This is a genomic window from Micromonospora radicis, assembly GCF_003583405.1.
In the GTDB taxonomy this organism is placed as follows: Bacteria; Actinomycetota; Actinomycetes; order Mycobacteriales; family Micromonosporaceae; genus Micromonospora; species Micromonospora radicis.
In genome coordinates, this window is sequence record NZ_QXEC01000025.1 from 1 (window position 1) to 57,671 (window position 57,671).

The window sequence follows — 57,671 nt, forward strand, 5'->3', positions numbered from 1 at the left end:
CCTTGCCCGGGATGCCCGGCTCGCTCGACACGGCGTGGAGACCTGTCGTCGTGGCAGTTCAGTCGGATGCCGATCCGGCGCTCGGACCGACTGCCGGATTTAGGTGGTGATGCGAGGATCCGGTCGGCTGCTCACGTCGGCGCGAGAAGGCGCCGTGCGGCGGCGTGTGACGCGGTCATCCCACCTGGAAGCCGTCCAGGTTGTCGATCACGGCCACCGGGGTTCCCCGCTTCGCGCAGGCGGCGGGTACCGGCACGTAGCGTCCGGGCGGAAAGCCCTCGGTCATCGGCGCCTCTGAGTAGCCGCCACCGCCGCTGAAGGTGTCGCCGACGGTCACCGCACCGGTGCCGGGTACGTCCACGCCGACCCGGCCGTTCGTGAGCAGGGTGACACCGGGCGGCCAGACTATGACGGACTCGGGCTCTCCGGCGGAGCGTACGACCAGACATCCGCCCTCGCCCACGGCGAGCCGGCCACTGATCAGGGCCTGCCGTGCGCCTTCGGCACCGGCGACCAGGGTCCGGAACTTCTCGCCGTGCAGAACCTGAGCCTTTCCGCTGGTCGGAACCGGCTTCGGAGCGGCTCCAGCTGCCGATGGCGTGGCCGACGCGTCCGCTGGTGCCGGCGATGCGACGGGCGCTTGCCCGGCGCTGGGCGGCGGCTCGGTGGACACGGGCGGTGGAGGGCTCTCGGCACAGCCGGCCAGTGCGATCAGCAGGGTCGCGACGATCGCGCCGATCCGGAGCATGACTTAAGTACAACCGATCCAGCAGCGTGATGGTGAGGGCAGAGGCCCGCAACAGCAGACCGGCAGGCCAGATCAGGTACGTCGCCACCAGGCAGGTAGAGCCGTACGCCAGCCGTCACACAACGCGACCTGCCGACTTCGGAGTCCGCCACTTCAGAGTCAGCTGGCTTCTGACCGGCCCGGATCTTCCTCTCGATGTCGAGCAGGCCGAAGGAGCAGTTTGGTCGGCCATCTGCCTGCACCTGACGTGGCACCCGTACGTGAGGAGTCGTGTCACGCCGATCGAGAGGGGCACCACGTGCCGGACGTCGTAGACCGCACGAGGATCGTGCGGGCCGCCAGCTTGCGATCCTTCCGTTCGAGGCTCAGGTCCAGGAAGGACCGGGCGGTGGTCTCGATGCAAGAAGGCGGCATCCGGCAGGCGCAGCGGAATCTGGAGTACGAGCTGTTGGCGGTCAAGAACGGTGGTGGTCTCACCGTCGGTGAGCAGATGGCCATCGACGATCTGGTCCGGCGGCTCGCAGATCACGAACGGCGGCGGCCGGCGTTGACGGCGCCGCTGAATCCGACCGGGCGGCCGAGGAAGGTCGGGGGCCCGGTCGACGCGGCGGAGGGCAAGCGCGCCTATCTGGCCGGCATCGTTGCTGAGTTTCCCGAGCTTCAGCGCTACCACGAGCGGCTGCCGTCGCTCCGGGCGGCGGCGAGCGGCTCGGTCGAGCCGGCCACCGCGGCGCGCTCCCGCTCCGCGGCCGCCGCACTGCGGTCGCCGGACCTCGTCGAGCGCCAGCTGAGGTACGGGCCGGCGCCGGCGGGCGCCTTCCCGACGCCTTCGGCGCGGCGTCGAGCCGTTGCCCGGGCCCGGTAGGGCGGAGCCGGGCCCGGTAGGGCGGAGCCGGGCCCGGTAGGGCGGAGCCGGGCCCGGTAGGGCGGAGCCGGGTCGGGTAGGGCGGAGCCGGGTCCGGTAGGGCGGCGGGACCGGCCAGGTCAGCGGGCCGGGCAGCGCTTCCCCTCGGCGGGGACGGTCAGGTCGATCAGGTACGCGTCGACGGCCTCGGTGATGCAGGCGGTCTGCGGATAGGCGGTGTGGCCCTCACCCTCCCAGGTGAGCACCCGGCCGACGCCGAGCATCTCGGCCAGGGCCGGGGTCTGCTCGTACGGGGTGGCGGGGTCGCCGGTGGTGCCGACGACGAGGATCGGTGGGGCGCCGTCCGCGCGGCCGGTGGGGTAGGGGTCGCTGCCGCCGGGCCACTCGGTGCAGGAGATCAGGCCGACCGCCAGCGCCGGACCGAACAGCGGGTACTGCTGGCGCCACTGGGTCTGCAACTGGCGGATCCGCTCCAGGCTGGGCCGCTCCTCCTCGTCGGCGCAGTTGATCGCGGTGTTGGCGTCGAAGAGGTTGGTGTAGCGGCCGTTGGCGTCGCGGTCGGCGTAGTTGTCGGCCAGGCGGAACACGCCCTGCGGGTTGCCGCCCTCCAACTGGTCGATCGCGCGGGCCAACTCCTGCCAGCCGGATTCGGTGTACAGCGACGAGATGACGGCGTAGAACACCCAACCCGCGGTGGCCTCCCGGCCGTCGGCGGAACGGGCCGGTGACACCTTGGCCTTGTCGATGGCGGAGATGACCGCGGCCCGCGCGTCGGGCGCGATCGGGCAGCGGGCGGCATTGGCCGCGCACCAGCGGGTGAAGTTGTCGAAGGCCCGTTCGAAGCCCTTGGCCTGCCCCTCCGAGCCCTCGATCAGCCCCTGGCGGGGGTCGACCGCGCCGTCGAGCACCAGCGCCCGGACCCGAGCAGGGAACAGCTGGGCGTACGTGGCGCCGAGCAGGGTGCCGTACGAGTAGCCCAGGTAGCTGAGCTTCTCGTCGCCGACCGCCGCCCGGATGGCGTCCATGTCCCGGGCGGCCTGCTCGGTGCCGTACAGCGGCAGTTGGTCGCCGTACTTGTCGCCGCAGCCCTGGCCGATGCGCCTGCCGAGGGCGACCAGGTCGTCGAAGGACTCCTGGCTCTGCGGGTCGGGGTCGAAACCGAAGACGGCGTCGAGGTCGGCGTCGGAGATGCACTCCACCGGGCTGGACCGGGCCACGCCCCGAGGGTCGAAGCCGACGATGTCGAACCGTTCCAGGATGCTGTCGGGCAGCCCGCCGTACTGCTCGCCGAAGGAGAGGTAGACGGCGGTGTCCACACCCGAGCCGCCGGGGCCGCCCGGGTTGACCAGCAGCGAACCGATCCGGTCGCGTTGCTGGGTGGAGCGGGCCCGGATCAGCGAGATGTCGAAGGTCTGGCCCGCTCCCGGGCCGGCCGTGGCGCCGCCACCACCGGACCAGTCCCGTGGCACCTGGACGCGGGCGCACTCGTACCGCATCTGCGGTGCGCTCCGCCCGACCAGTTCGTCGGCCACCTCCGGGCAGGGCTGCCAGTTCGGTGCCGCGCCCGGTGGCGTGGCCTCGCGCTCGGCGTCGGTCCGCGGCGCGAATGCCGGCATGGTGCAACCGGCGGCGATCACCGCGGCGGCGGTCAGGCCGGCCAGGGTGAGCCGCCGGCGGCGGATCCGGTCGGAAGTACGGGTCACGAGCGAGCCTCCGTGATCGGTTCGATCGCCAGGCTACGCGGAGCCGGACCCGGGCCCGACCGCCACCGCCGGATCGCCCCGCAGGACCTGGTCCACGTCGAACCGGACCGGCCGGTCCAGCTGGTCGTACCGGCAGGAGCGCGGGTCACGGTCGGGCCGCCAGCGGACGAACCGGGCGGTGTGCCGGAACCGGTCGCCCTCCATCGCGTCGTACGCCACCTCGACCACCAGTTCGGGGCGGACCGGCTCCCACTCCAGGTTCTTGGTGCCGGTCCACCGGCTGACCCCACCCGGGATGCGTTGGCCCCGCTCGTGGTCGCCGTGCACCCACGGGTGCTCCGCGCCGACGTCGCGGTAGGGGGCCAGTTCGTCCAGCAGCTCGGCACGGCGGGCCATGGTGAACGAGGCGCTCACGCCGACGTGGTGCAGTAGCCCCGCCTCGTCGTAGAGGCCGAGCAGCAGCGAGCCGACCACCGGGCCGGACTTGTGCCAGCGGAACCCGGCGACCACCACGTCGGCGGTGCGGCCGTGCTTGACCTTGTGCATGAGCCGCTTGCCCGGCTCGTACGGCAGGTCGGCCGGCTTGGCGATCAGCCCGTCCAGCCCGGCGCCCTCGAACACGTCGAACCAGCGGCGGGCGGTCTCGGCGTCGGTGGTGACCTGGGTGACGTGCACCGGGGGGGTCACCCCGCCCAGGGCCTGCTCCAGCCGGGCGCGGCGGGTCGGGTAGGGCGCGTCGAGCAGGCTCTCGTCGTCGAGGGCGAGCAGGTCGAAGGCGACGAAGTCGGCGGGGGTGGTCTCGGCGAGCAGCTTCACCCGGGAGGCGGCCGGGTGGATGCGCTGGCCCAGCAGCTCGAAGTCGAGCCGGGGTGCGGCGTCCGGGCCGTCGCGTCGGATCACGATCAGCTCGCCGTCGACCGCGCACCGCGTCGGCAGCTGCCGGCGGGCCTGCTCGACCACCTCCGGGAAGTAGCGGGTCATCAGCTTGCCGCCCCGGCTGGCCAGCTCCACCTCGTCGCCGTCGCGGAAGACGATGCAGCGGAAACCGTCCCACTTGGGCTCGTAGGTCATCCCCGGCCCGGTCGGAATCGACGCGACGCTGCGGGCCAGCATCGGTTCCACCGGCGGATTGATCGGCAGGTCCACGGCGTCAGTCAACCAGACGGCACCGACACCGGTGCGGCAGATCACTGCCGGCGGGTGGGTGGCGTGTCCGCCGATGGTTCGTTCCGGCCGTACCGGGCGGATCAGAGAACCGCAGGTCAGAGCTACTTTCGCGGGATGGCGGAGTGGGTCTGCGGATGCTGTGGGCGCTGGCGGGTCAGCGTCGAGTTGATCCGCGGCCGGTACCTGTACCGGCTGGTCCACCGTTATCCCCGCCGCTTCGGCGGCGGCAGCAACGTGCTCGGCGAGGTGGGTTCGGTGACCGAGTTGGAGGCGCTGCTGCGGCGGCTCAGCCCGGTGAGCCTGGCCGACCCGCGCGAGGCTGCCTGAGGCCGGTCGTCCTCAGAAACGGGCGAACGAGCGGATCGGGGCGCGCGGGCCGAACCTCGGTGCCTGGACGCCCGCGGCCTCCAGCAGCCGGCAGACCCGGCCACGGTGGCCCCGGAACGGCTCCAGCAGCTCCAGCATCCGGGCGTCGTCGGCGCGTGCCTCACCGGCCAGCGCCCAGGCCACCGTGTTCGGAACGTGGAAGTCGCCGACGCTGACCGCGTCCGGGTCGCCGTAGGCGACGCGGACCACCTCGGCGGCGGTCCACCGGCCCACGCCCGGTATCGCCCGCAGCACCCGGCTCGCCTCGGTGGAGTCGGCGCAGCGTTCCAGCCGGTCGGCGGTGGCGGCGGCGCGGCGCAGCGTTTCGGCCCGGCGCTGCTCCACGCCGAAGGGATGGAACAGCCAGTACGGTGCCGCCGCGATCGCCGCCGGCTCGGGCGGCAGCAGCAGACGTACCGGTCCGGGTGCCGGCGCTCCGAAGTGGCGGACCGTGGCCGCGTAGGCCCGGTATGCCTCCTTGCCGGTGACCTTCTGTTCCAGGACCGCCCGCAGCACCCGGTTGAAGACCAGGCCGGTGGCCGGCATCCGCAGCCCGGCGTGCTGCGCGGCGAGCCGCGCCACCACCGGATTGGTCGCGGCGAGGGTGGCGAAGCCGGTCAGGTCGTCGCGCAGTCCGGCGATCGCGTCGGCGCGCTCGACCAGCCACCCGCCACCGGGGCCGTAGCCCTCGGCGACCAGCTCGCCACCGACCGGACGCAGGGCGAGGGTGGCCGGTCCGTCCGGGGTGCGGGCGGCCCAGAACAGCGCGTCGGCCACGATCCGGGCGCACGGGTCGTACGGGCTGAAGGTCAGCGGTCGGACCGACGCGACCAGGCGGAAGCCGGGCGGTGGACGTAACGTCCTGCTCGCCGTGGGGTCGGTGTCGGTCACGGCCTCACTCTGCCACTCCGGCCGCCCGCCCGACGATCCGACTCGTTTCCGGCGAGTGCCCGGACACTTCCCGGCTAACTTCCGTTCAGGTGCCCGACCAGCCGAACGGCCAGGATTAATCGGTCATGTCACTCGTGTAACGCCCTTATCGGGCGCAGTTTCAGAAGCGCCGAACGTAATGCCCGGCGTCTTTACTGTTCCGTCGATGAAGCCGCTGCTAGGGTCCGTCCTGCGCAGGCCCGGCACTCCTGCGCACCACGGGGAGCTGTGCAGAAGGGCACGTACGGATGACGACTGCAATGCATGGTCTGTCGGGCAGGGCCCATTCGGGCATTCCGTTTCGCGGACGTCGTCACTGATCCGGTTGCCAGTCTTGGTGACCGTCCGAACTCCACGGCCTGTCCAATGATCGCGTTGCGTGCGTACCGTCTGCTTCCGTCCGCCGTCCGGCGCCGGCTGTTGCACCTCCTTCCCGCGCACCGTCGGCTCAGCCTGGTGCGCTCCCTCACCCGGTCCCGCCCGGCGCCCACCGCCCATCCGGTCGGCGCGCGGGTGACGGTCACCGACGACGGTGTCCGTACCGAGGCCGAGGTGGTCGCGGCGGCGACGCCGTTGCAGATGTGGCACCGCAACCTGACGGCCGTGACGTCCGCACTGGACTCCGCCGGCATCGAGTACCACTGCCTGCGCAACGACGACTACCTGCGCAGCTCGGTGGCGGTGCTGGCGGAGCAGCGGGACGCGGTACGTCGGCTGGTCCGTACCGCGCCGGCACTGGCCGGTGCCCAGGTGCGTACCGTCGAGGTGCAGCCCGGACGAAACCAGCCGGACCTGGCGCCCACCGAGGTGACCCAGGTCTGGTTCCCGGTCACCGACGTCCGCGCGGACGTCGTGCTGGGCGCCCGGTTCGCCTGCGAGATCGAGCTGTGGACCCGGGTCGGCGAGGTGGTACGCGCGCCGCGGCACAACGCCGTGATCGACGAGGCGCCGGCCCGCGCCGAACCGGTCCGCGTCGCCGCCGCCCTGCTCAGCCACTTCGTACCCGAGGCCGACGACCACACCTACGGCACCCGCCGCGACCTCGCGGTCCGCGCACCGGACCGGGTGGGTTTCCCGATCGACGCGGTCTTCACCTGGGTGGACGGCTCGGACCCGGAATGGCTGGTCCGCAAGCAGCAGGCGCTGGGCGGCCCCGACGACCCGCGGCACGCGGTGGCGGCGAACACCTCGCGGTACCACAACCGTGACGAACTGCGGTACGCGATGCGCGCGCTGCACAGCTTCGCGCCCTGGCTGCGGAAGATCTTCCTGGTCACCGACGGTCAGCTGCCCAGCTGGCTGGATCCGCGTCATCCTATGATCACGGTGGTCACGCACGCCGAACTCTTCGCGGACCTGGGCGGGCTGTCGTCGTTCAACTCGCACGCCATCGAGTCCCGGTTGCACCGCATCGACGGGTTGGCGGAACACTTCCTCTACCTCAACGACGACGTCTTCCTCGGCCGACCGCTGCTGCCGACCCACTTCTTCCACGCCAACGGGATCGCCAAGTTCTTCCTCTCGCCCGCCCAGTTCGGCCTGGGTGAGGCGAAGTCCAGCGATCCGCCGGTCAACGCGGCCGGCAAGAACAACCGCCGGCACATCCAGCGGCAGTTCGGCGTGACCATCACCCAGAAGATGAAGCACACCCCGTTCGCCCTGCGGCGCAGCATCATGGCGCAGATCGAGACGGTGCTGCAGGCGGACGTGACCGAGACGGCACGGCACCGGTTCCGTCACCCCGGTGACCTGTCCATCCCGTCGTCGCTGCACCAGTACTGGGCGTACCTGACCGGGCAGGCGGTACCGGGCGACATCGAGTACGAGTACGCCGACCTCGGCCATCCGTCGACTCCCGCCCGCCTGGCCGAACTCTTGGCCCGCCGGCACCGTGACGTGTTCTGCCTCAACGACACCGACTCCGATCCCCGGGCGTTCGCCGAGCAGGAGCGGATGCTCGCCGACTTCCTACCCCGCTACCTGCCGTTCCCCGCGCCGTTCGAGCTGCCCGACGACGAGGTGGCCGAGCGTCGCAAACTCGGTGCCAGCGCCCTGTGGCGCGACCGGGGCAGGGACCGGACCGGTGGACCGGTCGACGCGGCGACGACGCCGTCGCTGCGGATCAGCAGGCAGGTGGATGCGACCACCGTGCCCGCACTCCGGGTCGGTCCCCGACTCGACGCGCCCACCCTGCCGTCGAGCCGGCGTGCCACCGGCCGCGTCGACCGCGGGTCCGGCGGTCTGCCGGCGGCCACAGAGTCCGCCACTCGCCAGGGGCGGTCCGAGGGTGACTGACCCGTCCCACCCACGGATCGCATCATCGACCCTGTCGGTCGAATCGACGAAGGAAGTCCTGTGAACCCGACGCTTCCCCGCTCCGCGCCGCTCCCGGCACACGTCGCCGCACCGAGCGGCAGCGACGTCCGCGAGGTGCTGGTGGACGGCGCGCGCCGTCGTGCCCACGCACACGGGGATCTCACCCCGTTGGGCGCCCGGCATCGTAACGTCGCCGCGGTGACCGGGGCGTTCGAGGCGCACGGCGTGGACCACTTCCTCGTCCGAGGTATGGACGACCGGACCCCGGTGATCGGGGTCAGCGAGAGCGACCGGCTCTCCGCTCTCGCCGCGTTGGAGAAGCTCGGGCTCAACGCCGCGTGCTACGTGAGCCAGGTACTGCCTCGACCACCCATCACGGCTGCGCTGCGGGACGCGGCCGAGCCGGCGTCCTGGACCGATCTGTACACCGCCAAGGCGATCAAGCTGACCTGGTTCCGAGCGGATCCGACGCTGAAACTGGTCCTCGGCCAGGCGTACGGCTGCGAGGTCGAGTTCTGGCAGCCCGATCCCGCGGCCGGTGTCCTGCGGGCCCCACGGCGCAACCGCATGATGTTCGCCGTCTCGATGGCCGGGGTGCCGGTCGAGGCCGGTGCGCACAGGTTCACCCGGCTGGCGGCGCCGACGACGCCGGGCCCTCGCCTGCGTACCCGCCGGGAGTTCGACCTCGCGCTCCCGGACGACATCGACTTCCCGATCGACGTGGTCTACACGTGGGTGGACGGCGCGGATCCGGACTGGCAGCGACGCCGGGCCGAGATCAAGGGCGAGGCGTTCCATGCCGAGGCCGCCAGCGAATCGCGGTACATCAATCGGGACGAGCTGAAGTTCTCACTTCGATCGCTGCACCTCAACGCCCCCTGGGTGCGCAACATCTACATCGTGACCGATCGGCAGCGCCCAGCCTGGCTCGACCTGAGCGCGGGCAACATCTTCCTGGTCGACCACAAGGACATCTTCCGCGACCGAAACGCCCTGCCGACGTTCAACTCGGTCGCCATCGAGACCCAGTTGCACAACATCGATGGCCTCGCCGAGCACTTCCTCTACCTCAACGACGACATGTTCTTCGGTCGGCCGTTGGCGCCCCAGACCTTCTTCCTGGCCAATGGCAACACCAAGTTCTTCCTGTCCCAGAACCGCGTCCCGATCGGTCCGATCACCAGTCTCGACACCCCGATCGACGCCATGATCAAGAACAATCGGCGGCTCATCGAGGAACGTTTCGGCCGGACCCTGACCCAGGGCAGCCAGCACGTGCCCTATCCGCTGCGACGGAGCATCCTCGCGGAGATCGAGCGAGAGTTCCCGGCGGAGCACGCGCGGACCGCACACAGCCGGTTCCGCAGCGCCACCGACATCATCATCACCTACTCCCTGTACCACTACTACGCCTTCATGACCGGTCGGGCGCTGCCCGGGCACGTCAACTACGGCTACGTGCAACTCGCGGTGCCGGATCTCGTGGCGCGACTGCGCCGGGCCGAGGCGCGCAGGGACTGGGACACCTTCTGCATCAACGACGCGTTCTCGACGTACGACCAGTTGCAGCAGCAGATGACCGTGCTCGAACCGTTCCTGGAGGCGTACTTCCCGGTACCGAGCCCGTACGAGTTGGTGGGACGGCCGTGAAGTTCTCGTTCCTCGTCCACAACTTCTACGGTGTGGGCGGCACCAACCGCGCGGTACTGAACCTGGCCAGCGCACTTGTCGACGACGGTCACGAGGCGGAGATCGCGTCGGTCTTCCGGCGGGTCGACCGCACGATGTTCGACGTGGACGAGCGGGTCTCCATCGTCCCGCTGGTCGACCTGAGGCAGCGGCAGCGTGACCGGTCCGCACCACAGTTGCGGGAACCCTCGCTCCTGATCCCGAAGTCCGAGGAGTTCTATCCGCAGTACAGCCGGCTGACCGACGAGCGACTGGTCAGGTACCTGCGCCACACCGACGCCGACGTCGTCGTCGGCACCCGGCCAGGGCTCAACCTCGTCGTCGCCCGGCATGCCCCGGAACACGCGGTCCGTGTCGCGCAGGAACACATGACGCAGGATCTGATCGACGACGCCGTCAAGACGGAGATTCGTCGCTCCTACGCCCGGATCGACCTGGCGTACACCGTGTCGAACGCCGACGCGGACGCCTTCCGGACCGGCAATCCGGTTCCGGGCACCGAGATCAAGGCGCTGGCCAACAGCGCACCGCGAAGCTCCATTCCGCCGGCCGACGGACGGAACCGGACCATCGTGGCGGCCGGCCGCCTCGATCCCATCAAGCGGTACGACCGGCTGATAGCGGCTTTCGCGTACGCGGTCCGGGACTGCCCCGGATGGCAGCTACGGATCTACGGCGACGGTGAGCAGCGACCGGGGCTCGCCAGACTGGTCCGCGAGTTGGGGATGTACGGCCAGGTGCTGCTGATGGGCCGTCGGGAGGACATGACGGCGGAATGGGTCAAGGGGTCCATCGCTGCTGTCTCCTCCGCCCGGGAGTCGTTCGGGATGACCATCGTGGAGGCCATGAGGCTGGGTCTGCCGGTCGTCAGCAGCGACTGCCCGGTCGGGCCGCGCGAGATCATCACCCACGGCGAGGACGGCCTGCTGGTGCCGACCGACGACTTCGACGAGTACGCCCGCGCGCTGCGGACGTTGATGCGGGACGACGACCTCCGCATCCGAATGGGGGCGATGGCGGTGGCGAACTCCGCCCGCTTCGATCCGGCGAACCTGGCGAACGAGTTCGTCCGGGACTGCTCGCGGGTGCTCTCCGCCCGGCGCGCCGGCCTGCCTCGCTACCCCAGCGGACGGAAGCTGCTGCCTCCGGAACTGACCCGATCGGTGAGCCGTAGCGGCGAGTTGCTGCGGGAGGTGGGTCTGGCGCGGGCCCTGGCCGACCCGGTTCTGCGGGGGATAGCGGAGAACGACCTGACCCGACGCGCGAGCATGGGTGCCCTGGTCCGGCTGGCCCGAGTCCGACGTGCCCGGAGCACCAGTACGCGTCTGCAGGCGGCGATCAGACGACGGGTCTCGGCCGACGCCGACGCCCCGGTGGCGGACTGCGTGGTGACACCCGATCTGGGACTGCGCCTCACCCTGGATCTGACGGCAGGTTCCGGCGACGACGTGTCGATGCTGCTCAGCAACCGCGACACCCGAGACGTGGTGCGTGCGGCTCTCGTCCCGTCGGCTGACGGAACCCGGGCAGTGGGCACCCTCGACGCCGCTGCCCTGTCCGAAGGCCGGTGGAACGCCTACCTGGTCGACGGGAAGCGGGTCCGGCACCGGCTGCGCCCGCGACAACTGGACAGCCGGATCCTCTGCTCCGCCGAGGCGACGCTCGTCCGCCCGCGCGGGGGAGTGGCGGTCCAGGTGCCCTACCAGACCGTCGACGGGTTCCTGGCGGTACGCAGTTGGGTGCGGCCGGTACACGCGGAGGCGTCTCGACTCGCCCTCGACGGCGAGGCGGTACTCGTGGAGTTCGTCTGGTACGGACCCGGTGTGCCGGACGCCGCGGTGCTTCATCGGCGCGGCGACCCGACCCTGTCGATGGACCTGCCGACGACCTCGGCGGTGGACGGCACGGTGTCCGTGGCGGTGCCGTTGACGGCGCTGGCCGACCTTCGGTTGAGCCGGCACGAGAAGTGGGACCTCTTCCTCCGGTACGGCGACGACGAGGTCAGGCTGGGGCGTTTCGCCGACGACGTGGTCGACAAGAAACGTACCTACAGTTACCCCGAGATCCACCTGCCCGACGAGACCACCCTGGACCTGGTCGAGGAGGATCCGGCTCCGATGCTGCGGATCTGCCCTTACTACACGATCGACAGCGAGTTGTCCTTCGCGGTCGTCGATCGGCCCTAGCCACACCACAGAGGAGCGCGGTTCGTGACCGAGTCCGGGCGAGTCCAGTCGGAAGAGATCCCCAAGGCGGTGGCCGAGCCGTCCGGGCTGGTGGACGTCTATCGGCGGGTACTGAGCCCGCAGACCCGGCGCGCCATCGCGAAGAAGATCAGTCCGCGTACCCGGTATCAGCTCAAGCAGTGGGTCGCCCGGGCCGCCCAGGACACCCAACTGGCCGCCCGTCGCGGCGAACGGCTGGCCCGGCGGCAGCCCGAGCTGCTGGCCGGCGACGACCGGGCGGTGGTGGTCGCCGACCAGGCGCCCCGGATCGCCCTGGTCGACCCGAACGTCACGCCCCTGCGGGTGCGGACGGCGAACCTGGCGGCGGTGACGGCGGCACTCGACGCGGCCGGCGTGGCGTACTTCCAGGTCCGGGGCGCCTCCCACCGCACGTCTGTGGTGGCGGTGGACGCCGTGGACCGTGATCGGGTGTACGCCGCGCTGGCGACCGCCTGCGCACGCGTGCCCGGCTATGTCACCGAGGTACGACCGGGGGAGCAGCCGCCGGGTGCGGGATTCGAGTCGAAGTCGTGGAAGCGGCTGGCCGACGCCGGGGTGCTGCGGCTGACCTGGTACCGGACGGACCCGCGCCACCGGCTGGTGCTGGGCCAGGCGTACGGCTGTGAGGTGGAGTTCTGGCAGCGGCAGGGGGCGGCACTGGTGGCGCCCCGACCGAATCCGGTGGCGGAGCAGGTGGACGCGGCTGCCCCGCCGGTGGAGGCCGCCGAGTCACTGTTCACCGCGCTGGCGCCGGTGACCGCCAACACGACGGTCCGGACCAGGCCGGAGTTCGCGGCGCCGCGCCCGGTCGACGTTGGGTTCCCGGTCGACGTGGTCTACACCTGGGTCGACGGTACCGACCCCGCCTGGCTCCGTCGGCGGGCCGCGGTGACCGGCGTGCCGTACCACAGCGAGGCAGCGAATGCGGCACGGTTCCTCAGCCGCGACGAGCTGCGCTACTCGCTACGGTCGCTGCACCTCTTCGCACCCTGGGTGCGCCACGTCTACCTGGTGACCGACGACCAGGTGCCGTCGTGGCTGGACCGGTCGGCGCCGGGCATCCAGGTGGTGAGCCACCGGGAGATCTTCGCGGACCCGGCGGTGCTGCCCACGTACAACTCGCACGCCATCGAGAGCCAGCTGCACCACATCGACGGGCTCTCCGAGCAGTTCCTCTACTTCAACGACGACGTCTTCCTCGGCACCGAGGTGCTGCCCTGGGACTTCTTCCTGGCCAACGGGATCGCCAAGTTCTTCCCGTCGCCGGCCCTGGTGCCGCCCGGCGCGGCGACCGCCGAGGACATCCCCTCCTCGGCGGCGGGCAAGAACAACCGGGCCCTGATCGCCGAGCGCTTCGGCACCGTGCTGACGCAGAAGATGAAGCACATGCCGCACGCGCTGCGGCGCAGCGTGCTGTACGAGATCGAGGAGACCTTCGCCGCCCGGCACCAGCAGACCGCGGGCAGTCGCTTCCGCGCCATGACGGACATCTCGATCGCGTCGTCGTTGCACCACTACTATGCGTTCCACAGCGGGCGGGCGGTGCCGGGGGAACTGCGGTACGCCATCGCCGAGTTGTCCCATCCCGACACCCCCGCCCGGCTCGCCCATCTGCTGGCCCGGCGGGACCGGCACGTCTTCTGCCTGAACGACGCGTTCTCCACGGAGGAGGACCTGGCCGCTCAGCTTAGGATCGTCACGCCCTTCCTGGACACCTACTTCCCGGTGCCCAGTCCGTGGGAGAAGGTCTGACACGACGGTGGCCGGCCGCGCCCTCACGGGTGCGACCGGCCATCCGGCTGACGGTGGGTCAGTAGTCGTAGTCGGAGTCCGAGCTGTCCGACTTGGTCTTCGACGGCGGGGCTACCGCCTTCGGGGTGCCCTTGGGCAGGCACTCCAGGTTCTTGCTGCCGTCCGGGTTGACCACGAACCAGGTACCGCCGACGCCCTGGCCCTTCCACTGGCCGGGCTTCTTGTCGCCGATGTAGGTGTAGAGCGGCCAGCCGTCCAGCGTGATCTGCCGGGTGCCGTCGGGTCGGGTGACGGTGCCGACCGCGTCGTCGGAGACGCCCTTGAGTTTCGGGTTGCCGTCGGTCAGGGCCGGCGGCCACACCTCGGCGCACTGGTCCTCGCAGTTGGTGGCCGGCGGGTCGTTGCTGTCCCGGTCGAAGCGGTACAGCAGGAAACCGTCCTGGTTGACCACCGCGCTGCCCATCCGGGGGAACTTCTTGCCGGTGAGGCTCTCGGTCAGGTCGACCCCGTCGGGCAGCGGGGCGTCGTTCTCGGCTTCGGCACCCGGTGACGCCGACGCGCCCGGCTCAGCGCTGGCCTCGGGATCCGCGGTCGCCGTGGGGTCGGCCGCGGCGACAGCGACCGGCTCTGCCGCGCCGGGGTCCGCTGCGTTGTAACCGGCGGGCGCGCAGGCCGTCAGTGCGACCATGGCGCTCACCGCGACAACGACGGTCCGCTTCATCTCTGCCACGTGCCCTCCTCATACTTGACAAGTCACCGAGAAGTACGGGGTTGGGGCTGTCAAGGTTGAAGTCGAAACGGTGGCTCATTTCACAACTCGTCGATTGAACCGGACCCCGCGACCGTTCGTGTGGGCCGTACGCCGGCCGTACGCCGGCCGTACGTCACCGTCACCGTCGGCCGGGCCGGGACTCGCCCGCACCGCCCGGAAACGACGCCGACGTCGAAGGCCCGCCTCGGATCGAGGCGGGCCTTCGAGGTGCTGAGGTACGTCGGCGGTCAGTTGGCGGGCACCGTCACCAGCGGCGTACCGACACCCTTGCTGTCGACCTGCTCCACCTGGAAGTGCTTCACATCGTCCAACTTGGACGACGTCGCGGCGGACAGGGCCAGGCGCTGCGGATTGCTGATCGTGCCGTAACCGTCCGGCGGCACCGCCCAGCTGGAGATGATCTCCGTGCTGGCGTCCTTGCGGACCACCACCAGCCGGCACTCGCGGGGGCCGGGCAGCTTGGCCAGGGTGAAGGCCACGTTCGTGCCGAAGTCCTTCGAGTCCAGGAAGAAGGTCGCCTGCACCCCGGTCTCCGGGTCGGTGGCGTTGACCTGCTTGCCCTCCTGCTCGGTACCGCCCTGCCCCGGGTCACCGGGGTTGCCCGGGCGGCTGTTCGGTGGCTCCAGCGTGCCGAGGGTGGGCCCGGCGACCGGCGGTGGCGCGGTGCCACCGTCGGCCAGGTTACTGAACACCACCCCGGTGACCCCGCCGAAGACCACCACGGCGGCCGCGGTCGCCAGGATCTGCCGGAACCGTGCCCTGCGGCGGTGCGTACGCATCGCCACCAGGGTGCGGTCCAGCAGGATCGGATTCGAGTGGGTCTGCTCCAGCGCCGTCACCGACTCCGCGTCGATGTCGGAGAGCAGCCCGACCACCGGCACCATCGTCTCCAACTCGGCGGCGCACGCCCAGCAGGAGGCGAGGTGTTCCTCGAACCGCTCCATGTCCTGGGCGTCCAGCACGCCGAGGGCGTACGCGGCGACGTCCATGTGGTCAACCCGACTCATTCCGTCACCCCCCGTTCCTGCAGAGCTGTGCGCAGCGCGCGCAGCGCGTAGTAGACCCGCGACTTCGCGGTGCCCAGCGGCAGTCCGAGTTCCTCGGCCGCCTCGGGCACCGTCCGGCCCCGGAAGTACGTCGCCACCAGGATCTCCCGGTGCGATTGACTCAAGGTACGCAGTGCGTCGGCCACCGTCATCGAGCGCAGCACCCGGTCGGTGCTGTCCGACTCGGCGAAGGCCGTCAGATCCCGGTCGTACGTCTCGGCCGGGCGGGCCTGTTCGCTGCGGTGCTCGTCGATGGCGATCCGGCGGGCCACCGTCACCAGCCACGGCCGAAGCGACCCCTGTCCCTGCGTGCCCAGCCGGTGCGCGTTGCGCCAGGCCCGAAGCAGCGTCTCCTGGACGATGTCCTCCGCCCGCTGCCGGTCACCACCGGTCAACCGCATGACGAACATCAGCAGCGGGCCGGCGTGCTCGGCGTACAGCGTGCGGATCAACTGGTCGGAGTGGGCGGCCTCGGTCGTCGTGGCCTGGTGGCGGCCAGGGGCGGGTCGCGGCGTCACCGGGCTATTCTGGCGAGACGTCGCGCGGGAGTCGACCCCACGGTCGGACGTGGTCGGCCGCGACTGGGATCGGGCGGACATCCAGTCCACCCGCACCCGGTCGCCTTGCCAACCGACCGCCAGTGCATGCATGCAGACCTCCGGATGTCCATGGACAGAAGCCGTCCCCCCACGGGCATGGCTGCCGAGTAGTACGCAGGGCCCCGCCGAACGGATCAACGGCGGACGGAAAAAATCCCCGGCGGCGGCGGTGTGGAGTCGGTGGCGTCGCTGTCGTGCACCGCCGTGGCGCCGCCGACGAAGCGGTCGAGGTCCGTGTCGGCGAGCACCCGCCCGGGGAACCAGTCGCCGGCGGCCCGGCGGGTCAGCGCCGCCACGGGCGGTTCCTGCCGGCCCGCCACCAGCACCAGGTTGCCGTAGCGGCGTCCGCGCAGCACGGCGGCGTCGGCGACCAGGCAGGCGCGGGGCAGTACGGTGCGGACGGTGGCGACCTGGGCCCGGGCGTAGCGCAGCGGTGGACCGTCGGCGAGGTTGGCCAGGTACCAGCCGCCGGGGCGCAGCACCCGGGCCGCCTCGACGGCGTACTCCACGGAGGTCAGTCGGGCCGGCGTGCGGGCACCGGCGAACACATCGGAGACCACCACGTCGTAGCCGGCGTCCCGGGTCGCGGCCAACACCGCACGGGCGTCACCCACCCGCACCTTGAGGCGGGCGTCGGCCCGCCACGGCAACGCCCGACGGACGAGGTCGACGAGGGCGGCGTCCACCTCGACCACCCGCTGGATGGAACCGGGACGGGTGGCGGCGAGGTAGCGGGGCAGGGTCAGCGCGCCGCCACCCAGGTGCAGCACCCGCAGTGGGGTGCCGGCGGGTGCGATCAGGTCGAGCGCGGCGGCCAGCCGGCGGACATACTCGAACTCCAGGTGGGTCGGGTCGGTGAGGTCCACATGCGACTGTGGCGCGCCGTCCAGCGACAACGTCCACGACCCGGGCCGGTCCGGATCCGGCGCCAACTCGGCGAGCCCCGTGTCGACCTGCTCGGTGATCCGGTCGGTGTCGCGGCGGCGGCCCATCAGCGGGCGCTCCCAGCGGCGGTGCGGCCCATCAGCGGGCGCTCCCAGCGGCGGCGCGGCCCATCAGCGGGCGGTCCGCGCGGCGGCGGTCAATGCGCGGTGCAGCAGCCGGGCGTCGCCCAGCCGGGAGCGCAGCAGGCGTTCCAGCCCGGCGATCGGCACCAGGTTCTGCGGTGCCCGGGGATCCTTGTACGGCGTGGAGGCGAACCGGGGCAGGGTGACCAGGGACAGGTCGGCCAGCCGTACCGCCTCGGCGATCTCCAACTCCGCCGAGCACTCGATCCGGACGATCCCGGCCCACGGCGCTCCCGCCGCCACCGGCAGCCGCAGATACCACGACCAGCCGCCCCAGGCGGTGCCGAGGCGGAACACCGGCGACCGGTGTCCCGGCGCCAGGCCGGTGACCACTGCGGTGAGCCGGGCGTCCAGGTACTGGCTGTGCTGGGTCTTGATGTAGCCGAGGGTGCGCGGCAACTGCCGCCGGTTGCGCAGCGGCCCGTCCACCACCAGCAGGTCGTCGTCGCCGCGGGCGGCGTCGGAGACCGCCACCTCCAGGGCGGTCAGCGGGCCCTGCACCGCCGCCGGCAGCTTGGCCAACTCGCCGCTGCCGCCGACCCGGTGCACCGGGTACCGGATGTTGCCGGCCACCACCTCGGCCGCCGACGGGCTGGCGGTGAACAGTCCCCGGCCCACCTTGGCGCCGGCCAACTGCGCGGCCCCGCGCTCCAGGTCACAACGCACCACCCCGGCCGCGTACGAGGCGGCCAGGCCGGGGAAGGAGGTGCCGTCCTCCTCGGCCGTCCAGACGCTGGCGTCGATCCGGCGTACCCCGTCGACGAGCAGCACCACCGCCGGGGCCCGTACGCCGGGTCGCGGGCCGATCGCCCGCCAGTCCACCGCGGGCAACTCGACGTCGGCGTCGACCTGGGCGCTGCTCGGCGTGGCGGGGCCGGCGGCCGACGCCTCGAACGAGGCTCCGTAGGCCGGATCCCAGGTGTCGACGAAGAACCGGCTCACCGCTGCGGCCCCCTCACCGGCCGGTCCGCTCGACGCGGGCCGACCGGGCGTCCTTGCGCACCTCGAACCGTACCGGGATGCGTTCGGCCAGCGCCGGCACGTGGGTGACCACGCCGACCATCCGGTCGCCCCGGGCGGCCAAGTTCTCCAAGGTGGCGGCGACCGTGTCCAGCGTGGCCGCGTCCAGCGTGCCGAAACCCTCGTCCAGCACGATCGATTCCAGGCTGGCCGCGGTGGTCGACATCCCCGCCAACTGCTCGGACAGGGCCAGGGCCAGGGCCAACGACGCCTGGAAGGTCTCACCGCCGGACAGGGTCCGGACGCCCCGACGCAGGCCCGCGTCGTGGTGGTCGACGACGAAGAACTCACCCTTGTCGTGCACCAGGTCGTACTGGCCGCCGGAGAGTTCCCGCAGGATCCGCGAGGCGCCGTCGACCAGCAGGTCCAGCGCCTCGGCCAGCAACCACCGCTCGAAGTTGTTGGCCCGCAGGTGCCCGGCCAACGCCCGGGCCACCTGGGCCTGCCGCTCGTGCTCGGCCCGCTGCTCGCGCAGCCCGGCGGCCTGCTCACGGCGCTCGACGAGCCGCCGCAGCTCGGCCTCGGCCCGCTCCACCGCGACTGTCGCGGCACGTACCGGATCGTCGGGAGCGGGCAGCCCCGCGTCGGCGAAGAGGCCGTCGATGCGGGCGGCCACCGCGCGCGTCGCCGCCTGCGCGTCGGATGCCGACGTCGCCAGGGTGGTCCGCCGCGACCGGCGCTGCCGTGCCTGCTCCTGCGCCCACTCGGACAGGGCGGTCCAGGCGGCGGCCAGGTCGTCCCGGTCGGCGGCCGGCGGACCGAACCGGGCCAATCCGTCGCGGGTGCCGTCGAAGTGCCGCCACGCGGTACGCAGCCGCTCCTGCGCCGCGTCCACGGTGCCCCGGGCCCGGCGCGCGGCGTCCCGACCGGCCCGCACCGCCGTGGCCGCGGCATCCAGCGCCGCCCGGAGCCGGGTGTGTTCGTCAAGCCGTTCGCGCAGCGTCTGCACGCTGGCCGCGTCGGCGAGGAGTTCGTCCAGTGCGGCCAGCCGGGTCCGCAGGCCGTCGTGTTCGGCGCGGGCCCGCACCAGGATCCGGTCCAGTTCCCGCGCCGCCGCGTCGCGCTCGGCCACCAGCCGCTTCGCGGCCTCGCTGGCCGCCCGCGCCGACTTCCCGGCAGCCACCGCGCGGGCCACCGCCGAGCCGGCCGGCACCGCCGGCACCCGAACCACCACCTGCTCGCACACCGGACAGGAGGCCCCGTCGGTCAGGTGCGCCCGCAACGCCGCCGCCTGGTCGGCGGTCTTCGCCTCCTCGTGGGCCTGGAAGGCCACCGCCAGCTCCGCATCGGCCCGCTCGGCCGCCGCGGTCGCCTGCGCCAGGGCCGCCACCGCCGCGTCATGGTGAGCACCGGCCGCCTGCACCGCGGCACGCAGCTCGTCGGCCTGACCGGCCAGCTGCTCCCGGTCGCCGTAGGCCCGCAACTGGAGCCGAAGGGCGCTCTCGTCGCCGAGGGCGGTCAGTTCGCCGCGCAGCTTCTCCTCGCGCTCCTCGGCCAGCGAGACCGCGTCGACCGTCGCGTCGGCCGCCGTCCGAGCGGAGGCCACCGCCCGGGTCAGCTCGGCCGTGGCGTCCGGCGCCCGGACCGCGTCCAGCACGGCCAGTTCGGCGTCGAGGGCGGTCAGGGCGGCGGTCACCTCCCGCGCCGTCGCCCGCGCCGCCTCCAGCTCCGGTACGGCCGCAGTCACCGCCTCGGCCAGCTCGGTCATCCGCTCGACCTGGCCGATGGCCAGGTCGAGGGTGGCGTCGTCGACGTCGGCGAGCCCGGCGAGCAACTGGTCGACCGCCTCCAGCTTCGCCTCGGCCTGCCCGGCCCGGGTGGTGGCCCGTTGCTGCACCTGCTCGTAGACACCCAGGCCGAGCAGGTTGACCAGGATCTGCTGCCGGGTGGCGGGCCGGGCGTGCAGGAAGTCGGCGAACTGTCCCTGTGGCAGCACCACGCAGCTGGTGAACTGCTCGTACGGCAGGCCGACCGCCTCCAGCACCGCGGCGTCCATCTCGGCCGGGGTGCCGGCGACGACCTCGCCGAGGTCCTCCGGGCTGAGCCCGGTGTCCAGCTTGCCGGCGTCGAAGCCGTCCGGCATCAGCTGCAATCCGGCGCCCGCGGTCTTCACGTTGCCGCGGCCGTCGCGGCGCACCACCCGGGTGGCCACGTAGCGGGCGCCACCGGACTCGAAGACCAGGCGAACCCGTGCCTCCGTCGCCGACGGCGCCAGCGCGTTGCCCAGCCCGCGGGTGCCACCCCACCGCGGCACCGTGCCGTAGAGGGCGAAGCAGATCGCGTCGAGCACCGTGGACTTGCCGGACCCGGTGGGCCCGACCAGGGCGAAGAAGTCGGCGTCGGTGAAGTCGATGGTGGTCTCTTCGCGGAACACCGTGAAGCCGGCCAGGTCCAGACGCATCGGCCGCATCAGTGTTCGACCTCCTCGAGCAGCTCGTCGAAGAGGTGCCGGACCTCGTCGTCGGCGTGCCCCCGGCTGTCCAGGTAGTCGGCGAAGAGCTGGCGCGGCGAGCGGCCGGAGCGCTGGGCGACGCGGGTGCCGCTGCCGGGCGCGGGCACCAGTTCCGGGTCGATGCGGATCTCCAGCGCCCGGGGCAGCAGCTCCTGTACCTCCTCGCGCAGCCCGGCGCGGGGCTGTTCGCGGACGTACACCCGCAGCCAGCCCTCCGGTGGGGTGATCTCGGCGAGTTGGGCCAGCGTGCCGCGTACCGTGCGCAGGGCCGCCGCGGCGGCCACCGGCACCTCGCGGACCTGCGCCGCGGTACGCGCACCGACCTCGACGACGGTCACCGACGGGACGTTCTCCTGCTCGCCGAAGTCCACCGCGAGCGGGGCACCGCTGTAGCGGATCGGGCACGGCCCCTGCACCCGCTGCGCCCGGTGCAGGTGACCCAGCGCGACGTAGTGCGCGGTGCCGGGGAAGACCGTGGCGGGCACCGCGTAACCCATGATCGTGTGCGCGTCCCGCTCGCCGCCGCCGGTGGCCGCGCCGACCACGGTCAGGTGGGCGGTGACCAGGTGCACCCGGTCGGGTTCGGCGAACCCGTCGGTCAACCGGGCCAGAATCCGGCCCAGGTGATCGGCGTAGGTCTGGGTGCTCTCCGCGGCGGTCAACTCGTACATCTCCACCGCGCGGATCGCGTACCGCTGGGACAGGAACGGCAGCGCGGCCAGCCGCCAGCGTTCCCCGCCGGCCGTGACGCCGTCGATGACGTGCTCGGCCGGATCCTCCCGGACCGCGCCGCGCAGCGTGATCCCGGCGGCGTCGGCCCACGGCCGCAGCGCGTCCAGCGCCGCGCCGTTGTCGTGGTTGCCGCCGACGGCCACCACGTCCGCGCCGGTACGCCGCAACGCGGTCAACGCCCGGGTGACCAGCCGGGTCGCCTCCGCCGTGGGTGCGGCGGTGTCGTAGAGGTCGCCCGCGATGACGACCAGATCCGGCCGCTCCTGCCGGGCGATGTCGATCACCTCGGCCAGCACCTGCTTGTGCTCCTCGGCCCGCGACTGTCCCTTGAGGACCTTGCCCACGTGCCAGTCGGAGGTGTGCAGGATCTTCACAGTGCCTGCCTTTCGTTCGCGACTGCGGGGCTCCGCTTCGCTGCACTCCTCGCGCTCACTGGTCAGCCCTCGTCGCTGCCTAGAACGGGATGTCGTCGTCGGCGCCGCCGCCGGAGCCCACCACCGCGAACGGGTCGGCGGACTGGGTGATCGACCGCAGTGTCTGCGACGGGGCCGCACCGGCCTCGGAGACCCGGGTCGCCCAGGCCGGAAAGGGGAACTCCAGGCAGAGCGGCACCGGGATGTCGGGCTGGTTGACGAACATCGTGCCGGGCTTGGCCAGCAGCGCCCGCTGCCGTTGCGCCGGCGGAAGGAAACCGTACTCGGGGCGGGACGCCTCGGCCGGGTCGAGTCGGCCGACCACCCGGACCGCCGAGTTGGTGACGATGCGCCGCTCCACCTCGCTGGCGGTCTGCTGCGCGCCGACCAGGATGACGCCGAGCGAACGGCCCCGCTCGGCGATGTCGAGCAGCACCTCCTTGATGGGGGAGGAGCCCTCCCGGGGGGCGTACTTGTTCAGCTCGTCGAGCACCACGAACAGCAGCGGCTTGGCGGTGCCGGCCTTCTCCTTGCGCTCGAACTCGCTCTTGAGCGTCACACCGACCACGAACCGCTGCGCGCGGTCCGGCAGGTTGTGCAGGTCGACGACGGTGACCTGGGCGCTCTCGGCGGTGTTGATCGAGTGCGGGCGGCGGGTGGCAAGGTCACCGCGGATCAGCCGGGCCAGGTCCTTCTTGCTGCCGATCAGCCGCCGGGCGAAGGCGTTGACGGTGCCCAGACCGACCGCGCTGCCGGCCCAGTCGCCGCGCGTCTCGTCGTCGCTGAGCTGCTCGACGATGTGGTCGACCAGGTCGCCGTAGCTGCCCAGGCGCACCCCGTCGACGCTGACCCCACCGTCGGCGGGTTGGGCGTACCGGGCCAGGTGGGCGGCGACCGAGTGGACCACCATCGTGTACTGCTGGCGCTCGTCGTCGGCGTCGGCGAATACGTACGGCAGGAGCCGGTCGGCGCAGAACTCCGACAGCGTCCAGTAGAAGCTGTCCACCCCGGTCAGCCGGCTGCTCACGTCCGGTGTGCCGGAGGAGTCGCCGACCCGGGGCGGGGCGTAGACCCGGACGTCGGGGAAGGCGTCGGCCACCAGACCGAGCCGGGCGTACGCGGCCCGGGTGGCGTCGTCCAGCCGGGTGTTCGGATGGTCGAGGAAGAGCAGGTCCTCGCCCTTCACGTTGAAGATCAGCGCCTTGGCGTTGACCGCGTCGCCGCCGAGCTGGCCGGAGCGGAACACCGAGTAGAGCAGGAAGGTGGCGAAGCTGGTCTTGGTGGCCACCCCGGAGATCCCGGAGATCGACACGTGTGCACCCCGGGTGCCGTCGAGGAAGTCGGCGTTGAGGTAGACCGGCACCCCGTCGCGGCCGGTGCCCATCGGGATGCGGCGCTCCATCCGGTCGAAGTGCAACGCCCGGGCCCGGGCGTCGCCCTCGGCCCGGTGCACCACCGCGCCGGGCTGCGGCGGCACGTAGAACTCCGGGTCGACCCGGGTGGTGGTGATCTCCGCGGCCTCCTGCACCTGGGCCGGCAGCGTGCCGTCGGCGATGGCGAACACGTCGGAGTCGAACTGGGCGCCCTCGTGGCGCGCCCGGACCTGGGTGACCACCCCGGCGATGGTCACCGGCTCCCGGTCGGGCAGCTCCCGTCGGGTCACCACCACGTCGTCGAGTTGCAGGTAGCTGCCGGGGGCCACCGCCGTCCAGAACTGCAGCGGGGTGGCGTCGGCGGTGCCGAGCACCCGGCCGACACCCTCGCCCGGGACGTCGAACCCCTGTTCGGTCATCGGGCGGCTCCTCCTCGGCTGGCCATCGCGGTCCGCACGCCCTGCATCCTGCCCGAGGAGTACGACAGGTCGCCACGCGACGCGGCGGAGACCACGTCCCGGCTGCGCGCCGACCACGTACCGCCACGCCATGTCCACGGATCGTGCCGGTGGCGGCGCCGGTCCCGAGCCGCGACGGCGCCGTCGCGAGTCGGTTCGCCGGGCTTTATCGGCCGGGCTCCGGCCGGCGCAGGTCCGGGCTGAGCCGGCCGGCCAACTCCCGCACGGCCGCCTCGTAGCCCGGGTCGGTGTGGTACGGCCAGTGCTGGTTGATCGGCGGGGGCACGGTGTCGTCCGTCGACACGGTGACGGCCTGCGGATCGCGCAGCCGTCGGTCGACGCTGCCGGCTGGCCCGGTGACCTCGGGCTGCTGACCGGGCCGGTGCGCGGAGAAGACCGGACCGCCGATCGGGTCGGTGTCCCGCCACAGGTTCACCCACCGCCAGCCGACCCGGTCGCCGACCTCGCAGAGCACCCGGTCGCCGAGGAAGGCCGGGCAGAGCCGGGCGTAGAGCCGGTGCAGCGGGCTGCCGTGGGTCAGCAGCGCCACCCGGGGCACCACCTCGGGCGGGAGTTGGAGCAGGGTGGCGGCGGCCAGCACCGAGCCGTGCGAGTGCCCGGAGAGGATCACCCCGCCCTGGTCGGCCAGCGCGGTGACCCGCTTGGCCAGCTCCGGCACCGCCCGTTCGGCGTAACAGGGGGGCGCGAACGGGTGCACCGTACGCGGCCAGAAGGTGCCCAGATCCCAGATCACCGCGACCGTGCGCCGGGTGCCCTCGGACCGGTAGGACAGCAGCCCGATCACCAGGATCCCGGCCGCGACCAGCCCGATCACGTAGATCCCGATGTCGGTGGCGTACGCCAGGTTGGTGGTCGCCGTGCCGTCGGTCCGGGCCAGCCGCCGACTCAGGTCCGACGGCCCGATGCCGACCAGGTCCAGCGCGACCGTCGCCACCCCGATCAGCGACAGCACCAGAAACACGACGAAGACCGGTCGCAGTTGCTCGACGACCGCGGCCCGGGCGACGACCTCGCGGACGGTGCTGCGCCGGGGCACCGCCTCCGGTGGCGGGTCCGGGAAGTCCCGCCGGACGATCCGCTCGGCGAGCCGGCGACGGCGTCGCCGGCTGGCCAGGATCCGCCAGATCGCGACCGCGGCGACCACCATCACGGCGGCCAGGCCGGCGAGGGCCGCCCAACGGTAGGAGACCGGTGGTTCCAGCGGTGGGGCGCCGGGCTCGTTCGGCCGGGCCGGGTTCGGGATCTCGCCCCGGTCCAGGAAGTCGGCGACGCGGTAGACGAGGGCGGCGGAGAAGCCGTACGCGGCGGCGATCGACGCGGCGGCGAGCACCGGGGTGGCCAACCCGCTCAGCAACGACGAGTGGCGTTCGTGGCTGCGGCGCCGTTGGTGGACGGTGGTGACGACCAGCGCGACCAGCAGGGCGGCCTGGGCCGCGACCAGGCCGGCGACCGCACCCTCGTAGCCGGGCAACTGTCCCTGCGGCGGTTCCGGCTCCAGCGGTATCGCGGTGTAGCCGAGGGCCAGCAGGGTCAGCCCGATGGCGGCGAGCCGCAGCGGACGGACGCCGCGCAGGTCGACCGGTCCCCGACCGGGACCCTCGGACGAGGCGCGGGCCGGTAGGCAGAGCAGTACCACGCTGGCCGTGAGCAGCAGCCAGGCCAGGGCGAGGAAGACGTAGCCCACCACCGTCGGGCGAAGGTGGATCTGCGCGCCGAGCAGGAGGGTGGTGAGCGTGCCGAGGCCGATCGCGAGGTGGATGGCGCGCAGTCGTTGCACCACGAGCGCGTCGTTCCAGAAGCCGGGCCGGTCGATCCGGTCCTCCCCGCCGCTGGTGCGGTCCTGTCCGCGTGCGGCCGGGAAGGCCTCGAACGCCCGGGCGGAGCGTTCACCGAGCCACCAGAGCAGCCGCAGCGCGCCGATCGGCACCAGCGCGAGGATCGCCAGCCGCGGGCCGAGCGGCATGTCGGCCAGCCAGCCCAGATAGCCGCGGTGTCGGACGCAGGGGTGGTAGGGGGTGCACTGCCAGCCCACCAGGTCGATGCTCACCCCCACCACGGACAGCACGTACGCGGCGGTCACGGTGGCCGCCAGCAGCCTGCTCAGCGGGCCGATCAGGCCACCGGACCCGCCGGTCGCCGGTCGGGTCCAGACCGTGAGGTTGGCCAGCATGAACGGCAGCAGGAACAGCAGGGACAGGGTCCGTACGGTGGCGCCGGCGGTCAGTGCACCCCAGCGGTACGCCTCCACCTTCAGCCCGCCCGGCCGGTCGCTGATCCCGAATCCGGGCCGGGGCCGGTAGAAGCCGGCGTTGTCGTCACCGGCGACCCGGATCACCACCGGGTGGTCCAGCAGCGCCTCGGCGGAGGTGCCCGAGACCCCGTGTACCCGTAGCTCGACCACCTCGTGCGTCAACGTCCCGCCTCCCGGCCGTTGCCGATCCCGGTTCACGGTAGGGAGCCGACCTGGGCCGGTGCGGGTCGTTTCGGCCGCTTTCCCCCGGCCGGGGTGGGCGTCAGCGCCGGGCGTAGCGGAGCAGCAGCGTGCCGTCGCCCGCGTGCAGGACGTGGCGCAGCGGCAGTCGCCGTACCGGACCCGGGTCGCCGGCGGTGATCCGGCCGGGGCCGGCGCCGGCGAGCAGCGGGGCGACCGACAGGCAGACCTCGTCGACCAGGTCTTCGGCGGTGAGCGCGCCGAACAGTTGCGGCCCGCCCTCGCAGAGCACCTGGCCGAGGCCGCGTCGGCGCAGCTCGGCGAGGCCGGCGGCCAGGTCGACCCGGTCGTGGCCGCAGCGCACCAGGTCGGCCACGGCGGTCAGGCCGGGTGGTGCGGGCGTCGGGTCGCGGGTGAGGATCACCGGGCGGACGGGCGCGTCGGCGAAGGCGGCCTGGGTGGGGTCGAGGTCGAGGGTGCCGGAGACCACCACCAGCGTCGGGTACTCGGCCAGGCCGTGCGCGCGTCGCCAGTCGCGGCGGCGGGCGTCGAGGCGAACCGCACGGTAGCCCTCGTGTCGCAGGGTGCCGGCGGCGACCAGCAGCGCGTCACAGAGCATCCGCAGCAGACCGAAGACCCGCTTGTCGGGTTCCCCGGAGAGCCCGGCGGAGTACCCGTCGACACTCACCGCACCGTCGACACTGGTCACGAAGTTCATCCGCAGGTGCGGTGCGTCGGCGCGGCGGTAGTGCTCGACGAGGGCGGCGTCGTCGAGCGGTCCGGGGGACGGGGCCGGCCAGAGGGCGGAAATCGGCGCGGGCGCGGTCATTCGCTGGCCGGACCGGTGACCGGAGGGGTGGGTCGGGGGGTACGGTGCTGGCAGTCGCACCAGTTCCGGCCCGGGCAGTCGTCGTGCCGCCGCGTCCGGCACGCTCGGCAGATCATGCTCGCAGCCTATGCCGAGGAGGATGGGGACAGGATGCCACGTCAGATCTTCCAGTTGCGGATCTCCCTGTCCGGGGTCCGTCCGACGGTCTGGCGCCGGGTGCTCGTGCCCGGCGGCTACACCCTGGACCGGGTGCACCGGGTGGTGCAGCACGCGATGGGTTGGCGGGACTGTCGCCTGCACTCGTTCGAGATCGACGGCGTGCAGTACGGCGAGCCCGACCCCGACGGCGAGTTGGCCGTGCAGGACGAGCTGGACGTCCGGCTGGACGCGGTGCTGGGCAAGGGGAGCCGGTTCCACTACATCTACGACTTCGGCGACTGGTGGGAACACGACCTGCTGGTGGAGGACGTCTTCGTCGCCGACGCCGACGAGCGTTATCCCACCTGTCTGGACGGCGAGCGGGCCGGGCCACCGGAGGGCGTCGGCGGGCCGCAGGGGTACCTGCTGGTGCTCACCGCGCTCGCCCACGCGGACCATCCAGAGCACTCGGCGATGCGCGAGTGGGTGGCTCCCGGCTTCGATCCGGCGGCCTTCGACGCCGGGCGGGTCGCCACCCTGCTGCGCCACTTCTGCTGACCAACGCCTTGTCGCCGGCCGGCCCGCCGGCGGGTGTCGGGCGCCTTCCAGGCGTGTGAAGCAGTCTCGCGGTAACGATCTGGGAACGCTCCCAACGGCCTATTGACACTCCTGACACGTCCCGGCAATCTCATGGGAGCGTTCCCAGGATGGCGTGGATCACATCACCCCCGGGCGCCGCGCCGACCGACCCGGTCGGTGCCGGCAGGCGCTGCGGCACCCCCCACCACACGTAAACCAGCCTCACCACTGAAAGAGGGGTCAGGATGAACCTCACCACGCGGCGTACCCGCCTGGCGGCGGGCGCCCTGGCGGCGATCACCGCCGTCGGTGGCCTCGCGGCCTGCAGCAGCGACGACAGCCCGGCGGAGGGCGAGAAGCCCGCCAAGCTGGTCGTCGACACCTTCGGCGAGTTCGGCTACGACGACCTCGTCAAGGAGTACGAGCAGCAGACCGGCATCAAGGTCGAGCTGCGCAAGACCGCCCAGCTCGGCGATTACCGGCCGAAGCTGGTCCGCTACCTGGCCACCGGCAAGGGCGCGGCCGACGTGACCGCGCTGGAGGAGGGCATCCTCAACGAGTTCAAGGCCAACCCGGGCAACTGGGTCGACCTCACTCCGCTGGTCGCCGACCACTCCAAGGAGTACCTGCCCTGGAAGTGGGAGTTGGGCAAGGCGACGGACGGCAACAAGTTGATCGGCCTGCCCACTGACGTCGGCAGCCTCGCGGTCTGCTACCGCAAGGACCTGTTCCAGGCGGCCGGCCTGCCGACCGAGCGGGACGAGGTGGCGGCGCTCTGGCCGGACTGGAACGGCTACCACCAGGCCGGCCAGAAGTACAAGCAGGCCACCGGCAAGGCCTTCGTCGACTCGATCACCGCGGTCTCCAACGGCGTGCTGTTCCAGCAGGGCAGTGACCTGTTCTACGACAAGGAAAACAACGTCATCGCGGACAGCAGCCCTGCGGTGCGGACCGCCTGGGACACCGCGACCTCGATGGTGGACATCTCCGCGAAGGCGACCACCTGGTCGCCGGAGTGGTTCGGTGGCTTCAAGCAGGGCACCTTCGCGACCACCTTCTGCCCGTCCTGGATGCTCGGCATCGTCCAGGAGAACTCGGGTGAGGAGAACAAGGGCAAGTGGGACGTGGCCACGGTGCCGGGTGGCGGCGGCAACTGGGGCGGCTCGTGGTTGGCCGTGCCGGAGCAGAGCAAGTACCCGGCGGAGGCGGCGAAGCTCGCCGAGTTCCTGACCAACGCCACCAGCCAGGTTGCGGCCTTCAAGAAGTCGGGCCCGCTGCCGACCAACCTGGAGGCGCTGAAGAACGAGGACTTCCTCACCTACACCAACGAGTACTTCAGCAACGCGCCCACCGGCAAGATCTTCGGCGAGGTCGTCGAGAAGATCCAGCCGGTGCACCTCGGACCGAAGCACCAGGCGGTGAAGGAGAACGCGTACGAGCCGGCCATGCGGGCCTTCGAGGGTGGCCAGGCCACCAAGGAGAAGGCCTGGGAGCAGTTCACCAAGGACGCAGTGACGCAGGGTGCCTTCTGAGTGAATCCTGATACCGGTGGCGTTCGGGGACGGGGCCCGAACGCCACCGGTCGGTCCCCATCCGGGTAGCCCCTGCGCGCCGGCTGCCCGGGCCTTGCCGGCAAAGGAAAACAAGTCATGAGCCTCTCGGCCACGACGGCGCCGCCGTCGCCCGCACCACCGCCTCCCGACACAGCGCCCCGGCGGCGGGGAAGCCTGCTCAATCGCCTGGATATCAAGTACTCGCCGTACCTCTACATCGCGCCGTTCTTCCTGATCTTCGGCGTGTTCCAGCTGTACCCGATGACGCGTACCTTCTGGATGTCCCTGCACGACTGGGACATGATCGGCGAGCACACGTTCATCGGGTTTGACAACTACACCGCGCTGATCTCCGACGAGTACTTCTGGAACGCGCTGGTCAACACCTTCGGCATCTTCGCGCTGTCGACGATCCCGCAGCTGCTGCTGGCGCTCTTCCTGGCGAACCTGCTCAACCGCACCATGCTGCGAGCCAAGACCTTCTTCCGGATGGCGATCTTCGTCCCGAACGTGGTCTCGGTGGCCGCGGTCGCGATCGTCTTCGGCATGTTGTTCCAGCGCGACTTCGGGCTGTTCAACTGGCTGCTCAGCACCGTCGGGGTGGACCCGATCGACTGGCGCAACCAGACGTGGAGTTCCTGGACGGCGATCGCCACCATGGTCAACTGGCGGTGGACCGGTTACAACACGCTGATCCTGCTCGCCGGCATGCAGGCCATCCCCAAGGACCTGTACGAGGCGGCCGCGATCGACGGGGCCAGCCAGTGGCGCCAGTTCTGGCGGATCACCCTGCCGATGCTCAGGCCCACCTTCCTCTTCGTGGTCATCCTCTCCACCATCGGTGGCATGCAGCTCTTCACCGAGCCGCTGCTCTTCGCCAACGGCAGCGTCATCGGCGGTAACCAGCGGGAGTTCCAGACGCTGGCGATGTACATGTTCGAAAAGGGCATCTACAACCTGAGCACCGCCGGCTACGGAGCCGCGGTGGCCTGGGCCATCTTCATGATCATCATCTTGGTGTCGCTCGTCAACTTCCTACTCGTCCGCCGCTCGGCCAAGTGAGGAGAGATCACCAATGATCTCGGCTTCCCAGCGCCTGTGGCGCACCAGTCCACTGACCTACGTGGCGCTCGTGCTGGCAGCGCTGTTCTCCATCTACCCGCTGTACTACATGGTGGTGATCAGCACCCGCTCGCTGGACGCGATCAACGACGTGCCGCCCCCGATGGCCCCCGGCGAGTCTTTCGGGGACAACTTCGGCCGGGTCCTCGACAACGACGCGGCCAACTTCGTTACCGGTCTGATCAACTCGATCATCGTCTCCTCGGTGGTCACCATCGCGGTGGTGCTCACCGGCTCGCTCGCCGGCTTCGCCTTCGCCAAGCTGCGCTTCCGGGGGCGCAACATCCTGCTGCTGTCGATCATCGTCACCATGATGATTCCGACCCAGATGAGCATCATCCCGCTCTGGGGCATGATGCAGACGTTCGGCTGGTACGATAGCCTCTACGCGGTCACCGTGCCGTTCCTGGTCACCGCCTTCGGCGTGTTCATGATGCGGCAGTACGCCACGCAGGCGATCTCCGACGAGCTGATCGAGGCCGGTCGGGTCGACGGCGCCAGCACCTTCCGGATCTACTGGAACATCGTGCTGCCCGCGCTGCGTCCCGCCGCGGCCGTGCTCGGTCTGCTCACCTTCATGGAGCAGTGGAACTCGTTCCTGTGGCCGTACGCGATCCTCAGTCCGGAGAACCCGACCCTGCAGGTCTCGCTCTCCTTCCTCTCGTACGCCTACTACACCGACTACTCCCAGGTCTTCGCCGCCACCGCGGTCGGCACCCTGCCACTGATCCTGGTCTTCATCCTCTTCGGCCGTCAGATCATCGGCGGCATCATGGAAGGTGCCGTCAAGTCGTGAGCAACCCCGCCACTCCGCCCGCAGTCGGCGTCCTCGACGGGCGCGCGCCGTTGACCTTCCCGCCCGGCTTCCTCTGGGGCGCGGCGACCGCCGCCTACCAGATCGAGGGCGCGGCGGCCGAGGGTGGGCGTACCCCGTCGATCTGGGACACCTTCAGCCACACCGAGGGCCGCACCGTCGCCGGGCACACCGGCGACGTGGCCTGCGACCACTACCACCGGCGCGCCGACGACGTGCGGTTGATGGCCGAGCTGGGGTTGAAGTCGTACCGGTTCTCGGTCTCCTGGCCGCGGGTGCAGCCGGGCGGTTCGGGACCGGTCAACGCCGAAGGCCTCGACTTCTACCAGCGGCTGGTCGACGATCTGCTGGCCAACGGGATCGAGCCGTGGCTGACCCTCTACCACTGGGATCTGCCGCAGGAACTCGAGGACGCCGGCGGTTGGCCGGCGCGGGACACCGCCGCCCGGTTCGCCGACTACGCACAGTTGATGGCCGACGCGCTGGGTGACCGGGTGAAGTACTGGACCACCCTCAACGAGCCGTGGTGCTCGGCCTTCCTCGGCTACGGCTCCGGGGTACACGCCCCGGGTCGTACCGACGGGGCCGCCGCGGTCCGCGCCGGGCACCACCTGATGCTCGGGCACGGGCTGGCCGTGCAGGCGCTGCGTGCGGCGCTGCCCGACGCGCGGCTCGGGGTGACCGTCAACCTCTATCCGGTGACCCCGGCCAGCGACTCGCCGGCCGACGTGGACGCCGCCCGGCGCATCGACGGCCTGGCCAACCGGTTCTTCCTCGACCCGCTGCTGCGCGGGGCGTACCCGGACGACCTGGTGGCCGACCTGGTCAAGGTGACCGACTTCGGGCACGTGCAGGACGGCGACCTGGCCACCATCGCCACCCCACTGGACCTGGTCGGGGTGAACTACTACAGCCGGCACGTGGTGGCCGCGCCGATCCCCGGCGAGGAGCCGGAGCGGTACTGGCGGTCGCCGTCGAACTGGCCGGGCAGCGAGGATGTCCGGTTCGTCACCCGAGGCGTACCGGTCACCGACATGGACTGGGAGATCGACGCCCCCGGTCTGGTGGAGACCCTGCGCCGGGTGCACGAGGAGTACACCGACCTGCCGCTCTACGTGACCGAGAACGGGTCGGCGTTCGTCGACGCGGTGGTCGACGGGCAGGTCGACGACGCCGACCGGCTGGCGTACTTCGACGCGCACCTGCGCGCCTCGCACGAGGCGATCGAGGCGGGCGTGCCCCTGCGGGGATACTTCGCCTGGTCGCTGATGGATAATTTCGAGTGGGCCTGGGGTTACACCAAGCGGTTCGGCATGATCTACGTCGACTACGACAGCCAGACCCGCATTCCCAAGTCCAGCGCCAGGTGGTACGCGGAGGTGATCCGACGCAACGGTCTGGCCGCACAATAGGGCGACGGCCAGCCAGTAACGGGCGGCCCGGCACCAACGCTCAACCAGGTGCCGGTGCCGCCTGACGTCGGAGGAGCAGACGATGACAACGCAGCGCACCCGGTCGCTCGGGCGCCCGACCCTAGACGCGGTCGCGGCTCGCGCCGGCGTCGGCCGCGGGACGGTCTCCCGCGTGGTCAACGGCTCTCCTCAGGTCAGTCCGGAGGCCCGGGCCGCCGTCCAGCAGGCCATCGCCGAGCTGGGGTACGTGCCGAACCGGGCCGCCCGGGCGCTGGTCACCCAGCGGACCGACTCGGTGGCCCTGGTGGTCAGCGAGTCCGGGGAGCGGATCTTCGCCGAGCCGTTCTTCGCCGCCATCGTGCGGGGCATCAGCTCGGCCCTGCTGGAGACGCCGTTGCAGCTCTGGCTGGCCATGGCGCAGTCACCGCTGGAGCGTGAACGGGTCGAGCACCATCTGACCAACCAGCACGTCGACGGCGTACTGCTGCTGTCGTTGCACGACGACGACCCGCTGCCGACCCTGCTGGAGGAGCGCGGCCTACCCACGGTCCTCGGCGGGCGTCCGGCGCGGATGCTGCACCCCGACGCCCAGCCCGCCTCGTTCGTGGACGTGGACAACGCCGGTGGGGCGCGGCAGGCCGTGCAGTACCTCGCCGGGCGGGGGCGGCGGCGCATCGCCACCATCGCCGGGCCGCAGGACATGGGCGCCGGCCTGGCCCGGCTGGCCGGCTACCGCGACGCGGTACGCACCGCCGGGTTCGGGATCAACCCCGACCTGATCGCGTACGGCGACTTCAGCGAGGAGAGCGGGGCGGCCGCCATGCGGCAGCTGCTGGACCGCTGCCCCGACCTGGACGCGGTCTTCGTCGCCGCCGACCTGATGGCCTTCGGTGCCATGCGCACCCTGCGGGAGGCCGGTCGCCGGGTGCCGCAGGACGTGGCGGTCATCGGCTTCGACGACGCGCCCATCGCCCGGCAGGCCGACCCACCGTTGACCTCGGTGTTCCAGCCGGTGGAGGAGATGGGCCGGCAGATGGCCCGGCTGCTGGTCGCCCGGATCCGGGGCGACGAGATCGCCGCGCCGCACATCGTGCTCGACACCCAGCTGATCGAGCGCGCCTCCGCCTGACCCGCCCCGAGGTCTGGGTACGAACGCGTCCCCGGAAGGGCGTTTTCGTACCAGGACCGCAGGTGGGAGGGGAGTTTGACCCTCGGGACATGCCGCCGCAACAGGGACGAAATGGTCAACTGCCAGGCTGGGGGTCAGCCTGCCGGCCATGTCGTCGGCCCGCCGAGCGGAGGGTTCAGATGTTGCTGCGCGTTCGGGTCACCCTGCCGGACCGTCCCGGCACGCTCGGCCAGGTGGCTCGCACCCTCGGGGTCTCCGGCGCGGACATCGTCCAGGTGGTCGTGCTGGAACGACTCGGCGGCCGGGCGGTCGACGACTTCACCGTGGTCTGGCCCGGCGCCGCGCGGGTGGAGCGGCTGCTGGCCGGCCTGGCTGCCATCCCCGGGGTGCGGGTGGACGGGGTGTGGCGGGCGATCGGCGCGCCCACCACCACCGGTCAGGACGCCGAACTGCTGGCACAGGTCGCCGCCAACCCGGCCGACGGGCTGGCCACCCTGGTCGACGCGGTACCCGGCCTGCTCGCCGCCGAGTGGGCGGTCGCGGCGGTGGTACCGGTCGACTGGGCCTCCCGCGTCGGTGGTGGTGGGGCGACCGTGGGCCACGCCAGCTGGCGCACCCCGGTGCCGCCGCTGCTGCCGGAGGTGACCCCGCTGCGCGCCCGTTCGATGACCATGCCCGACGGCGGCCACTTCGCGGTCGCGCCGTTCGGTCGGGCGGGACTGGTCCTGGTGGTGTCCCGCGACTACAGCGAGACCCTCGCACCGGCGGCGTTCCACTCCACCGAGGTGGATCGGCTGGCCCAGCTGGTCCGGGCCAGCGCGGTGATCCTCGGCGACCGGCTGGACCTGGTCGGCCCGCCGGCGGTCAGCGCCAACCCGTGATGCCCTGAGCAGCTGTGACGCAGAACGCAGCGCCGGTGGCGGCCCGACACGGTGGGGCAACCGGCCGGCAACAGCCGGGGGAGAGGCTGGGCCGGAAGGGAGGCAACGATGACGCTGTGGCGGATCCGGGCCACCGTGGACGACCGACCGGGCTACCTGTCGGTCCTCGCGGCGAGCCTCGCGTTGCGCGGAGTCAACATCCTCACCGTGCAGGTGCACACCACCGAGCACGGTGCCGTCGACGACTTCCTCGTCGACGCACCGGACACCATCGACGAGGCGGACCTCGTCGCCGCGGTGGAGCGGGGCCGGGGTCGGGACTGCTGGGTGGCGCGCAGCGAGGCGCGTGGCCTGGTCGACCAGCCGACCCGGGTGCTCGGGTTGGCCACCCGGCTGGTCCGTGACCCGGACGCGGCCGGGGAGGTGCTGCGGACCGCGCTCGGCGCCGACGAGGTGACCTGGCGTCCCGCGCCGGTCGCGGCCCGATCCGGTATCGACGACACGACGATGCAGCTGACCGATCCCAACGGCGGGTCGTACACCCTGCGTCGCATCGCACCGAGTTTCACCCCGGCGGAGTACGCCCGGGCCCAGGCGCTGCTGGAACTGGCGGCCACCGCGGCCCGCCGGGCCGTCGAGCAGGTCACCGTGGTCCTGCCGGACGGCGCCGAACTGACCGTACGCCCGGCGGTCGCCGACGACCTGGCAGGCGTGGTCGAGCTGCACGAGGCATGCTCGGCGCGTACCCGGCAACGCCGCTATCTGGGCGGGGCGGCGCTGCCTTCGCCCGCCCGGCTGCGTCGGCTGCTGGAGCCGACCCGGGGGCTGACCCTGGTCGCCGTGACGACCGGCTCCGCCGGGGCGGGGGAGTCGGTGGTGGCGATGGCGAACCTGCTCGCCGAGGGCGACGAGGCGGAGCTGGCGCTGCTGGTCCGCGACGACTGGCAGCGGCGTGGGCTGGGCTCGACGCTGTTGCGACGGTTGACCCGGCAGGCCGAGTCGTCCGGCTACGCGGCGATGGTGCTGCACGTCGAGGCGGACAACACCCCGATGCTGCGTACGCTGCGTCGGCTGTCCCGGCCGACCACCGTCGAGTTGGACGCCGGACTGTTGACGTTGACCGTGCCGCTGGTCGCCGAGGTGGCGACTTCGGTGGAGCGCCCCGGCTGACGGCCGGGACGAGACGACCGACCTCCGGTGCGGAGGACGGTGAGGTGGGCAGGACTCCCGGTGCGGGGGTCCTGCCCACCGCCTGTTGACCGCCGGGTCGGTACCCGCCCGAACTCTGGGCGGACGGGTGCGCCAGCCGGTCTGGGAATGCGAGGACGGCCGCCGGAGGGACACCGGCGGCCGTCCTCTGGGTGGTGGTAGGTCAGCTGGTGAAGGTGATCCGGTCGCGTCGGCGACGCAGGGCCAACAGGGCGGCACCGCCGCCGATCAGTGCGAGGCCGGCCAGGGCGATGCTGGTCACGGCCGCGCCGGTGAGCGGCAGGTCGCCACCGCCCGGGTTGCCGGGCGGGGTGGCCGACGGCGCCGGAGTCTCCGAGGGCGACGGTGACTCGGAGACCGAGGGCGACTCCGACGGGGACTCGGAGGGCGCGGGGGACTCCGAGGCCGTGGGCGATTCGGAGGCCGTGGGCGACTCGGACGGCGATGCCGAGGGTGACGGCGAGCTGCTCGGTTTCGGCGAGTGGGAAGCCGTCGGCGTCGGTGACGGCGACTGCAGGGTCGGCGTGCCGGCGCAGGTGTGGCTCAGGTTGAACCGGTCGGCCGTGCCGCTGATCGTGGCGCCGCCGTCGACGAGTGTCCAGCCCGCCGGGGTGAACAGGTAGGCGTGGATCAGCCGACCGCTCGCCGCGTACAGCGCGTCGGGGTAGGCGTCGCCACTGTCGGGCACGGTGACGGTGACCGTGCCGTGCCCGTCGTCGAAGGTGAGGGTGAGCTTCTCGAACCCACCCGCGGACGGTCCGCCGGGCAGGACGAAGTGCCAGCCGTCGTGGTCGGCGGGGCGGCCCGTGAACCGCTGGTCGCCGCACTGCTGGGTGAATCCGGCCGCCGTGGCGTCCCGGTGGGCCGAATGGAGCGGGATGTCGCTGCTCGCCCAGGCCGGCGCGGCCAGGGCGAGGATGGTGGTGGCGGCGACGCTGGAGACAGCTGCCCGCGCCACGCACCGGCGTTGTGCCATGAGTCTTCCTCCGAGATCGGTCGAGGTGACGGCACATGTTCGCACCCGCGGCCGCCGTCCTGATCTCAGTCGAACGGCCTGACCTGTGGGACGGGAGGACTCGATGCCGGGCCGGAGAGTGCGGCCGGTGTCGTCGGCGGGCGTGTCGGTGTAACGCCGACGGGGTGGGTGGCGCTGGGCTACCCCCGCCACCCCCGCTACCCCCGCCAGCGCCGCCACGACCATCACCATTCGCCGTCCGGCAGATCAACTACGCGCTCGGCGACAACCCGCGCAACTCCAGCTACGTGATCGGCTTCGGCGCCAACCCACCGAAGAACCCGCACCACCGCACCGCGCACGGCTCCTGGTGGGACAGCATGACCGTGCCCGCCGAGACCACCGAGACCACCGAGACCACCGAGACCCGGCACACCCTCAACGGCGCCACCTGCACCGTCGCCTGACGCCGGACCGCCGCCCGGTCACCGGCCGGGCGGCGGCCGACCACCATCAGACCGCCCGGTGGCATCATCTGTCGTGAGCGTGATTTCACACAGAAATATTTATTGCTGTGTGAAATCACCACCATGGGAAGTGGTTGTCGCCGGCCGCGCCGCCTGTGCCGGCGGGCCGACGCTCCCAGTCAGGGCAGCTCGTCGGCGAGGAGGTCCATCAGCAGGCCGTCGTGCCAGCGGCCGTCGGCACCACGCTCGTACCGACGCAGCAGGCCGACCGGGCGGAAGCCCACCTTGGCGTACGCCCGGATCGCGGCGGTGTTCGACGCCGCCGGGTCGATGGTGAAGCGGTGGTGGCCGTGGGCGTCGACCAGGTGCCGGACCAGGGTACGGATGGCGTCGCCGCCGAGTCCGGCACCGCGTACCGCCGGGTCGAGGAAGATGTCCAGGCTCGCGTGCCGGTAGTCCGGGTCGTCCTCGGCGAACCACTGGATCGCGCCGACCACCCGGCCGCCATGCTCGATGGCGTACACGGTCAGGTCGTCGTCGGCGAGGTCGGCGGCGACGGCGGCGGCCAGGTCGTCGTCGCCGCGCCACCAGCGGCGTACCTCCGGTTCGGCCCGGATCGCGGCGAGGGCGGGCACGTCCGCGTCCGTCGCCGGTCGCAACACCACCGTCCGTCCCCGCAGCAGCATGCTCAGCCTCGCAACTCGCCGTGCTCCACACAGATCGCCGACCAGCCGACCGGCAGCACCTGCACCTTCATCCGGCGGCGGCAGTGCGCACAGTAGCGGGGTGGCTCCAGCGCACGCGCCGCCGCGCAGCCGTCGTGCGGACCGGACGCGGCGGCCTCGCCGCACCGGTCGCACCACGGCCCGGCGGGCACCGGCTGTCGGTCACCCGCCCGCGTCGCGGCGTCGCGCATCGCCGTCACAGCATCGCCCTCACAGCATCGCCCTCACAGCGTCGCCGAGAGCGCCTTGACCGGCATCTTCAGGTCGTCGAGCAGCTTGAGGTCCTCGGTGGCCGGCCGGCCGAGGGTGGTCAGGTAGTTGCCGACGATCACGGCGTTGATGCCACCGAGCAGCCCGTCGCGGGTACCCAGGTCACCCAGGGTGATCTCCCGGCCGCCCGCGTACCGCAGGATTGTGCGCGGCATGGCCAGCCGGAACGCGGCGATGGCCCGCAGCGCGTCCTTGCCCTCGACCACCGGCCGGTCACCCAGCGGGGTGCCCGGGCGGGGGTTGAGGAAGTTCAGCGGCACCTCGTGCGGGTCCAGCTCGGCCAGCTGGGCGGCGAACTCGGCCCGCTGCTCCACCGTCTCGCCGAGGCCGAGGATGCCCCCGCAGCAGACCTCCATGCCGGACTCGCGGACCATTCGCAGGGTCTCCCAGCGCTCCTCGAAGGAGTGCGTGGTCACCACGTTCGGGAAGTACGAGCGGCAGGTTTCCAGGTTGTGGTTGTAGCGGTGCACGCCCATCTCGACCAGCTCGTCGACCTGCTCCTGGGTGAGCATGCCCAGCGAGGCGGCGACCTGGATGTCGACCTCGGCCTTGATTGCCGCGACCCCCTCGCGCATCTGCTTCATCAGCCGGGCGTCCGGTCCACGCACGGCGGCCACGATGCAGAACTCGGTCGCCCCGGTCGCGGCGGTCTGCCTGGCCGCCTCGACCAGCGAGGGAATGTCCAGCCAGACCGACCGTACCGGCGAGGCGAACAGCCCGGACTGGGAGCAGAAGTGGCAATCCTCCGGGCAACCGCCGGTCTTCAACGACACGATGCCCTCGACCTCGACCTCCGGACCGCACCACCGCATCCGCACCTCGTGGGCGAGTTGGAGCGTGGCGGTCAGGTGCTCGTCGGGAAGGTTCAACACCGCGAGGACGCCGGCCTGGTCGAGGCCGACGCCGTTCTCCAGCACCTGGGTCCGGGCCTGGTCGAGGATCTCTGGCATGGCTCGTACCCTACAAGGCCGGTCAGCGGGCGGAAACGAGCGCGGGCGGGCCGCCTCGACGGCGCCGCCGGAGCGCGCGGCGAGCCGTACGGCGCCACGCCGGGGCACCCCGTACGGGTGGTAACTTCGCCCGGCGGGAACGCCCGACCGGCGGGGTCGTCCGACCGGACGACGACGGCGCAACGGGTGGGAACCGGCAGGAAAGGGACGTGGCGGTGGCGGACTGGCTGGCGGCGCTGGACCGCCGTGCCGAGTTGCGGGCGAAGGCGGGGCTGACCCGCCGGCTGCATCCGCGTACCGCCGATGACGCCGTGGTCGACCTGGCCGGCAACGACTACCTGGGGTTGTCCGCGCATCCGGAGGTGGTCGCCGCCGCGGCGAAGGCGCTCGCGGAGTACGGGCTGGGCGCCACCGGCTCGCGGCTGGTCCGCGGCTCCACCGCCGCCCACCACGCCCTGGAGGACACCCTCGCCGGGTGGCTCGGCACCGACCGGGCCCTGGTCTTCTCCTCCGGTTACCTGGCCAACCTCGGCGCGATCCGGGCCCTGGTCCGCCCCCGTACGCTGCTGGTCTCCGACGCGCACAACCACGCCAGCCTGATCGACGGTTGCCGGATCTCCGGTGCGCAGACGGTGGTCACCCCGCACGCCGACGTGACCGCGGTCGCGGCGGCCCTGGCGGCGGCCCCCGGCCAGCCGGCGGTCGTGGTCACCGAGTCCGTCTTCTCCGTCGACGGTGACCTGGCCCCGCTGACCGAACTGCACGCGGCCGCCCGCGAACACGGTGCGCTGCTGCTGGTCGACGACGCGCACGCGCTCGGCGTGACCGGTCCCGCCGGTGCCGGTGCGGTGGCCGCCGCCGGGCTGGCCGGCGAACCCGACGTGGTGGTCACCGCCACCCTGTCCAAGGCGTTGGGCGGTGCCGGTGGGGTGGTGGCGGGCCCGGCCGGGTACGTCCGGCACCTGGTGGAGACCGCCCGGACGTTCATCTACGACACCGCCCTGCCACCGGCGGTGGCCGCCGGGGTGCGCGCCGCCGTCGAGCTGGCCCAGGCCGGCGACGACCGGCGCGCCGAACTGGTCGAGCGGGCCGCCCACGCGGTGCGTCGGCTGCGCGCCGCCGGTCTCGACGTGTCCCGTCCCGACGCCGCCGTCGTCTCGGTCACCGCGCCCGGCCCGGAGGCGGCAACCGCCTGGGCCGCCGCCTGCCGGGACCGGGGTGTGGCGGTGGGTTGTTTCCGGCCACCCTCCACCCCGGACAGCCGTTCCCGGCTGCGGCTGACCGTCAGTGCCGGACCGTCGCGGGCGGAGTTCGACCATGCCCTGGAGGTCATCGTGGAATGTGCGCCATGACGGATCAGTGGCGGGGACCGGTGCTGGTCACCGGGACCGACACCGAGGTCGGCAAGACCGTGGTGACCGCGGCGATCACGGCCGCGGCGCAGGCGGCCGGGCTACGGGTCGCGGTGGTCAAACCCGGCCAGACCGGTACGGCCGGCGGTGTGCCCGGCGACGTCGAGGCGATCACCCGGCTGGCCGCCCCGATGACCGGCCGTACCCTGGCCGCCTTCCCCGACCCGCTCGCCCCGCTGGCCGCCGCCCGGGTCGCCGACCTGCCGCCGCTGGAGCTGTACAACGCCGTCGACGCCATCCGCGAGGAGACCGACAAGCACGACCTGGTGCTGGTCGAGGGGGCCGGTGGGCTGCTCGTACCGATGGGGCTGCGCCCGTCGGGGGAGCCGTGGACGGTAGCCGACCTGGCGGTGTCGCTGGGCGCACCGGCGGTGGTGGTGGCCCGCGCCGGCCTCGGCACCCTGAACCACACCGCGCTCACCCTGGAAGCCCTCGACCGGCGGGCCGTACCGGCCGGGGTGGTGATCGGCGCCTGGCCGGTCGAACCGGAGCTGGTGCACTGGGCCAACCTCAGCGACCTGCTGCCGAACCTGCTCGGCGCCCTGCCGGCCGGTGCCGGTGCGATGGACCCGGGAGTGTTCCGCCGCTCCGCGCCGGGCTGGCTGACCCCGGCCCTGTACGGCGTACTCGACGACTGGCGCGCCTGGGCCGACGAGATCAGCTGAAGCACTCCGGCGTCAGCGGCGGACCACGAAGGCGTCCGGCATCCGGAAGGTGAGGTTGTCCGGGCACCAGGGGGCGCGCACCACCCGTACCCCGGCCAGCAGCGGTGCGGCCTCGGCCACCAGCGTGCCGGCTTCCATCCGGGCGAGTTGGTCGCCGACACAGCGGTGTACGCCCGCCCCGAAGGCCAGGTGCCGGCGCGATCCGCGTTGCCCCGGCCGGAACTCGTCCGGCGACTCCACGGTCACCGGATCGCGTCCGGCCCGGGCCAGCCACAGCACCAGGCTGGTACCGGCCGGCACCGCGGTCCCGCCCAGCGTGGTGTCGACGGCGGCGACCCGGCGCCAGGTGACGATCGGCGGTTCCAGCCGCAGCCCCTCCTCGACCACGTCGGCGACGTGCACCGAGCCGTCGCGCAGCCCGGCCAGCACCGCCGCTTCTCCGGTGAGCCGGTGCATCAGCAGGGTGAGGAACTGTGAGGTGGTCTCCTGCCCGGCGACCAGCAGGAAGAACAACGCGCCGACGACCACGTCGGGCGGGTGCCCGGCGGCCCGCAGGGCTGCGGCCAGGCCGCCGCCGGTGGCCGCGAACTCCCGCAGTACCCGGTGGAAGCGGCCCACCTCGGCGGCGAGCAGCTGCTGCCGGTCGGGGTCCAGCGGCGCCCAGAACAGCTCCAGGGCCGCGCGGGCGAACGCCTTCACCGCCGCGACCGGCGCGTCGGGCAGCTCGACCAGCCGGGCCAGGACCAGCAGCGGCAGGTCGGCGGAGAGGCCCGCGTGCAGGTCGACCGGTGCGCCGGTGTCCAGGGTGGCGGTCAGCTCGGCGACCCGCTGGCGGACCAGCGCGGCCAGCCAGTCCCGTTGGGCGGCCACCCGGGTCGGGTGCAGGGCGTCGGCGACCAGGGCACGGATCCCCGGATGGCTGGCGCCGCCGTTGTTGGCCAGCGTCGGCGGCAGCCGGAACCGGTGCGTGGCGAGGATCCGCAGCGCGGCCACCGGCATCGGGGTGACCGCGTCCAGCGCGTTGTCCGGCCGGAACGTGACCGGGTCGGTGAGTACCTGCCGGACCAGCGCGTGCCGGGTCACCAGCAGGTGTTCGCCGCCCACCCGGTCGGCGACGCGGGCCACGTCGGGCCAACCGGACACGCCGCGGTCGGCTTCGGACACGCCGCGGCCGGCCCCGGCGTCGTCGGTGGTCGCCCGGACCTGCTCCCAGCTGCGGAACAGCACGGCGTCACGCTAGTCGGCCGCTTTGGGGCGCCCCGCGCGCAGCTGCCACACGGTGGTGCGCTTCACCCGTACGCTCTCCAGCGCCTCGGTGACCGGCACGTCGTACGCGGCCAGTTCGTCGAAGCGGTCCCGCGGCAGGAAGGCCCGGCCGGGATCGCCGACCAGCACCCGCGCCCCGTCCCGGGCGGCGCGCAGCAGGAACCGCAGCACCCGGTTGGCCATCGCCGCGCTGTAGAACACGTCACCGGCGAGGACCACCTCGGCGTCGCCCGCGTCGGCGTCCAGGATGTCGCCGAGTTCGGCGTCGACGCGTACCCCGTTGGCGTCGGCGTTGAGCGCGACGGCCGCGACGGCCAGTTCGTCGACCTCCACCGCGCGCACGGCGGCGGCACCGGCCCGGGCGGCGGCGATGGCGACCAGCCCGGATCCGGAGGCCAGGTCGAGCACCCGCCGGCCGGCGACCAGCTGCGGGTGGTCGGTGACGTGGCGGGCGAGCCCCTGGCCGCCGGCCCAGGCGAAGGCCCAGAAGGGCGGTGGGCGGTCGGTGCTGAACTCACCCTCGGTCAGCTCCCACAGGCCGATCGGCTCGTCCGCCTGGTGCAGCCGCACCTCGGGTACGAACGCGACGGGCGTGAGTCGGGCGTGCAACTGGACGAAGGCGGTGGAGAGTGCGGACACCCGGTGATTGTCCATCGGGCTCGCCGACGGCGTGTCGCGGGTGTCGGGTGACCGGTTCAATACCGTCTGTGAAAAGGGGCATCTCGCTTCACAGTACGTGCGAACACGCCCGTCTACCGGGTGGTCTCCGGCGCTCCTAGCGTTGCCAATGGAGACGACCAACGGAGGACAGATCGTGAAGAGGCTGTGGCGCGGGACGCTACGGATCGGTGTGGTGCTGGCCTGTCTCACCGGAGTGGACATCGCCCTGGCGACACCGGCGCAGGCGGCGTTCGCCACCGAACTCAGCGGTGTGCCCGACCAGTTCACCGCCGGCGGGCGGGTGGCGACGGTCTCCGCGGTGGTGTCCCGCACGGACCAGGGGGGCTGCCTCAAGGTGCGCTGGTCGATGGTGCTGGCGGTGCAGGGGCTGCGGCTGGACCAGGTGCGGGTGGACCGGATCGAGGAGACCGGATCGTTCCCGGTGGAGGTCCGTGTCGACGGTGACGCGGCGCGGTTGACCGACCGTCAGCTGGACCCGGGCACGCTCTGCCCGGGCCGTACGGTGACTGCGCAGTACCGGATCGCGATCGTCGGGGAGGTCGACCAGGGCCGGATCAGCCTGGCCGCCGAGGCGTACGACCAGAACCTGCAACTGTTGTCCCGTCAGGCGGCGACGCGGGAGGTGGTCGGCCGGCGTGCCGCGGCACCGCCGACGACCGCGGCGCCGACCCCGAGTTCGGTGCCGACGGTGGACCCGGCGGAGGAGCCGGCCGAGGTGCCGACGGTGGACCCGGCCGACGAGGAGACCGACGCGACCGACGACGACGCCGGGGCCGGGGGCGGGGCGGCGGACCCGCCGGCCGCGGGTGCGGCCGGTAACGTCACGCAGTCCGGCACCGGGATCGGCCTGACCGAGGCGGCCTTCCTCCTCGGTGGTCTGCTGCTCTTCCTCGGCGTCGGCCTGTTGATGCGGCTGCGGCAGTTGACCCGCGAACCGGAGGTCGCCGAGGGGGTCGCTACCGCCGCGGGGGTCGCTACCGGCCCGGTCGCTGAGTGGCAGGGGCCGGGCGGGGAGTGGGAGCGCCAGCCGGACCGACGGCGGTGGCGTACCGTGCCCCGCTGAGCGGGGGCGGACCGGCCCGGTGGTGTCACGGCGCCCAGTCGGGGTCGCGGCCGAAGGCGGCGATGAGCCGGTCCTGCTCTCCGGCGGCGGTGGAGACGTCCACCTCGGGGCGGACCAGTCCGTTGCGCTGGTAGCTGTCGACCTGTCCGCTGAACCAGCGGGCGCACTCGGCGACCGCACCCGGGTCCAGTCCCGGGTCGGCGCCGATCGCCACGGCGAGGTCCCAGCCGTGGACCAGGTGTTCGGCGATCAGCTGCCGCAGATACTCCTCGGCCGGGGTGTCTCCGGCCGACAGGTGCACGGTGCCGTCGAGGGCGCCGGGCCGGTTGGCGGCCAGTTCGGCCTGTGCCGCCGCGTCCCGGGCCGCCTCGGCCGGGTCGGCGCCCAGCTGGTCGCCGTCGTACCGGTCGCCGACCTCGGCGATGGTCCGACCGGCGAGCAGGGCGACGCTCCACCGGTCCTCGCCGACCACGTGGTTGACCAGGGTGCGCACGTTCCATTCGGCGCACGGGGTGGGCGCCGACCACTGCGCGGGGTCGACCTGTCCCACCCGGTCGGTGAACTCGGCCACGCTGCGCCGGTACGTCTCCAGCAGGTCCATGGCGTCATTGTCGCGGGCGGCGGCGGGGGTGCGGAGCGGTTCGCCGCAGGCGCCCGCGGGCTCAGTCCAGCTGTGCGGGGTCGAGCCCGAGTTCGCGGGCGGTCACCAGGCGGATCCACTCGGCGAACTGCCGGCGGGAGATCACCCGCTCGTGCACCGCCAGCTGGACCGCCAGGCCGTCCATCACCGCGCTGATCCGCCAGGCCGCGCCCGCCGGGTCCGCGCACTCGAAGACGCCGTCGCGGACCCCGTCGGAGATCACCGTGGCGAGGTCCTGCCGCCAGCGCAGGTCGAGCTTGCGGGAGACCTTCTCCAGTTCCGGGGTACGCAGCGACTCGGCCCAGCCGTCGATCCACATCGACCAGGACGTGGGCCGCCCGGCGGGGGTGTAGAGGCGCAGGATGCGCCGCAGCTTGGTCAGCGGCGGGGCACTGGACCGGGTCACCGCGTCCAGTCGGGCCAGATCCTGCTCCACGGCGTACGCGAACGCCTGGGCGAGCAGCCGTTCCTTGGTGGCGAAGTGGTAGAAGACCAGTGCCTGGCTCACGCCGGCGGCCTGCGCCACATCCGCCGTGCGGGTGTTCGCCAGCCCGCGCTCCACGATCACGTCACATGCGGTGCGCAGCAGGGCATCCAGGCGGATTTCGGCCGCACGTCTCGTCACGTTCGTCACCGTAGCCCATCGAAACGGATACGGCCTGTCACCAAGGCCTAGTTGATCTGGCTCGCGACAGTCAGAAGGCGGACAGTTGCCTCGGGTGAAGGTCCGTCCGTCGACCTTTCACATTCCTGGCCCGCGTTCTTTGGGCGAGTCCCGGCAGGTCAAGCCGCCCATCCTCCTAGGAAGATCTAAGCGGGGTGGTCCGGGACTCGCCACGGGCGTACCCGATTTGGCAACCGTTCCCCGACTCGGCTAAAGTTCTCATCCGTCACCGGGAACACTCGGGGGCATGCGGACGTAGCGCAGTTGGTAGCGCATCACCTTGCCAAGGTGAGGGTCGCGGGTTCGAGTCCCGTCGTCCGCTCGGAGCTGCCGCCACGCGTGACGGGGGCAACCTCGGTGGGGTGGCCGAGAGGCGAGGCAACGGCCTGCAAAGCCGTGTACGCGGGTTCAAATCCCGTCCCCACCTCGGTAAAGAGCAAGGGCGATTGGCGCAGTGGGAGCGCGCTTCCTTGACACGGAAGAGGTCACTGGTTCAAACCCAGTATCGCCCACCAGTTCGATGATCAGTTGAAGCCCGCTACCGGTGTTCCGGTGGCGGGCTTCCTGTCTTGCGCGAGCGGCGTCAGGCTGACCCTGGCCCCGATCAGCTCCGTCGGCCGCCGGTCACAGCGGCGGCGCCACGTCCCGACGCTCCTCGACCCGGCGGTACTGCGCGGGCTCCTCGACGCGGCGGTACTCCGCCGGCTCCTCGGTGGTGGCGACCACCTGCCGGCGGCGCCCCCAGACCAGCTGGGTCATGATCAGGCCGACCACGCCCGCCGCCATCAGGATCCAGCCGACCACCGTCAGGTCGAGACCGCCGATGCTGGCGTTGACCGCGAAGGTGAGGATCGCGCCTACCGCGAGCAGAAAGATGCTGGTTCCGATACCCATGACAGCCTCCTTTTCCCAGGGATGCGGTGTGCTGTCGAGAAGGGTCTGTACCCCGCCGGTGACCGGCGCAACCACCGACGGTGTGGGGCCGGCGCCCCGGGCGATCTTGCCATCGGGTACAGTTGGCCCGTCCCCGGCGGTACGCGGGGCAGGCGGACGTAGCGCAGCTGGTAGCGCATCACCTTGCCAAGGTGAGGGTCGCGGGTTCGAATCCCGTCGTCCGCTCGCGATCCATCCACACCCTCGGGGTGTGGCGGTCACCACGGGCGATTGGCGCAGTGGGAGCGCGCTTCCTTGACACGGAAGAGGTCACTGGTTCAAACCCAGTATCGCCCACCAGAGATCCACGGCCCGGCCGGCGCAGCGCGATGGCGGCGAGTTGCTCGGCCTGGGGCAGCTGTTCGGGTCCGGTCAGGTGGTGGGCGGTCGCGTGGTGGCCGTCCTCGGTCAGGGCCCGCACCGCGACCGCGACGAGGTCGGCCTCGTGTACCCGGGCCCGCCGCGCCTGTGGGTGGAACCGGTGCAGCATGGCGTAGCTGTGGCGCCCAGGCGAGGGTGTCGGCGGCGAACCCGCTCGCCCGGAGGAGGGTGCACTGGGCCGCCGAGGCGGCGAGGAGCCCTTCCAGGTGGGCGTGGGAGCCGAGGATGCCGCCGTCCGGCTCGGGGCCGGGTCGGACTCGCCCGTCCCCGCCCCGACCGACCATGTTGATCATGAGGTTGCCGGCAGGGTAAGCGCTTACCGCAACCGGCAACCTCATGATCAACACGACCGGGGTGGGGAGGGAGGGGAGGGAGGGGGAGGGGGTCAGGTGTGGAGGGTGAGGGCGAGTAGGCCGCGGTCCAGGCCGACCAGCAGGGTGTCGCCGACGGTGCAGCAGGTCAGCGCCGGATGGTGGACGGGGATCGTGCGTACGGACCGCCCGGTCATTGGATCCCAGATCCGTACCGTGCGGTCGCGGCTGGTCGAGGCGAGCAGATCCCGACCACCGACCCGCACCAGCGCCAGACCGGTGACGGCCGCGGTGTGCCCGTTGAACCAGCGGACCGGCTGGCCCCACTCGGCGTCCCACATCCGGATCGTGCTGTCCGCGCTGGCCGACACCAGCATCCGCCGCCCGGCCACGGTGATGCCGCACAGGGCGTTGACCTCGTCCTGATGGCCTTGCTGGGTCCAGACCGGAGTGTCGGCGCCACCCCACAGCATCAGGGTGCCGCTCTTGTCCGCCGAGGCGAGCGCGACCACGCCCGGCCACTCGACGGTCGCCAGGGCGGTCACCCAGGCGTGCGTGACGTGCCCGAGCAGCACCCCGAGGGCGGCGCCGGTGCGGGGATGCCACAGCCGGATGGCCTGGTCGTCGCCGGCCGAGGCGATCAGCAGCCGGCCGTCGACGACCAGGGTGCAGACCGCCGCGACCTCGCCGTAGTGGCCGCGCATCTCACCCACCTGTGTGCCATCGGTCAGCTCCCACCAGGCGACCGAACAGTCGTCCTGGGCCGTGTAGAGCAGTGGCTCGTCGTCGTCGGCGACCACGCACAGCGCGTTCACCGCCGCGGTCTGGAACTCCAGCAACCGCTCGCCGGTGTCGACGTCCCAGCGGATCACCTGGCCGTCGGTGCTGCCGGAGGCGACCCGCGCCGGCCCGGCGCCCGGCACCCGGCACAACGTGTTCACCGGACCGAACCGGTCCTGGGCGGCGACGGTGTCGGGCTGGCCACCGGCCGGATCCCACAGGCGTACGGTGCCGTCGTCCCCGGCGGTGGCGAGCATCCGGTGTGTCGCGGTGCGTAGCTCGCAGACCGCGCGGATCCAGCTGGCGTGCCCGCGCAGGCTCGGCCGGCTGCTCCAGGTCGAGACCTCCCAGAGCCGGATCAGGCCGTCCTCGCCGGTGGAGACGAGCAGGCGGCCGTCGGCGGTGTCCACGGTGCACAGATCGGTGACCGGCCCACCGGTGTCGAGAACCCGCACCGGTTCGCCGGTCAACGGATCCCAGAGCCGCACCGTGCCGTCGTAGCCGGCCGAGGCGAGCAGCGTCGCGTCGGGGGTACGGACCGCGTACAGGGTGGTGACCCAGCCGTCGTGACCGGCCAGGGTCAGTGTCGGCGCACCGGCCGCGGTCGGTTCCCAGATCCGGATCAGGCCGTCGTAGCCGGTGGAGGCCAGCAGGTGCCGACCACCGGCCGGCACGTAGGTCACGGCGGTCACCCAGCCGGCGTGGCCGGTCAGGACGTACCGCTGGGCACCGGTGACGGGATCCCAGACCCGTACCGTCCGGTCGTCGCCGGCCGAGGCGAGCAGGTCACCGTCGGGCAGCGGGAGGACACAGATGTTGCGTACCCAGTCGTGGTGTCCGAGCAGTTCGTGGCGGCGCTGGCCGGTCCGCGGCTCCCACAACCCGATCGTGCCGTCGTGGCTGGCGGTGGCGACCAACACCTCACCGGCGCCGGTGCGTACCGCGCAGACCCCGCGGATGGTGTCGTCGTGGCAGTTGAAGACGGCCTCGGCCTGGTTGGTCAACGGATCCCAGAGCCGGACGGTGCCGTCGTCGCCGACGGAGGCGAGCAGCCGTCGACCGTCGACCTCGACGGCGGCGACGTCGTAGACGGGCTGGAGGTGTCCGTCGAGCACGCTGCGTTCCTGCCGCGGTGGGGTGTCTGCCCACCGGGCCCGGTACGGTGCCCGATCGGCGGTGATGCCGCTGCCCAGACCGTCGAGGCAGTCGACGACCGAGAAGAGCGCCGCCCGCTCGTCGGGTGGCGCCGCGACCGCCAGCGGGGTGCGTTGTAGCAACCTGGCCCGGGCCTGCGGCAGCGGTGCGGTCGGTGGCGGTTCCGCGTCGACCACCATGAGCAGCCGGTCCAACTGCGCGTGGAGCAGGTAGTCGTCGTCGGCGAGGAGGTGTTCGACCATCCCGGCGCGGGCAGCGTGCTGGGGCAGCGACCGGAGCAGGTAGTCCGGGGCGTCGGCCCAGCCCGCGTCGCGGGCCAGGTCGAGCCAGGCCGAGACCAACCTGCGCTGGTCCTGGCGCCGATGCCCCCGGGCGTCGCGGTCGGCCAGCAGCGCCTCGTTGAGGGCCTGGTGGAACAGGCGGTACGCGGGCTGTGCCCCGCCGCCCGTCTCGACCAGGAAGTTCGCCGCCGAGGTACGGGCGAAGCCGCCCAGCTCCGCCTCGCTGACGGTGCCGCCCAGCGCGGTCACCGCGGCCTGCCACAGTGGCAACGGAAGCCCCGGTGTCTCGGCGTACGCCAGGGCGGTCAGCGCCAGCCGCGCGGAGGTGGTACCCGCCGTCGGTAGCCCGGCGAGGTAGGCGTCCAGTGCGTGGGCGACGGTGGCGGTGAAGGAGACCGAGGCCGGGTCGACCGGCGCGGTGTCGCGCAGCGCGTGTGCCCGTGCGACCAGGCCGGCGACGAGGAAGTTTCCCTTGGCCAGCGCGGCGATGCGCCGGGCGAGTGGGCCGGCGGCCCCGGGCTCGGCGTACGGGTTGGCGGGTCGTTCGGCGCCGAGCAGTTGCAGCGTCGCCTGCGCGTAGTTGACCAGGTCGGATTCGGCGAAGTACTCCGGTGCGTCGAGGTCGATCAGGTCGGCGTCCTCCCCGAAACGGGCGATCAGGTCGCCCTGGTCGTCGCTGCGCCGGGTGCCGACGACCACCCGGACCCCGTACCGGCCGCAGTCGCGGGCCAGCGGCAGCAGGATGTCGTCGACGATCCGTCGGGCGTGGCCGGGATCGGCGGCCTCGTCCAGGGCGTCGACGACCAGGGTGAACCGGGCGGCGCGCCGGTGCAGCCGGTCGCGCACCGCCGAAGCCAGGTCGGCCGGGTTGGCCGGCAGGTCGACGGCGGCGGCGCGGGCGATCTCGGTGGCCACCTCGATGGCGGTCTTGCCCTTCACGTGCACGGCGCAGGAGACGGAGCCGACCGTGGCCCGTACCGCGACGTCGTCGACGGGGAGGGCGGCCTGGATCTGTCGGTCGGCGGTGGTGACGATCCGGCCCAGAGCGGCGGACTTGCCCACCCCGGGGGAGCCGGTGACCAGCAGCGGCCGGATGACCGGAGTCGCCTGGTCGAGCCAGTCGACGATTCGGCGCAGTGCCCTGGTGCGGCCCCGGAACCGGGCGCCGCCCTCGGTATCCACCGCCACCCCGCGGGCCCGGGGCAGCCAGTGCCGACCGGCCTCCCCGTCGGTGTTCAGGGTCCAGCCCCAGGCGGACAGGGCGGTGTCGTCGGCGTCCGCGACCCGCCACGCGGACAGCATCCGCAGCTTCATCTCGGGCAGCTGCTCGTCGGCGTGGTGCAGGGTGACGGCCTGGCCCTTGCCCGTGCCGTCGGCGGAGACCACGACGCCGATCACCGCCTGGTACTCCGGTGACCAGACGGCGCCGCCGCTGAACCCCTTGCCCAACTGGCTACCGGCAGCACTGTCGATCATGATGCGTCCCCAGCCGCCGATCTCGGTGACCGTGCCGGTGGCCGGGGTACCGCCGGGTACCCCGGTGGGGAAGCCGTACGCCCAGAACGGCCGGTCGACCAGGGACCGGGGCTCCAGGCAGCGCAGCCGGGCCGGTGCGACGGTGACCGGCACGGGTTCGACGAGTTCGAGGACGACCAGGTCGACGTGCGCGGACCGGTGCCCGTCGTGCAGGCACTGGCGGACCCGGCGTCGGTCGAAGTAGCCGACCCTGGACGCGCGGGGGAAGGCGACCGAGAGGTCGTCGTGCAGTTGGCCGTCGGCGGCGAACGCGACGTGGTGGCAGGTGAGCACGAGGTTCGCGTCGATGACGATGCCGGTGCCGACCGGGATGTCCGGGTTGCCGTCGCGGTGCAGGGCGACCGCCCACGGGCTGTCGTCAGGGGCTGCTGTCACGGGCCACCGCGTCCGTCAGCGCCGCGGGCCGGTGCCGTTTGCCGGGGCTCCGTCGGGGGACCAGGCGAGGGTGACCTCGAAGTTCGCCTCGCCGGTCGTCTTGGCGACCACCCAGTTCGCCGTGCCGGTCGCCTTGATCCCGAAGCGCACCTCGACGGCGTCCGGGGAGACCGCCTTCACCTGCTCCAACAGTTCCTTGGCGGCGGCCACCGCCGGGGCGGCGGACTCCCGTACCCAGCCGGCGACGTCGCCGACGCCGGCGGGTTGGAAACCGGCCGGTGGGTCGACCTCGATCAACGCGACGGTTTTGTCGTCGACCTGGTAGCGGACCACCTCAGACTGCACCGGTCACCTCCGTGGCGTTCCCGAAATGGGCAGGAGCGGCAGGGCGTCGGGCAATTCCCTCCGGCCGCCGCTCGCCGATCAGTCATGCTGCCCGCTGTCCTTGCCGCTTGGCAACGGCCGAATGCCTGATCAGCGCCGCCCGCTCCGTACAGGTGTTTCAGTCGGGCCGTCCACGCTGGACCGCTGAAGATCCACTCAACCTTGCTGTCGGTTTTCGGCAGCCGGATTGGTGACCTTGCGCTTGCCGGACACCGTCGGCAGAATCGGCCCGGGCGCGAGGCCGCCCCCCTTGCTCGACCACCCCTCCGAGTTTCGATCATCACCGTGAACGTGGTGAAAGCTCGTGCCACAGAGGAGCATCCGCATGCCGGAAAAGGAACTGACGCTCGTTGACCGGTGCATTCTCATCACGTTAATGATCAAAGCAACTCCGTTGCCGCAGACGTACATCACCAAGGTCGCCGGAATCGGCATCAAGCCGGAGCACCGCCGTAAGCTGATCGCCGCCGAGCTGATCGAGGTGGCGGAGAAGCCGATCACCCTGAAGCTGACCGACAAGGGTTGGCATCGGGCCGCCGAGGAGTTGGGCGGGGAGCCGCCGAAGGGTGCGGGCGCGGGCGGCGGCACGCTCTACGTCGTACTGGACTTCCTGCGCCGGCTGATCGACCACTCCGGCACCCGGGCCGACGACCTGTTCCGGTTGCAGATCAAGGCGGACGACGTCGCCTCGGCCGTGGCCGCACCGGCCCCGCACCCCGCCCCGGCGGCCCCGCACCCCGCCGCGCCGGCCCCGGACTCCGCCGCGCCGGCCCCGCACTCCGCCCCGGCGGCCGCGACGGGCCCGGTCGAAGCGGTGACCCGGGTCCGGCAGGCATACCACGAACTGGCCGCCGGCCCCGGCGCGTACGTCATGCTCGCCGACCTGCGTACCGCGCTGGCGGACCTGTCCCGCGCGCAGGTCGACACCGCACTGGTCCAGCTCAACCGGGAACGCAACGTCCACCTCGTGCCGGAGTCCAACCAGAAGGTGCTCAAGCCGCAGGAGCGGGCCGCGGCGGTGAGCATCGGCAACCAGGACAAGCACCTCATCGCCATCTCGTCATGACCAGCGACGAGGAACGGCGGGCGCTGACCGCGTTGCGGTTCAACTGGGCTCCGACCCCCGACGACGTCTGGAAGCCGGCGCCGTTCCACGTGGCGGCCCTGCACCACGACGTGCTGCGGACCGTGCTGGACAGCTTCGCCGAGGCGGACCGTAGCGCCGACTCCAGCCCGGTGGGCGTCGCGGTCCTCGGCCAGCGGGGCACCGGCAAGACCCACCTGCTCGGCACGGTACGACAGGAGGTGCAGCAGCGCGGCGGGTTCTTCTTCCTGGTCGAGCTGTTGGAGGCGCGCGCGTTCTGGCACAGCACCGCGATGTCGATGCTGGCGGGCCTCGCGCGACCGATGCCGGACGGGACCACCCAGTTGCGTACCTTCCTGCGCAAACTCGCCGACCGGGTCGACGCCCCCCGGGCGGTGCGGCGCGCGGTCACCGGTGAGACCGAACTCAGCCGGCCCGCCCTCGACGCCTTCGTCGACCTGACCCGTAAGGCGAACCGCCAGGTCGGCACGGAGTGCCAGGACACGCTGCGGGCGCTGGTGCTCTACGCCGGTGAGTCCGCCGCCCTGGAGGACGTCGGCTACGACTTCCTCTCCTCCAGCGACGAGGAGGAGCCGGGCACCCGGACCGCCTGGGGACTGCGGCGTAACCGCCGGGCACCGCAGGAGGTGGTCCGGGACGCGTCGCGGCTGCTGGCCATGGTGGCGCCGACGGTGATCGCCGTCGACCAGATCGACCTGATGGTTGCCCAGTCGGTCAAGGCGACCACCCAGGAGGTCCGCGGCGAGATCGACTGGCAGACGTCGTTGCTGCTGGAGCAGGTGGCCAGCGGTCTGATGGCGCTGCGGGAGACCACCAAACGTTCGCTGTCGGTGGTGTCCTGCCTGCCGCAGACCTGGCGGGACGTGAAGGAACAGGCCACCGACACCGTCCAGGACCGGTTCCGGGAGGCCGCCCCGCTCAAGGAGATCCCCTCCGTGGCGGTGGGACGGGAACTGGTCGAGAAGCGGTTCGCGGTGCTCTTCGAGGAAGTCGGCTTCGTGCCGCCGTACCCCACCTGGCCGGTCCACCCCGACGCGTTCACCGAGGTGGTCGGGTTCACGCCACGCGAGCTGCTGCGCCGCGTCGACACGCATGTCCGGGCCTGCCTGGCCGACGGCGAGGTACGCGAGCTGCGGCATCTGCTGCACGCGACCGGTGACCCGGTCGGCGCCGGCCCCGGGGCGGCCCCGGTCGGTAGGCCGAGCGCGGCGCGGCTGGCCGACGAGTTCGGCAAGATCGATTCTCGGTACGCGGAACTGATCGCCGCGGCGGATCCGGCGCCCGCGCTCAGCCAGCAGTACGAGGACGTGCGGGTTCCGGAGCTGCTGACAGCCGGGTTGACCGCGTGGATCGGTGCGCAGGACGACGCCGTCGAGGCGTTCAGTCTCGATCCCATCCCGTTGGGCGGGAAGCCGGCCCTGCACGCCCGGCTACGGCACAGCCTCGACGAGGAGAGCGAGGACGAGGAGCACTGGTCGTTCCGGGCGATCTGCGCACCGCACCACATCGCCGCGCTCAACCGGATCCGCAACGCGGTCACCGCCGCCGGGCTCACCGAGGGCATCGCCAAGCGCAAGCTGTTCCTGTTGCGCAGCGCGGACTGGTCGGGCGGGGCCCGTACCCGTGAGGTGCTGGCGGCCTTCAAACGCGCCGGCGGCGAGACGATCGCCTTCCCCGCCGCGGACATCCGCCGCCTGGCCGCGCTGGAGCAGCTCATCCGGTACTTCGGCCTGGAGACGCTGCGGCCGTGGTTCGCCGACCGCCGACCGGCCGCCGAGATCAGCTGCCTGCGTCAGGCGCTGGGCGGCGACCGCAGGGACAGGGGGACCGCCGTTGCGATCGCCGTCCCGGTGACCGGTGCCGGTCCAGCGACGGACGCCGTCCCCGGGACACCGGTCCACCGCGACGCGGGCCCGCCGACGGTGCCGGTGCCGAACATGCCGACCACACCGCCGACCGTGCCGGTGCCGTCGCTGAGCCCGCCGGTGCCGGTGCCGAGCCCGCCGACGCCGTCGTCGCCGAACCCGGCCGCCGGGCCGGCGCCGGCGGTCGAGTCGGTGCCGGTCTGGCCGACCGGGTCCGACGTGCGCGGTCGCCCGGCGGCCGGAATCGACCCGGAACAGCTGGACCTCGGTGCCGTCCCCGGTCGACCCGAGCCACTGCGGATCGGCCTGGAATCGCTGCGCCGGCACACCGTGATCTTCGCCGGCTCCGGCTCCGGTAAGACCGTCCTGATCCGGCGGCTGGTCGAGGAGTGCGCGCTGCGTGGCGTCTCCGCCATCGTCCTCGACCCGAACAACGACCTGGCACGGCTCGGCGACGCCTGGCCGGCGGCGCCCGGCGGGTGGGGGCCGGCCGACGCCGACCGAGCCGCGACGTACCTGTCCGGCACCGAGGTGGTGATCTGGACGCCGGGTCGGCAGTCGGGCCGCCCGTTGGCGTTCCAGCCGCTGCCCCGCTTCGCCGACGTACTCGACGACCCGGACGGGTTCACCGCCGCGGTCGACGCCGCCGTCGCCACCCTCGCCCCGCATGCCCGGGTGGACGGTGGCACGGACAAGGCCCGGCTCGGTCGGGCCGTGCTGCGCGAGGCGCTGTACAGCTACGCCCGGACCGGCGCCAACGACCTGCGGGCGTTCACCGAGCTGCTCGATGACCTGCCCGACGGGGTGAGCCAGCTCGCCGGTGCGCCGAAGCTGGCGGCGGGCATGGCGCAACTACTCAAGGCCGCCCTGATCAACGATCCGCTCTTCGGCGGCGTCGGCACCCCCGTCGACCCCGGTGAGCTGCTCACCCCGGCGCCGGGGCGGCGGGCCCGGATATCGGTGATCAGTTTCGTCGGGTTGCCCGACGACCCGCAGCGGCAGAGCTTCGTCAACCAGTTGCAACTGGCCCTGTTCACCTGGATCAAGCGGCATCCGGCCGGGGACCGGCCGCTGGGCGGGCTCTTCGTGATGGACGAGGCGCAGACCCTCGCCCCGTCGGGCACCGTCACGGCCTGTACGCAGAGCACGCTGGCGCTGACCTCGCAGGCCCGCAAGTACGGGTTGGGCCTGGTCTTCGCCACCCAGGCGCCGAAGGCGCTGCACAACCAGATCCCGGGCAACGCGGCCACCCAGTTCGTCGGTCTGTTGACCGTGCCGGTCCAGATCGAGGCGGCCCGGGAGGTGGCCAGGGCGAAGGGTACCGACGTCACCGACGTCGGCAAGCTGCGTACCGGGCAGTTCTACGCCGCCGTGGAGGGGGGCCGCTTCGTCAAGATGCAGGCGCCGATGTGTCTCAGCCACCATCCACGTAGCCCGTTGACCGCCGAGGAGGTCCTCCAGCGGGCGACCACCCCGCCGGCCGGACGCTGACCGGCCTCGGCTGGTCACGCCCGCGGGGCGGTCCCGGCGGTCGAAGGCAGGGCGCCCGGGGGCGCCGCAGGCGCCGGGTCGGGCGGGGGCAGGGCGAAGCGCCAGCCGTGCGCCCGCAGCGGCGCGATGACGAGGTCGACGGCGTCGACGGTCTGGCTGCGGTCGCCGCCACCGTCGTGCAGCAGTACCACCGCACCGGGCGTGACCCCCTCGGTGAGCCGTCGGGTCAACTCGTCGGTGCCCGGTGGGTCCCAGTCCGTCACGTCGAGCTGCCAGCCGATCGGGCGCATGCCCAGGGCGGTCGCCACCGTCGGGGTCTGCCCCCAGTTGCCGTACGGGGCCCGGAAGTAGGACACCCGGCTGTGCGGTACGGCCCGTCGGATCACCGCGTTGGTCTCCAGCAGGTCCGAGGCGATCCGGCCGGGTGTCCACGTGCTCATGTCGTCGTGGTGCATGCCGTGGTTGCCCAGCGCGTGTCCACCGGCGATGATCCGGCGGACCAGTTCCGGATGGTGCGCGACCTGGTCGCCCTGGAGGAAGAAGACCGCCCGGACGTCGTTGGCGGCCAGCACGTCGAGCAGGCGTGGGGTGTGCACCGGGTGGGGGCCGTCGTCGAAGGTGAGGCAGAGGACGTGGTCGGTGCCGACCGTCGTCTCGGGGCGTACCGCAGTGCCCGGCCCGGACAAGACGTGGTGCGGAGGATGGGTGCGGGGTGACATCGGACGGCCCCCTCCTGGGCAGATCGGTCCTCGCCGGTCAGTGTTCGAGGTAGGTGACGTGGTCGAAGTCGGCGTAGCTGCCGTCGCCGCCGATGTCCTGCACCCAGAGGCCGAGCATCGCGCCGGTGAAACCCCAGGCGGCCGGTTCACCGTCGACGATCTGCGCCGCGTGTTCGTCGGAGAGGACGGTGGCGTCCAGGTCGATGGGCAACTGCCGCCAACCGGCGCCGAGGTCGTAGGCGAAGCGCAACGCCGGGCCGTCGAAGGTCACCCGGAGACCGACGGGTCGCGCGCCGTCGGCGTCGACGGTGAGTTGCGGGTACGCGGTTCGCCGGCCACTGGCGCAGCTGAGCACCTCCAGCACCAGTCGCCCGTCGTCGGCACGGGTCAGGTAGAGGTAGTGCCAGTTCTGCGTGTTGTAGTAGCCGGTGATTCCGGCCAGGTGGCGGTGGTCGCCCGGGTCGAACTCGACGACGGTCTCCAGCGAGCAGTGGCTCGCGCCGACCGGCCGGGCCAGCAGACTCGGCGTCTGCTTGCCGACCGGCGACTGGCCGCCGTGTAGGCGCAGGTGCGACGGGCGGGACCGCAGGTCGACCCAGTCGTCGGTGGCGGGCCGGCGAAGGGTGGACCATCCGGCGGCCAGCACCGGCTGGTCGAAGTGGTCGGTGGCCGGCTGGGCGGGCCAGGGGTGGGCCGGCAGGTCCGGCGCGGGGACCTCCTCGGCGGGTATGCCGCCGGCGATCCTCGGCCAGTCGCCCGGCGACCACTCGACCTTCTGCACCGCGG

The 57,671-nt window shown here is 72.3% G+C and carries 46 protein-coding genes, 5 tRNA genes and 1 pseudogene (1 of these 52 running past the window's edge); 25 read left to right on the forward strand and 27 right to left on the reverse strand.

Annotation, left to right across the window (positions count from 1 at the left end; translation table 11 throughout):
* Positions 1-175 precede the first annotated feature (175 nt).
* On the reverse strand, positions 176-748 hold the full coding sequence (locus tag D2L64_RS21590) for a hypothetical protein (protein WP_119579040.1): 573 nt from the start codon (positions 746-748) through the stop codon (positions 176-178).
* 388 nt (positions 749-1,136) lie between these two features.
* Here D2L64_RS21590 and D2L64_RS21595 point away from each other — a divergent pair, with 388 nt between their 5' ends.
* Positions 1,137-1,613: a hypothetical protein gene (locus tag D2L64_RS21595; protein ID WP_119579041.1), complete on the forward strand. Its 477-nt coding sequence runs from the start codon at positions 1,137-1,139 to the stop codon at positions 1,611-1,613.
* A gap of 119 nt (positions 1,614-1,732) precedes the next feature.
* On the opposite strand, the gene D2L64_RS21600 is transcribed toward D2L64_RS21595, so the two are convergent.
* Both D2L64_RS21600 and D2L64_RS21605 read right to left on the reverse strand, forming a co-directional pair.
* On the reverse strand, positions 1,733-3,295 hold the full coding sequence (locus D2L64_RS21600) for an alpha/beta hydrolase (protein WP_233559085.1): 1,563 nt from the start codon (positions 3,293-3,295) through the stop codon (positions 1,733-1,735).
* Between the two features lie 54 nt (positions 3,296-3,349).
* Positions 3,350-4,462, reverse strand: a complete 1,113-nt coding sequence (locus D2L64_RS21605; RefSeq protein WP_119579093.1) for an ATP-dependent DNA ligase — start codon at positions 4,460-4,462, stop codon at positions 3,350-3,352.
* A gap of 135 nt (positions 4,463-4,597) precedes the next feature.
* Between D2L64_RS21605 and D2L64_RS21610 the strand changes: the two genes are divergently transcribed.
* Entirely contained in the window at positions 4,598-4,810 is a 213-nt protein-coding gene (locus D2L64_RS21610) for a hypothetical protein (protein ID WP_119579043.1), read from the forward strand.
* Between the two features lie 12 nt (positions 4,811-4,822).
* Here the strand turns inward: D2L64_RS21610 and D2L64_RS21615 are convergent, their stop codons facing one another.
* Positions 4,823-5,740, reverse strand: a complete 918-nt coding sequence (locus tag D2L64_RS21615) for a DNA-3-methyladenine glycosylase family protein (RefSeq protein WP_119579044.1) — start codon at positions 5,738-5,740, stop codon at positions 4,823-4,825.
* A 414-nt stretch (positions 5,741-6,154) separates the two neighbouring features.
* On the opposite strand from D2L64_RS21615, the gene D2L64_RS21620 reads away from it, so the two are divergent.
* The 4 genes from D2L64_RS21620 to D2L64_RS28330 are packed head-to-tail and all read left to right on the forward strand — an operon-like array spanning position 6,155 to position 13,761.
* Positions 6,155-8,074: a stealth family protein gene (locus tag D2L64_RS21620; RefSeq protein WP_147376277.1), complete on the forward strand. Its 1,920-nt coding sequence runs from the start codon at positions 6,155-6,157 to the stop codon at positions 8,072-8,074.
* Between the two features lie 60 nt (positions 8,075-8,134).
* Positions 8,135-9,745 (forward strand): stealth family protein, encoded by a 1,611-nt coding sequence (locus tag D2L64_RS21625; RefSeq protein WP_199714701.1) that lies wholly within the window; start codon positions 8,135-8,137, stop codon positions 9,743-9,745.
* The gene (locus tag D2L64_RS27125) at positions 9,742-11,970 is read left to right on the forward strand and encodes a glycosyltransferase family 4 protein (protein ID WP_158603527.1); all 2,229 of its coding nucleotides are present in this window, start codon (positions 9,742-9,744) and stop codon (positions 11,968-11,970) included. The genes D2L64_RS21625 and D2L64_RS27125 overlap by 4 nt, the downstream gene beginning before the upstream one ends.
* 24 nt (positions 11,971-11,994) lie before the next feature.
* Entirely contained in the window at positions 11,995-13,761 is a 1,767-nt protein-coding gene (locus D2L64_RS28330; protein WP_199714702.1) for a stealth family protein, read from the forward strand.
* A 58-nt stretch (positions 13,762-13,819) separates the two neighbouring features.
* Here the strand turns inward: D2L64_RS28330 and D2L64_RS21645 are convergent, their stop codons facing one another.
* The 10 genes from D2L64_RS21645 to D2L64_RS21690 all read right to left on the reverse strand — a co-directional run bounded on the left by D2L64_RS21645 (position 13,820) and on the right by D2L64_RS21690 (position 26,974).
* Positions 13,820-14,482: a COG4315 family predicted lipoprotein gene (locus D2L64_RS21645; protein ID WP_199714709.1), complete on the reverse strand. Its 663-nt coding sequence runs from the start codon at positions 14,480-14,482 to the stop codon at positions 13,820-13,822.
* A gap of 278 nt (positions 14,483-14,760) precedes the next feature.
* Positions 14,761-15,540 (reverse strand): anti-sigma factor family protein, encoded by a 780-nt coding sequence (locus D2L64_RS21650; protein WP_119579048.1) that lies wholly within the window; start codon positions 15,538-15,540, stop codon positions 14,761-14,763.
* Positions 15,537-16,229 (reverse strand): sigma-70 family RNA polymerase sigma factor, encoded by a 693-nt coding sequence (locus D2L64_RS21655; protein ID WP_119579049.1) that lies wholly within the window; start codon positions 16,227-16,229, stop codon positions 15,537-15,539. The genes D2L64_RS21650 and D2L64_RS21655 overlap by 4 nt, the downstream gene beginning before the upstream one ends.
* A gap of 83 nt (positions 16,230-16,312) precedes the next feature.
* Positions 16,313-17,170, reverse strand: coding sequence for a spermidine synthase (locus D2L64_RS21660; RefSeq protein WP_119579050.1), 858 nt, complete (start codon positions 17,168-17,170; stop codon positions 16,313-16,315).
* A 63-nt stretch (positions 17,171-17,233) separates the two neighbouring features.
* Entirely contained in the window at positions 17,234-18,187 is a 954-nt protein-coding gene (locus tag D2L64_RS21665; protein WP_119579051.1) for a hypothetical protein, read from the reverse strand.
* Positions 18,188-18,200: 13 nt separating this feature from the next.
* Positions 18,201-20,675, reverse strand: coding sequence for an AAA family ATPase (locus tag D2L64_RS21670; RefSeq protein WP_119579052.1), 2,475 nt, complete (start codon positions 20,673-20,675; stop codon positions 18,201-18,203).
* On the reverse strand, positions 20,675-21,823 hold the full coding sequence (locus D2L64_RS21675; protein ID WP_119579053.1) for an exonuclease SbcCD subunit D: 1,149 nt from the start codon (positions 21,821-21,823) through the stop codon (positions 20,675-20,677). Before D2L64_RS21675 ends, D2L64_RS21670 begins: the two co-directional genes overlap by 1 nt.
* Before the next feature lie 79 nt (positions 21,824-21,902).
* Positions 21,903-23,654, reverse strand: coding sequence for an ATP-binding protein (locus tag D2L64_RS21680; protein ID WP_119579054.1), 1,752 nt, complete (start codon positions 23,652-23,654; stop codon positions 21,903-21,905).
* 205 nt (positions 23,655-23,859) lie between these two features.
* Positions 23,860-26,127 (reverse strand): hypothetical protein, encoded by a 2,268-nt coding sequence (locus D2L64_RS21685; protein WP_233559082.1) that lies wholly within the window; start codon positions 26,125-26,127, stop codon positions 23,860-23,862.
* 100 nt (positions 26,128-26,227) lie between these two features.
* On the reverse strand, positions 26,228-26,974 hold the full coding sequence (locus D2L64_RS21690; RefSeq protein WP_119579056.1) for a pyrimidine reductase family protein: 747 nt from the start codon (positions 26,972-26,974) through the stop codon (positions 26,228-26,230).
* Positions 26,975-27,124: 150 nt separating this feature from the next.
* Between D2L64_RS21690 and D2L64_RS21695 the strand changes: the two genes are divergently transcribed.
* The 8 genes from D2L64_RS21695 to D2L64_RS21730 all read left to right on the forward strand — a co-directional run bounded on the left by D2L64_RS21695 (position 27,125) and on the right by D2L64_RS21730 (position 35,772).
* A complete protein-coding gene (locus D2L64_RS21695; protein ID WP_119579057.1) occupies positions 27,125-27,670 on the forward strand; it encodes a plasmid pRiA4b ORF-3 family protein in 546 nt (181 codons plus the stop codon).
* Positions 27,671-27,936: 266 nt separating this feature from the next.
* Positions 27,937-29,223 carry an ABC transporter substrate-binding protein gene (locus D2L64_RS21700; protein ID WP_119579058.1) on the forward strand — a complete coding sequence of 429 codons (1,287 nt, stop codon included), beginning with the start codon at positions 27,937-27,939 and terminating at the stop codon, positions 29,221-29,223.
* A gap of 117 nt (positions 29,224-29,340) precedes the next feature.
* Positions 29,341-30,306, forward strand: coding sequence for a carbohydrate ABC transporter permease (locus tag D2L64_RS21705; RefSeq protein ID WP_119579059.1), 966 nt, complete (start codon positions 29,341-29,343; stop codon positions 30,304-30,306).
* Positions 30,307-30,319: 13 nt separating this feature from the next.
* Positions 30,320-31,162: a carbohydrate ABC transporter permease gene (locus D2L64_RS21710; protein WP_119579060.1), complete on the forward strand. Its 843-nt coding sequence runs from the start codon at positions 30,320-30,322 to the stop codon at positions 31,160-31,162.
* Positions 31,159-32,592, forward strand: a complete 1,434-nt coding sequence (locus D2L64_RS21715; RefSeq protein WP_119579061.1) for a GH1 family beta-glucosidase — start codon at positions 31,159-31,161, stop codon at positions 32,590-32,592. Before D2L64_RS21710 ends, D2L64_RS21715 begins: the two co-directional genes overlap by 4 nt.
* A gap of 82 nt (positions 32,593-32,674) precedes the next feature.
* The gene (locus D2L64_RS21720; protein WP_119579062.1) at positions 32,675-33,721 is read left to right on the forward strand and encodes a LacI family DNA-binding transcriptional regulator; all 1,047 of its coding nucleotides are present in this window, start codon (positions 32,675-32,677) and stop codon (positions 33,719-33,721) included.
* A 179-nt stretch (positions 33,722-33,900) separates the two neighbouring features.
* A complete protein-coding gene (locus tag D2L64_RS21725) occupies positions 33,901-34,602 on the forward strand; it encodes an ACT domain-containing protein (RefSeq protein WP_119579063.1) in 702 nt (233 codons plus the stop codon).
* Between the two features lie 108 nt (positions 34,603-34,710).
* Complete coding sequence (locus D2L64_RS21730) at positions 34,711-35,772, forward strand: GNAT family N-acetyltransferase (protein WP_119579064.1); 1,062 nt, start codon at positions 34,711-34,713, stop codon at positions 35,770-35,772.
* A 202-nt stretch (positions 35,773-35,974) separates the two neighbouring features.
* Here D2L64_RS21730 and D2L64_RS21735 read toward each other — a convergent pair whose 3' ends face one another.
* The gene (locus tag D2L64_RS21735; protein WP_119579065.1) at positions 35,975-36,787 is read right to left on the reverse strand and encodes an LPXTG cell wall anchor domain-containing protein; all 813 of its coding nucleotides are present in this window, start codon (positions 36,785-36,787) and stop codon (positions 35,975-35,977) included.
* A 230-nt stretch (positions 36,788-37,017) separates the two neighbouring features.
* Between D2L64_RS21735 and D2L64_RS27660 the strand changes: the two are divergent.
* A pseudogene (locus D2L64_RS27660) lies at positions 37,018-37,215 on the forward strand (glycoside hydrolase family 9 protein); the annotation flags it as partial.
* A 197-nt stretch (positions 37,216-37,412) separates the two neighbouring features.
* Here the strand turns inward: D2L64_RS27660 and D2L64_RS21745 are convergent.
* Genes D2L64_RS21745 through bioB form a run of 3 tightly spaced genes read right to left on the reverse strand, consistent with a single transcriptional unit; the run spans position 37,413 to position 39,178 of the window.
* Positions 37,413-37,919, reverse strand: a complete 507-nt coding sequence (locus tag D2L64_RS21745; protein ID WP_407663160.1) for a GNAT family N-acetyltransferase — start codon at positions 37,917-37,919, stop codon at positions 37,413-37,415.
* Positions 37,920-37,921: 2 nt separating this feature from the next.
* A complete protein-coding gene (gene bsaP / locus D2L64_RS21750; RefSeq protein ID WP_119579098.1) occupies positions 37,922-38,149 on the reverse strand; it encodes a biotin synthase auxiliary protein BsaP in 228 nt (75 codons plus the stop codon).
* A gap of 33 nt (positions 38,150-38,182) precedes the next feature.
* Positions 38,183-39,178, reverse strand: coding sequence for a biotin synthase BioB (bioB, locus tag D2L64_RS21755; protein ID WP_119579066.1), 996 nt, complete (start codon positions 39,176-39,178; stop codon positions 38,183-38,185).
* A gap of 215 nt (positions 39,179-39,393) precedes the next feature.
* On the opposite strand from bioB, the gene D2L64_RS21760 reads away from it, so the two are divergent.
* Entirely contained in the window at positions 39,394-40,530 is a 1,137-nt protein-coding gene (locus tag D2L64_RS21760; RefSeq protein WP_119579099.1) for an 8-amino-7-oxononanoate synthase, read from the forward strand.
* Positions 40,518-41,255, forward strand: coding sequence for a dethiobiotin synthase (gene bioD / locus D2L64_RS21765; RefSeq protein WP_119579067.1), 738 nt, complete (start codon positions 40,518-40,520; stop codon positions 41,253-41,255). Before D2L64_RS21760 ends, bioD begins: the two co-directional genes overlap by 13 nt.
* Positions 41,256-41,267: 12 nt before the next feature.
* Here the strand turns inward: bioD and D2L64_RS21770 are convergent, their stop codons facing one another.
* Together D2L64_RS21770 and D2L64_RS21775 are read right to left on the reverse strand one after the other, a co-directional pair.
* Positions 41,268-42,419, reverse strand: coding sequence for a cytochrome P450 (locus D2L64_RS21770; protein ID WP_119579100.1), 1,152 nt, complete (start codon positions 42,417-42,419; stop codon positions 41,268-41,270).
* A gap of 72 nt (positions 42,420-42,491) precedes the next feature.
* Positions 42,492-43,160 carry a class I SAM-dependent methyltransferase gene (locus D2L64_RS21775; RefSeq protein WP_119579101.1) on the reverse strand — a complete coding sequence of 223 codons (669 nt, stop codon included), beginning with the start codon at positions 43,158-43,160 and terminating at the stop codon, positions 42,492-42,494.
* A gap of 175 nt (positions 43,161-43,335) precedes the next feature.
* Here D2L64_RS21775 and D2L64_RS21780 point away from each other — a divergent pair, with 175 nt between their 5' ends.
* Positions 43,336-44,265 carry a hypothetical protein gene (locus tag D2L64_RS21780; RefSeq protein ID WP_119579102.1) on the forward strand — a complete coding sequence of 310 codons (930 nt, stop codon included), beginning with the start codon at positions 43,336-43,338 and terminating at the stop codon, positions 44,263-44,265.
* Between the two features lie 25 nt (positions 44,266-44,290).
* On the opposite strand, the gene D2L64_RS21785 is transcribed toward D2L64_RS21780, so the two are convergent.
* Together D2L64_RS21785 and D2L64_RS21790 are read right to left on the reverse strand one after the other, a co-directional pair.
* Positions 44,291-44,866, reverse strand: a complete 576-nt coding sequence (locus D2L64_RS21785) for a TIGR03086 family metal-binding protein (protein ID WP_119579068.1) — start codon at positions 44,864-44,866, stop codon at positions 44,291-44,293.
* Between the two features lie 61 nt (positions 44,867-44,927).
* Entirely contained in the window at positions 44,928-45,530 is a 603-nt protein-coding gene (locus D2L64_RS21790; protein ID WP_119579069.1) for a TetR/AcrR family transcriptional regulator, read from the reverse strand.
* A 288-nt stretch (positions 45,531-45,818) separates the two neighbouring features.
* Between D2L64_RS21790 and D2L64_RS21795 the strand changes: the two genes are divergently transcribed.
* From D2L64_RS21795 to D2L64_RS21805, 3 genes are all read left to right on the forward strand, one after another.
* Positions 45,819-45,891: transfer RNA gene (locus tag D2L64_RS21795), tRNA-Gly, on the forward strand.
* A 34-nt stretch (positions 45,892-45,925) separates the two neighbouring features.
* Positions 45,926-45,996 (forward strand) — tRNA-Cys (locus D2L64_RS21800).
* Between the two features lie 13 nt (positions 45,997-46,009).
* Positions 46,010-46,084, forward strand: a tRNA-Val gene (locus D2L64_RS21805).
* Between the two features lie 109 nt (positions 46,085-46,193).
* Here D2L64_RS21805 and D2L64_RS21810 read toward each other — a convergent pair.
* Positions 46,194-46,463, reverse strand: a complete 270-nt coding sequence (locus D2L64_RS21810) for a DUF6458 family protein (protein WP_119579070.1) — start codon at positions 46,461-46,463, stop codon at positions 46,194-46,196.
* 152 nt (positions 46,464-46,615) lie between these two features.
* Here D2L64_RS21810 and D2L64_RS21815 point away from each other — a divergent pair.
* A tRNA-Gly gene (locus tag D2L64_RS21815) sits at positions 46,616-46,688 on the forward strand.
* Positions 46,689-46,727: 39 nt separating this feature from the next.
* Positions 46,728-46,802, forward strand: a tRNA-Val gene (locus D2L64_RS21820).
* Positions 46,803-47,268: 466 nt separating this feature from the next.
* Here D2L64_RS21820 and D2L64_RS21825 read toward each other — a convergent pair.
* On the reverse strand, positions 47,269-51,321 hold the full coding sequence (locus tag D2L64_RS21825; RefSeq protein ID WP_119579071.1) for a trypsin-like peptidase domain-containing protein: 4,053 nt from the start codon (positions 51,319-51,321) through the stop codon (positions 47,269-47,271).
* Positions 51,322-51,336: 15 nt separating this feature from the next.
* Positions 51,337-51,666 (reverse strand): CU044_2847 family protein, encoded by a 330-nt coding sequence (locus tag D2L64_RS21830; RefSeq protein WP_199714706.1) that lies wholly within the window; start codon positions 51,664-51,666, stop codon positions 51,337-51,339.
* 415 nt (positions 51,667-52,081) lie between these two features.
* On the opposite strand from D2L64_RS21830, the gene D2L64_RS27355 reads away from it, so the two are divergent.
* Together D2L64_RS27355 and D2L64_RS21845 are read left to right on the forward strand one after the other, a co-directional pair.
* Positions 52,082-52,771 (forward strand): hypothetical protein, encoded by a 690-nt coding sequence (locus D2L64_RS27355; protein WP_158603528.1) that lies wholly within the window; start codon positions 52,082-52,084, stop codon positions 52,769-52,771.
* Positions 52,768-56,166, forward strand: a complete 3,399-nt coding sequence (locus D2L64_RS21845) for a helicase HerA domain-containing protein (protein WP_119579075.1) — start codon at positions 52,768-52,770, stop codon at positions 56,164-56,166. The genes D2L64_RS27355 and D2L64_RS21845 overlap by 4 nt, the downstream gene beginning before the upstream one ends.
* A 14-nt stretch (positions 56,167-56,180) precedes the next feature.
* Here D2L64_RS21845 and D2L64_RS21850 read toward each other — a convergent pair whose 3' ends face one another.
* Positions 56,181-56,885 (reverse strand): polysaccharide deacetylase family protein, encoded by a 705-nt coding sequence (locus D2L64_RS21850; protein ID WP_119579076.1) that lies wholly within the window; start codon positions 56,883-56,885, stop codon positions 56,181-56,183.
* A 37-nt stretch (positions 56,886-56,922) separates the two neighbouring features.
* Positions 56,923-57,671, reverse strand: partial view of a glycoside hydrolase family 43 protein gene (locus D2L64_RS21855; RefSeq protein ID WP_119579103.1) — the 3' end only. It continues 874 nt past the right edge of the window; only the last 749 of its 1,623 coding nucleotides appear in the window; the start codon falls outside the window, past its right edge; it ends in the stop codon at positions 56,923-56,925.

Excerpts from the sequence above, each read along its gene's own strand:
- D2L64_RS21590 (WP_119579040.1), bottom strand. The coding sequence starts at position 748 with ATGCTCCGGATCGGCGCGATCGTCGCGACCCTGCTGATCGCACTGGCC.
- D2L64_RS21610 (WP_119579043.1), top strand. The coding sequence starts at position 4,598 with ATGGCGGAGTGGGTCTGCGGATGCTGTGGGCGCTGGCGGGTCAGCGTC.
- D2L64_RS21645 (WP_199714709.1), bottom strand. The coding sequence starts at position 14,482 with ATGAAGCGGACCGTCGTTGTCGCGGTGAGCGCCATGGTCGCACTGACG.
- D2L64_RS21650 (WP_119579048.1), bottom strand. The coding sequence starts at position 15,540 with ATGAGTCGGGTTGACCACATGGACGTCGCCGCGTACGCCCTCGGCGTG.
- D2L64_RS21655 (WP_119579049.1), bottom strand. The coding sequence starts at position 16,229 with ATGCATGCACTGGCGGTCGGTTGGCAAGGCGACCGGGTGCGGGTGGAC.
- D2L64_RS21660 (WP_119579050.1), bottom strand. The coding sequence starts at position 17,170 with ATGGGCCGCCGCCGCGACACCGACCGGATCACCGAGCAGGTCGACACG.
- D2L64_RS21670 (WP_119579052.1), bottom strand. The coding sequence starts at position 20,675 with ATGCGGCCGATGCGTCTGGACCTGGCCGGCTTCACGGTGTTCCGCGAA.
- D2L64_RS21680 (WP_119579054.1), bottom strand. The coding sequence starts at position 23,654 with ATGACCGAACAGGGGTTCGACGTCCCGGGCGAGGGTGTCGGCCGGGTG.
- D2L64_RS21690 (WP_119579056.1), bottom strand. The coding sequence starts at position 26,974 with ATGACCGCGCCCGCGCCGATTTCCGCCCTCTGGCCGGCCCCGTCCCCC.
- D2L64_RS21695 (WP_119579057.1), top strand. The coding sequence starts at position 27,125 with ATGCCACGTCAGATCTTCCAGTTGCGGATCTCCCTGTCCGGGGTCCGT.
- D2L64_RS21700 (WP_119579058.1), top strand. The coding sequence starts at position 27,937 with ATGAACCTCACCACGCGGCGTACCCGCCTGGCGGCGGGCGCCCTGGCG.
- D2L64_RS21705 (WP_119579059.1), top strand. The coding sequence starts at position 29,341 with ATGAGCCTCTCGGCCACGACGGCGCCGCCGTCGCCCGCACCACCGCCT.
- D2L64_RS21710 (WP_119579060.1), top strand. The coding sequence starts at position 30,320 with ATGATCTCGGCTTCCCAGCGCCTGTGGCGCACCAGTCCACTGACCTAC.
- D2L64_RS21720 (WP_119579062.1), top strand. The coding sequence starts at position 32,675 with ATGACAACGCAGCGCACCCGGTCGCTCGGGCGCCCGACCCTAGACGCG.
- D2L64_RS21725 (WP_119579063.1), top strand. The coding sequence starts at position 33,901 with ATGTTGCTGCGCGTTCGGGTCACCCTGCCGGACCGTCCCGGCACGCTC.
- D2L64_RS21730 (WP_119579064.1), top strand. The coding sequence starts at position 34,711 with ATGACGCTGTGGCGGATCCGGGCCACCGTGGACGACCGACCGGGCTAC.
- D2L64_RS21735 (WP_119579065.1), bottom strand. The coding sequence starts at position 36,787 with ATGGCACAACGCCGGTGCGTGGCGCGGGCAGCTGTCTCCAGCGTCGCC.
- D2L64_RS21745 (WP_407663160.1), bottom strand. The coding sequence starts at position 37,919 with ATGCTGCTGCGGGGACGGACGGTGGTGTTGCGACCGGCGACGGACGCG.
- bsaP (WP_119579098.1), bottom strand. The coding sequence starts at position 38,149 with ATGCGCGACGCCGCGACGCGGGCGGGTGACCGACAGCCGGTGCCCGCC.
- bioB (WP_119579066.1), bottom strand. The coding sequence starts at position 39,178 with ATGCCAGAGATCCTCGACCAGGCCCGGACCCAGGTGCTGGAGAACGGC.
- bioD (WP_119579067.1), top strand. The coding sequence starts at position 40,518 with ATGTGCGCCATGACGGATCAGTGGCGGGGACCGGTGCTGGTCACCGGG.
- D2L64_RS21785 (WP_119579068.1), bottom strand. The coding sequence starts at position 44,866 with ATGGACCTGCTGGAGACGTACCGGCGCAGCGTGGCCGAGTTCACCGAC.
- D2L64_RS21810 (WP_119579070.1), bottom strand. The coding sequence starts at position 46,463 with ATGGGTATCGGAACCAGCATCTTTCTGCTCGCGGTAGGCGCGATCCTC.
- D2L64_RS27355 (WP_158603528.1), top strand. The coding sequence starts at position 52,082 with ATGATCAAAGCAACTCCGTTGCCGCAGACGTACATCACCAAGGTCGCC.
- D2L64_RS21845 (WP_119579075.1), top strand. The coding sequence starts at position 52,768 with ATGACCAGCGACGAGGAACGGCGGGCGCTGACCGCGTTGCGGTTCAAC.
- D2L64_RS21850 (WP_119579076.1), bottom strand. The coding sequence starts at position 56,885 with ATGTCACCCCGCACCCATCCTCCGCACCACGTCTTGTCCGGGCCGGGC.